The sequence below is a fragment of the Terrabacter sp. RAF57 genome, from assembly GCF_052113925.1.
Lineage (GTDB): Bacteria > Actinomycetota > Actinomycetes > Actinomycetales > Dermatophilaceae > Terrabacter.
The window spans coordinates 112,776-166,378 of sequence record NZ_JBFRDT010000006.1; the positions used below are offsets into that span (position 1 = coordinate 112,776).

57 protein-coding genes and 1 riboswitch (1 of these 58 only partly in view) are annotated in these 53,603 nt (G+C 72.8%); of the genes, 27 read left to right on the forward strand and 30 right to left on the reverse strand.

Going from position 1 to position 53,603, the window contains the following annotated elements; all coding sequences use genetic code 11:
* A protein-coding gene (locus AB4Y83_RS10285) for an NAD(P)/FAD-dependent oxidoreductase (protein ID WP_442276104.1) crosses the window boundary here: on the reverse strand, positions 1-391 show its 5' portion. The gene continues 992 nt to the left of window position 1, outside the view; 391 of the gene's 1,383 nt are visible here — the first part of the coding sequence; it begins with the start codon at positions 389-391; the stop codon falls past the left edge of the window.
* A 152-nt stretch (positions 392-543) separates the two neighbouring features.
* Here AB4Y83_RS10285 and AB4Y83_RS10290 point away from each other — a divergent pair, with 152 nt between their 5' ends.
* Positions 544-1,899 carry an aspartate aminotransferase family protein gene (locus AB4Y83_RS10290; protein ID WP_442276105.1) on the forward strand — a complete coding sequence of 452 codons (1,356 nt, stop codon included), beginning with the start codon at positions 544-546 and terminating at the stop codon, positions 1,897-1,899.
* 18 nt (positions 1,900-1,917) lie between these two features.
* On the opposite strand, the gene AB4Y83_RS10295 is transcribed toward AB4Y83_RS10290, so the two are convergent.
* Both AB4Y83_RS10295 and AB4Y83_RS10300 read right to left on the reverse strand, forming a co-directional pair.
* A complete protein-coding gene (locus tag AB4Y83_RS10295) occupies positions 1,918-2,676 on the reverse strand; it encodes a YqjF family protein (protein ID WP_442296794.1) in 759 nt (252 codons plus the stop codon).
* 45 nt (positions 2,677-2,721) lie between these two features.
* Positions 2,722-3,204, reverse strand: a complete 483-nt coding sequence (locus AB4Y83_RS10300) for an AAA family ATPase (protein WP_442276107.1) — start codon at positions 3,202-3,204, stop codon at positions 2,722-2,724.
* Between the two features lie 56 nt (positions 3,205-3,260).
* Here AB4Y83_RS10300 and AB4Y83_RS10305 point away from each other — a divergent pair, with 56 nt between their 5' ends.
* The 6 genes from AB4Y83_RS10305 to AB4Y83_RS10330 all read left to right on the forward strand — a co-directional run bounded on the left by AB4Y83_RS10305 (position 3,261) and on the right by AB4Y83_RS10330 (position 9,507).
* Positions 3,261-4,241: an L-lactate dehydrogenase gene (locus AB4Y83_RS10305; RefSeq protein WP_442296795.1), complete on the forward strand. Its 981-nt coding sequence runs from the start codon at positions 3,261-3,263 to the stop codon at positions 4,239-4,241.
* Positions 4,242-4,254: 13 nt separating this feature from the next.
* Entirely contained in the window at positions 4,255-5,307 is a 1,053-nt protein-coding gene (locus AB4Y83_RS10310; protein WP_442296796.1) for a glycerophosphodiester phosphodiesterase family protein, read from the forward strand.
* Positions 5,308-5,341: 34 nt separating this feature from the next.
* A complete protein-coding gene (locus tag AB4Y83_RS10315) occupies positions 5,342-6,052 on the forward strand; it encodes a TetR/AcrR family transcriptional regulator (RefSeq protein ID WP_056772195.1) in 711 nt (236 codons plus the stop codon).
* Positions 6,053-6,082: 30 nt separating this feature from the next.
* Positions 6,083-6,907, forward strand: a complete 825-nt coding sequence (locus tag AB4Y83_RS10320; protein WP_442296797.1) for a thioesterase family protein — start codon at positions 6,083-6,085, stop codon at positions 6,905-6,907.
* 185 nt (positions 6,908-7,092) lie between these two features.
* Positions 7,093-8,469, forward strand: coding sequence for a L,D-transpeptidase family protein (locus AB4Y83_RS10325; RefSeq protein WP_442296798.1), 1,377 nt, complete (start codon positions 7,093-7,095; stop codon positions 8,467-8,469).
* A 69-nt stretch (positions 8,470-8,538) separates the two neighbouring features.
* Positions 8,539-9,507 (forward strand): helix-turn-helix transcriptional regulator, encoded by a 969-nt coding sequence (locus AB4Y83_RS10330; protein ID WP_442296799.1) that lies wholly within the window; start codon positions 8,539-8,541, stop codon positions 9,505-9,507.
* Here the strand turns inward: AB4Y83_RS10330 and AB4Y83_RS10335 are convergent.
* Both AB4Y83_RS10335 and AB4Y83_RS10340 read right to left on the reverse strand, forming a co-directional pair.
* Positions 9,488-9,928, reverse strand: coding sequence for an OsmC family protein (locus tag AB4Y83_RS10335; RefSeq protein ID WP_442296800.1), 441 nt, complete (start codon positions 9,926-9,928; stop codon positions 9,488-9,490). The genes AB4Y83_RS10330 and AB4Y83_RS10335 overlap by 20 nt on opposite strands.
* 50 nt (positions 9,929-9,978) lie before the next feature.
* On the reverse strand, positions 9,979-10,992 hold the full coding sequence (locus AB4Y83_RS10340; RefSeq protein ID WP_442296801.1) for an LLM class flavin-dependent oxidoreductase: 1,014 nt from the start codon (positions 10,990-10,992) through the stop codon (positions 9,979-9,981).
* Between the two features lie 176 nt (positions 10,993-11,168).
* Here AB4Y83_RS10340 and AB4Y83_RS10345 point away from each other — a divergent pair, with 176 nt between their 5' ends.
* A complete protein-coding gene (locus tag AB4Y83_RS10345; protein WP_442296802.1) occupies positions 11,169-12,683 on the forward strand; it encodes a hypothetical protein in 1,515 nt (504 codons plus the stop codon).
* A gap of 50 nt (positions 12,684-12,733) precedes the next feature.
* Here AB4Y83_RS10345 and AB4Y83_RS10350 read toward each other — a convergent pair whose 3' ends face one another.
* Entirely contained in the window at positions 12,734-13,183 is a 450-nt protein-coding gene (locus tag AB4Y83_RS10350; RefSeq protein ID WP_442296803.1) for a hypothetical protein, read from the reverse strand.
* A 15-nt stretch (positions 13,184-13,198) separates the two neighbouring features.
* Here AB4Y83_RS10350 and AB4Y83_RS10355 point away from each other — a divergent pair, with 15 nt between their 5' ends.
* Positions 13,199-13,480, forward strand: a complete 282-nt coding sequence (locus tag AB4Y83_RS10355; protein ID WP_442296804.1) for a hypothetical protein — start codon at positions 13,199-13,201, stop codon at positions 13,478-13,480.
* Positions 13,481-13,490: 10 nt separating this feature from the next.
* Here the strand turns inward: AB4Y83_RS10355 and AB4Y83_RS10360 are convergent, their stop codons facing one another.
* The 7 genes from AB4Y83_RS10360 to AB4Y83_RS10390 all read right to left on the reverse strand — a co-directional run bounded on the left by AB4Y83_RS10360 (position 13,491) and on the right by AB4Y83_RS10390 (position 21,206).
* Complete coding sequence (locus tag AB4Y83_RS10360; RefSeq protein ID WP_442296805.1) at positions 13,491-14,705, reverse strand: pyridoxal phosphate-dependent aminotransferase; 1,215 nt, start codon at positions 14,703-14,705, stop codon at positions 13,491-13,493.
* Positions 14,706-14,891: 186 nt separating this feature from the next.
* A complete protein-coding gene (locus AB4Y83_RS10365) occupies positions 14,892-15,425 on the reverse strand; it encodes a hypothetical protein (RefSeq protein WP_442296806.1) in 534 nt (177 codons plus the stop codon).
* Between the two features lie 75 nt (positions 15,426-15,500).
* Positions 15,501-17,057: a polyprenol phosphomannose-dependent alpha 1,6 mannosyltransferase MptB gene (mptB, locus tag AB4Y83_RS10370; protein ID WP_442296807.1), complete on the reverse strand. Its 1,557-nt coding sequence runs from the start codon at positions 17,055-17,057 to the stop codon at positions 15,501-15,503.
* The gene (locus AB4Y83_RS10375; protein WP_056822682.1) at positions 17,050-17,646 is read right to left on the reverse strand and encodes a histidine phosphatase family protein; all 597 of its coding nucleotides are present in this window, start codon (positions 17,644-17,646) and stop codon (positions 17,050-17,052) included. Before AB4Y83_RS10375 ends, mptB begins: the two co-directional genes overlap by 8 nt.
* 1 nt (position 17,647) lies before the next feature.
* Complete coding sequence (locus AB4Y83_RS10380; RefSeq protein ID WP_442276121.1) at positions 17,648-18,184, reverse strand: hypothetical protein; 537 nt, start codon at positions 18,182-18,184, stop codon at positions 17,648-17,650.
* Between the two features lie 54 nt (positions 18,185-18,238).
* Positions 18,239-20,569 carry an ATP-binding cassette domain-containing protein gene (locus AB4Y83_RS10385; protein WP_442296808.1) on the reverse strand — a complete coding sequence of 777 codons (2,331 nt, stop codon included), beginning with the start codon at positions 20,567-20,569 and terminating at the stop codon, positions 18,239-18,241.
* Positions 20,570-20,591: 22 nt separating this feature from the next.
* Positions 20,592-21,206 (reverse strand): ECF transporter S component, encoded by a 615-nt coding sequence (locus AB4Y83_RS10390; RefSeq protein WP_056772225.1) that lies wholly within the window; start codon positions 21,204-21,206, stop codon positions 20,592-20,594.
* Between the two features lie 89 nt (positions 21,207-21,295).
* Positions 21,296-21,412, reverse strand: a riboswitch (TPP riboswitch).
* 63 nt (positions 21,413-21,475) lie between these two features.
* Here AB4Y83_RS10390 and AB4Y83_RS10395 point away from each other — a divergent pair.
* Complete coding sequence (locus tag AB4Y83_RS10395; RefSeq protein ID WP_442276123.1) at positions 21,476-21,943, forward strand: DUF4235 domain-containing protein; 468 nt, start codon at positions 21,476-21,478, stop codon at positions 21,941-21,943.
* A gap of 18 nt (positions 21,944-21,961) precedes the next feature.
* Here the strand turns inward: AB4Y83_RS10395 and AB4Y83_RS10400 are convergent, their stop codons facing one another.
* Both AB4Y83_RS10400 and AB4Y83_RS10405 read right to left on the reverse strand, forming a co-directional pair.
* Entirely contained in the window at positions 21,962-22,639 is a 678-nt protein-coding gene (locus tag AB4Y83_RS10400; RefSeq protein WP_442296809.1) for a response regulator transcription factor, read from the reverse strand.
* Entirely contained in the window at positions 22,636-23,820 is a 1,185-nt protein-coding gene (locus tag AB4Y83_RS10405; RefSeq protein WP_442296810.1) for a sensor histidine kinase, read from the reverse strand. Before AB4Y83_RS10405 ends, AB4Y83_RS10400 begins: the two co-directional genes overlap by 4 nt.
* Before the next feature lie 166 nt (positions 23,821-23,986).
* Here AB4Y83_RS10405 and AB4Y83_RS10410 point away from each other — a divergent pair, with 166 nt between their 5' ends.
* Together AB4Y83_RS10410 and AB4Y83_RS10415 are read left to right on the forward strand one after the other, a co-directional pair.
* Entirely contained in the window at positions 23,987-25,399 is a 1,413-nt protein-coding gene (locus AB4Y83_RS10410) for an MBL fold metallo-hydrolase RNA specificity domain-containing protein (protein WP_442296811.1), read from the forward strand.
* A 91-nt stretch (positions 25,400-25,490) separates the two neighbouring features.
* Positions 25,491-25,700: a DUF1918 domain-containing protein gene (locus AB4Y83_RS10415; protein WP_056772237.1), complete on the forward strand. Its 210-nt coding sequence runs from the start codon at positions 25,491-25,493 to the stop codon at positions 25,698-25,700.
* On the opposite strand, the gene hutI is transcribed toward AB4Y83_RS10415, so the two are convergent.
* From hutI to AB4Y83_RS10430, 3 genes are read right to left on the reverse strand one after another with little or no spacing between them, the layout of a single operon-like run.
* Entirely contained in the window at positions 25,697-26,893 is a 1,197-nt protein-coding gene (gene hutI / locus AB4Y83_RS10420; RefSeq protein ID WP_442296812.1) for an imidazolonepropionase, read from the reverse strand. The genes AB4Y83_RS10415 and hutI overlap by 4 nt on opposite strands.
* On the reverse strand, positions 26,890-28,236 hold the full coding sequence (locus tag AB4Y83_RS10425; protein WP_442296813.1) for a formimidoylglutamate deiminase: 1,347 nt from the start codon (positions 28,234-28,236) through the stop codon (positions 26,890-26,892). The genes hutI and AB4Y83_RS10425 overlap by 4 nt, the downstream gene beginning before the upstream one ends.
* Positions 28,233-29,498 (reverse strand): allantoate amidohydrolase, encoded by a 1,266-nt coding sequence (locus tag AB4Y83_RS10430; RefSeq protein WP_442296814.1) that lies wholly within the window; start codon positions 29,496-29,498, stop codon positions 28,233-28,235. Before AB4Y83_RS10430 ends, AB4Y83_RS10425 begins: the two co-directional genes overlap by 4 nt.
* Positions 29,499-29,551: 53 nt before the next feature.
* Here AB4Y83_RS10430 and AB4Y83_RS10435 point away from each other — a divergent pair, with 53 nt between their 5' ends.
* Positions 29,552-30,085: an aminoacyl-tRNA deacylase gene (locus tag AB4Y83_RS10435; RefSeq protein WP_442296815.1), complete on the forward strand. Its 534-nt coding sequence runs from the start codon at positions 29,552-29,554 to the stop codon at positions 30,083-30,085.
* A gap of 34 nt (positions 30,086-30,119) precedes the next feature.
* Positions 30,120-30,497 carry a DUF2256 and DUF3253 domain-containing protein gene (locus AB4Y83_RS10440; protein WP_056822699.1) on the forward strand — a complete coding sequence of 126 codons (378 nt, stop codon included), beginning with the start codon at positions 30,120-30,122 and terminating at the stop codon, positions 30,495-30,497.
* A 37-nt stretch (positions 30,498-30,534) separates the two neighbouring features.
* Here the strand turns inward: AB4Y83_RS10440 and hutU are convergent, their stop codons facing one another.
* Both hutU and hutH read right to left on the reverse strand, forming a co-directional pair.
* Complete coding sequence (hutU, locus tag AB4Y83_RS10445; RefSeq protein WP_056772246.1) at positions 30,535-32,190, reverse strand: urocanate hydratase; 1,656 nt, start codon at positions 32,188-32,190, stop codon at positions 30,535-30,537.
* Positions 32,191-32,233: 43 nt separating this feature from the next.
* Complete coding sequence (gene hutH / locus AB4Y83_RS10450; RefSeq protein WP_442296816.1) at positions 32,234-33,814, reverse strand: histidine ammonia-lyase; 1,581 nt, start codon at positions 33,812-33,814, stop codon at positions 32,234-32,236.
* Between the two features lie 100 nt (positions 33,815-33,914).
* On the opposite strand from hutH, the gene AB4Y83_RS10455 reads away from it, so the two are divergent.
* From AB4Y83_RS10455 to AB4Y83_RS10475, 5 genes are all read left to right on the forward strand, one after another.
* Positions 33,915-34,688 carry an IclR family transcriptional regulator gene (locus tag AB4Y83_RS10455; RefSeq protein ID WP_442296817.1) on the forward strand — a complete coding sequence of 258 codons (774 nt, stop codon included), beginning with the start codon at positions 33,915-33,917 and terminating at the stop codon, positions 34,686-34,688.
* Positions 34,689-34,724: 36 nt separating this feature from the next.
* Positions 34,725-35,441, forward strand: a complete 717-nt coding sequence (locus AB4Y83_RS10460; protein WP_442296818.1) for a Type 1 glutamine amidotransferase-like domain-containing protein — start codon at positions 34,725-34,727, stop codon at positions 35,439-35,441.
* A gap of 10 nt (positions 35,442-35,451) precedes the next feature.
* Entirely contained in the window at positions 35,452-36,429 is a 978-nt protein-coding gene (locus AB4Y83_RS10465; protein WP_442296819.1) for an NAD(P)H-quinone oxidoreductase, read from the forward strand.
* Positions 36,430-36,569: 140 nt separating this feature from the next.
* On the forward strand, positions 36,570-37,181 hold the full coding sequence (locus AB4Y83_RS10470) for a hypothetical protein (RefSeq protein ID WP_256794970.1): 612 nt from the start codon (positions 36,570-36,572) through the stop codon (positions 37,179-37,181).
* Between the two features lie 99 nt (positions 37,182-37,280).
* Positions 37,281-37,931, forward strand: a complete 651-nt coding sequence (locus tag AB4Y83_RS10475) for a proteasome activator (RefSeq protein ID WP_442296820.1) — start codon at positions 37,281-37,283, stop codon at positions 37,929-37,931.
* A 9-nt stretch (positions 37,932-37,940) separates the two neighbouring features.
* On the opposite strand, the gene AB4Y83_RS10480 is transcribed toward AB4Y83_RS10475, so the two are convergent.
* Entirely contained in the window at positions 37,941-38,624 is a 684-nt protein-coding gene (locus AB4Y83_RS10480) for a histidine phosphatase family protein (protein ID WP_442276138.1), read from the reverse strand.
* The gene (locus tag AB4Y83_RS10485; protein WP_442276139.1) at positions 38,621-38,821 is read right to left on the reverse strand and encodes a hypothetical protein; all 201 of its coding nucleotides are present in this window, start codon (positions 38,819-38,821) and stop codon (positions 38,621-38,623) included. Before AB4Y83_RS10485 ends, AB4Y83_RS10480 begins: the two co-directional genes overlap by 4 nt.
* A gap of 103 nt (positions 38,822-38,924) precedes the next feature.
* Here AB4Y83_RS10485 and AB4Y83_RS10490 point away from each other — a divergent pair, with 103 nt between their 5' ends.
* Positions 38,925-40,598 (forward strand): metallophosphoesterase family protein, encoded by a 1,674-nt coding sequence (locus AB4Y83_RS10490; protein WP_442276140.1) that lies wholly within the window; start codon positions 38,925-38,927, stop codon positions 40,596-40,598.
* Here AB4Y83_RS10490 and AB4Y83_RS10495 read toward each other — a convergent pair.
* From AB4Y83_RS10495 to AB4Y83_RS10515, 5 genes are all read right to left on the reverse strand, one after another.
* Positions 40,588-42,351, reverse strand: a complete 1,764-nt coding sequence (locus AB4Y83_RS10495; RefSeq protein ID WP_442296821.1) for an AMP-binding protein — start codon at positions 42,349-42,351, stop codon at positions 40,588-40,590. The two genes, AB4Y83_RS10490 and AB4Y83_RS10495, sit on opposite strands and share 11 nt — an antisense overlap.
* A gap of 51 nt (positions 42,352-42,402) precedes the next feature.
* Positions 42,403-43,089: a PH domain-containing protein gene (locus AB4Y83_RS10500; protein WP_442296822.1), complete on the reverse strand. Its 687-nt coding sequence runs from the start codon at positions 43,087-43,089 to the stop codon at positions 42,403-42,405.
* 52 nt (positions 43,090-43,141) lie between these two features.
* The gene (locus AB4Y83_RS10505) at positions 43,142-44,806 is read right to left on the reverse strand and encodes a SulP family inorganic anion transporter (protein WP_442296823.1); all 1,665 of its coding nucleotides are present in this window, start codon (positions 44,804-44,806) and stop codon (positions 43,142-43,144) included.
* A gap of 79 nt (positions 44,807-44,885) precedes the next feature.
* Entirely contained in the window at positions 44,886-45,212 is a 327-nt protein-coding gene (locus AB4Y83_RS10510; protein WP_442276144.1) for an SHOCT domain-containing protein, read from the reverse strand.
* On the reverse strand, positions 45,209-45,658 hold the full coding sequence (locus AB4Y83_RS10515; protein WP_442276145.1) for a DUF6325 family protein: 450 nt from the start codon (positions 45,656-45,658) through the stop codon (positions 45,209-45,211). The genes AB4Y83_RS10510 and AB4Y83_RS10515 overlap by 4 nt, the downstream gene beginning before the upstream one ends.
* A gap of 130 nt (positions 45,659-45,788) precedes the next feature.
* On the opposite strand from AB4Y83_RS10515, the gene AB4Y83_RS10520 reads away from it, so the two are divergent.
* From AB4Y83_RS10520 to AB4Y83_RS10530, 3 genes are all read left to right on the forward strand, one after another.
* Positions 45,789-46,913 carry an AI-2E family transporter gene (locus AB4Y83_RS10520; RefSeq protein ID WP_442296824.1) on the forward strand — a complete coding sequence of 375 codons (1,125 nt, stop codon included), beginning with the start codon at positions 45,789-45,791 and terminating at the stop codon, positions 46,911-46,913.
* 165 nt (positions 46,914-47,078) lie between these two features.
* Entirely contained in the window at positions 47,079-48,170 is a 1,092-nt protein-coding gene (locus AB4Y83_RS10525; protein WP_442296825.1) for an SGNH/GDSL hydrolase family protein, read from the forward strand.
* 64 nt (positions 48,171-48,234) lie between these two features.
* Positions 48,235-49,791 carry a phytoene desaturase family protein gene (locus AB4Y83_RS10530; RefSeq protein WP_442296826.1) on the forward strand — a complete coding sequence of 519 codons (1,557 nt, stop codon included), beginning with the start codon at positions 48,235-48,237 and terminating at the stop codon, positions 49,789-49,791.
* Positions 49,792-49,794: 3 nt separating this feature from the next.
* On the opposite strand, the gene AB4Y83_RS10535 is transcribed toward AB4Y83_RS10530, so the two are convergent.
* On the reverse strand, positions 49,795-50,382 hold the full coding sequence (locus tag AB4Y83_RS10535) for a DNA-3-methyladenine glycosylase I (RefSeq protein WP_442296827.1): 588 nt from the start codon (positions 50,380-50,382) through the stop codon (positions 49,795-49,797).
* A gap of 9 nt (positions 50,383-50,391) precedes the next feature.
* Positions 50,392-50,970, reverse strand: a complete 579-nt coding sequence (locus AB4Y83_RS10540; RefSeq protein ID WP_442296828.1) for a GNAT family N-acetyltransferase — start codon at positions 50,968-50,970, stop codon at positions 50,392-50,394.
* Between the two features lie 143 nt (positions 50,971-51,113).
* Here AB4Y83_RS10540 and AB4Y83_RS10545 point away from each other — a divergent pair, with 143 nt between their 5' ends.
* The 4 genes from AB4Y83_RS10545 to AB4Y83_RS10560 all read left to right on the forward strand — a co-directional run bounded on the left by AB4Y83_RS10545 (position 51,114) and on the right by AB4Y83_RS10560 (position 53,015).
* Positions 51,114-51,608: a CAP domain-containing protein gene (locus tag AB4Y83_RS10545; RefSeq protein WP_442296829.1), complete on the forward strand. Its 495-nt coding sequence runs from the start codon at positions 51,114-51,116 to the stop codon at positions 51,606-51,608.
* Between the two features lie 188 nt (positions 51,609-51,796).
* Positions 51,797-52,114 (forward strand): ArsR/SmtB family transcription factor, encoded by a 318-nt coding sequence (locus tag AB4Y83_RS10550; RefSeq protein WP_442296830.1) that lies wholly within the window; start codon positions 51,797-51,799, stop codon positions 52,112-52,114.
* Complete coding sequence (locus AB4Y83_RS10555; RefSeq protein ID WP_442296831.1) at positions 52,111-52,635, forward strand: SRPBCC domain-containing protein; 525 nt, start codon at positions 52,111-52,113, stop codon at positions 52,633-52,635. The genes AB4Y83_RS10550 and AB4Y83_RS10555 overlap by 4 nt, the downstream gene beginning before the upstream one ends.
* Positions 52,635-53,015 carry a VOC family protein gene (locus tag AB4Y83_RS10560; protein ID WP_442276154.1) on the forward strand — a complete coding sequence of 127 codons (381 nt, stop codon included), beginning with the start codon at positions 52,635-52,637 and terminating at the stop codon, positions 53,013-53,015. The genes AB4Y83_RS10555 and AB4Y83_RS10560 overlap by 1 nt, the downstream gene beginning before the upstream one ends.
* Before the next feature lie 6 nt (positions 53,016-53,021).
* Here the strand turns inward: AB4Y83_RS10560 and AB4Y83_RS10565 are convergent.
* A partial coding sequence (locus AB4Y83_RS10565; RefSeq protein WP_442296832.1) for an HNH endonuclease signature motif containing protein occupies positions 53,022-53,603 on the reverse strand: 582 nt, incomplete at its 5' end.

Genomic DNA, 53,603 nt, shown 5'->3' on the forward strand with positions numbered 1-53,603 from the left:
GGTAGCCACCCTGCTCGAAGTGGCAGTCGATGCCCTCCGCGTCGGCGATCCTGCCGACGTCGGCGACCGTGTCGTGGAGCAGGTGCTGCATCCGCACCGCCGCGTCGCGCCCGCGCTCGGCGGCCATCCTCTTGAGCGACGCGGGGAAGAGGGCCGAGCACCAGCCACCGTTGCGGCCCGAGGCGCCGAAGCCGGCCACCTCCTTCTCGATGACGGCGACCCGGATCGTCGGGTCGGCAGCGACGAGGTGGTAGGCCGTCCACAGGCCCGTGTAGCCGGCCCCGACGACGGCGACGTCCACGTCGATGTCGGTGTCGAGCGAGGGGCGCGGCTCGATGTCGTCGATCGTGTCGTGCCAGAGGCTGAGGCCGCGGTAACCGCTCGGGGGCATGGGCGGGATCATGCCACCTCCCGGGCCCTCCGCAAGCCCTGGGAACCTGTGCCTTTTCGCTTGAATCCCCTTCCAACGCCTACGGAATCCGCGGTCCGGCGAGGTTTGGGCCATCACTTCCGCCGCGTCGCTCGGCGGGGCATGATGCGGGCATGAGCACCGTGGACCGCGCCCGTCTCGCCGAGCTGCACGCCCGAGAGCGGACAGCGTTCTCCGGGGCGCGGCCACGCTCCCGGACCCTGGCCGAGCAGGCGGCCGCGCACATGCCCGGCGGTGTCCCGATGAGCTGGATGGTCAAGTGGCCGGGCGACTTCCCGGTCTTCGTCGAGCACGCCGAGGGGGCGCACTTCACGTGCGTCGACGGCATCGACCACGTCGACCTCTGCCTCGGTGACACGGGGGCGATGATGGGGCACTCCCCCGCGCCGACGGTCGAGGCAGTGACCCGTCAGCTCTCCCGCGGGATCACGACGATGCTGCCCACCGAGGACGCCATCGCGGTCTCGGCCGGTCTCGCCGAGCGATTCGGTCTGCCCTACTGGCAGTTCACCCTCACCGCCACGGACGCCAACCGCCACGCGATCCGCTACGCCCGCCACCTCACCCGTCGCAGCAAGGTCGTCGTCCACAACTGGTGCTACCACGGCTCCGTCGACGAGGCCTTCGCGACGGTGGGCCCGGACGGCTCGACGGTCGACCGGCGCAGCAACATCGGCGCCCCGGTCGACACGTCGGAGACGACGCGGGTCGTCGAGTTCAACGACCTCGAGGCGCTCGAGCGCGCCCTGGCCCACGGCGACGTCGCGGCGATCCTCGTCGAGCCGGCCCTGACCAACATCGGCATCGTGCTGCCCGACCCCGGCTACAACGAGGGCGTGCGCGAGCTCGCCACCCGCTACGGCGCACTGCTCGTCAACGACGAGACGCACACGATCTGCGCGGGCCCCGGCGGCTACACCGGCGCCCACGGTCTCGATCCCGACCTGCTCGTCATCGGCAAGTCCATCGGTGGCGGCATCCCCTGCGGCACCTTCGGTTTCACCCGGGACATCGCCGACCGCATCGCTCGATCCATCGAGCTCGAGGACATCGACGTGGGCGGCATCGGCGGCACGCTCGCCGGCAACGGGCTGTCGATGGCAGCCATGAAGGCCACGCTCGAGCAGGTCATGACCGCCGAGGCGTTCGAGCACATGGTGCCGCTCGCCGACGCATGGGCCGACGGGGTGCAGGCCGGCATCGACGCGGTCGGCGCCGACTGGCACGTCACGCGGCTCGGCGCGCGGGCGGAGTACAACTTCTCAGGCCGACCCTCGCACGACGGCCAGGAGGCGCACGACGCCGACGACTTCGAGCTGCAGCAGTACCTCCACCTCTACGCCCTCAACCGCGGGATCCTCCTGACGCCCTTCCACAACATGGCGCTGATGAGCCCGGCCACGACCACCGCCGACGTCGAGGCGCACACGACGATGTTCGGCGAGTGCCTCCGCGAGCTCTTCGCCTGAGCCGTCACGGCCCGGGCGTCACGCCACCCGGGCCGGGCGACCGAACCGCGTGGCCACTCCGGGTGACCACAACGCGCGCAGCCGCGGCCCGGCCGGGGTGACACCGCTCGCCCCGAGAAGGTCGTCGGCGAGCTCGACGACGTCGGCGGCATACAACGGCCACGGCCCGTGCTCGTTGGGCACCCAGAGCGTGCGCCGGGCGACGCGGGTGTGGGCGCCCCAGCGGGCCGTGAGCCAGGTCTCGAGCGGCGTCGGCTCGACCGGCTCACCGACGCGGACCGTGAGGTGGCTGCGCAGTCCGCGGGCCGGGGCTCGGCGCCGGCTCGTGTAGGTGAAGACGTCACCGTCGCGGCGCAGCCGCATCCGGGCCCACGTGTAGGGGATCCCGAGGCCGGCGCGAGCGCCGAGGACGACGAGGGCGCGCTCGGTCTCGAGCGAGCGGAAGAGCACCCCGTGCCGCCCGGCGTCGTCGACGGAGTAGAGCCGGATGTTCGTCTCGAGGAAGCTGCCGAGCCAGGGCAGCCGAGGTGAGGGCGCCCGACCGAGCCGCATGCCGTCCATGACGAAGGGGACGAGCGCGACGTACGTGCGCCCGTCGGCGAAGACGTCCGGGCGCGTGCCCGCAGGAAAGAGGTGGCGCACGGAGCCCGGGTCGACGGGCCAGTGGACGAACGTCAGGTCACGCCAGACCTGGTCGAAGACGACGGGCGGGCGCAGCGGCGGGGGCGCCACGGGATAGCCGTCCAGCGACGGGACGGCATCCACGGGCAGGTCCACGACCCCATCGTCACACGCGTGGCGGCCACCGACCCTCGACACGCGTCAGGAGCCCGGAGGGGCGTCGTAGCGGGACCGCTCCTCCTCGGACGGGGCGTGCCACCACGGCAGGTAGGCGTCGAGCTGCGCGCGCGTGATCGGCACGGAGCCGGGGGACCCGTCGCGGTTGCGACGCTCGATCCGCGCCCAGAGCTCCTCGACGGGCAGGTCGAGCACGTGCAGCTCGACCCCGACGCCGAGGGCCCGGGCCGCGACGCGCTTCTCCTCACGCTCCGCCTCGGCCCAGAGCCCGTACTCGAGCACGACGCTCACGCCGAGGCGCAGGAGCCGTTGGGTGTCGTCCCAGAGCCGGTGCTCGAGCAGGTCTCGGAAGGTGCCGTCGAGCGGGTCGATGCGCAGGTCTCGCAGCCACTCGTCGGGGCTCATCCGCACGGCGGGACGCTCGGTCTCGAGACGCCTCGCCAGCGTCGTCTTGCCCGCGCCGGGCAGCCCGACGACGAGGACGAGCCGCGGTCCCTCACCAGTCATGCCGTCAGGCTGACACACTCGCAGCGACGACGTGCACGAGCGACGGAGGACCGACGATGACCGTGGAGACACCGGCAGGCAGCACCCGCCGCCGCACGACGAAGCTCGGGATCGTCGGGGCCGGCGCCGTCGGCGCCACGCTGGCGTATGCCGCGTTGATGCGTGGTGTCGCCCAGAACGTCGCGCTCTTCGACGTCAACAGCGCCAAGGTGCGCGCCGAGGCGCTCGACCTCAGCCACGGCATCCAGTTCGTCCCGATGGCTCACGTCGACGGCTCCGACGACGTCGAGGTGCTGGCCGACTCCGACGTCATCGTCTTCACGGCGGGGGCCAAGCAGAAGCCCGGGCAGTCCCGGCTCGACCTCGCCGAGTCGACGGTCGGCATCATGCGGGCGATCCTGCCGCGGCTCGTCGAGGTCGCTCCCGACGCCGTGCACGTCATGGTGACCAACCCCGTCGACGTCGTGACGTATGCCGCGCTCCAGGTGTCCGGGCTGCCGGCCGAGCGGCTCTTCGGATCGGGCACGGTCCTCGACTCGTCGCGGCTGCGCTTCCTCCTCGCCGGGCACACGGGCGTCGCAGCCCAGAGCGTCCACGCGTACGTCATCGGCGAGCACGGAGACTCCGAGCTGCCGCTGTGGTCGTCCGCGACCATCGGCTCCGTGCCGCTCCTGCAGTGGCGCACGTCGGACGGACGCATCGCGCTCGACGAGGAGGCCCGCGACCGCATCGCGACCGACGTCGTGCAGTCGGCCTACCGCGTCATCGAGGGCAAGGGCGCGACGAACTACGCGATCGGCCTCGCCGCCACGCGCATCATCGAGGCGGTCCTCTACGACGAGCGCCGCATCCTGCCCGTCTCGTCGCTGCTCGACAGCTACTACGGCATCAGCGACGTCTGCCTGTCGGTGCCGGCGATCGTCCACGCCGGCGGCGTCGGCGACCGGGTCGAGGTGCCGATGACCTCCGCCGAGCTGTCGGGCCTGCGGGCGTCCGCGGATGCCGTGCGTGCGACGGCCCGGCGCTTCGGTTTCTGACGACGTGGTGGACGTGCGAGGGGTGCCGCGTCCGGGTGCCGTGACGGCGCTCGGCGGCGGGATCGTCCTTGCCCTCGTTCTCGGCGTGGCCGGCTGCGCGGGCGGCGGAGGGGCTCCCGCGGACGCCCCGACCAGACTGGCCCGCACCTTCGACCTCCAGGCGCACCGCGGCGGCGCGGACCTGACGTCGGAGAACACGCTGGAGGCCTTCTCGCGCGCGCTCGACATCGGCGTCACGACCCTCGAGCTCGACGCGCAGGTCACCCGTGACGGTGCCGTCGTCGTCGCCCACGACAACCGGGTCAACCCCGACACGTGTCGCGACACGTCGCCCGCGGGCCCGTCCGACGACCTCTTTCCCTACTCCGGCAAGCCCTTCCGGCTCCTGACGCTCGCGCTGGTGCGCACGCTCGACTGCGGCTACCAACCGACCCCCGACCACCCGGACCAGCGCGCCGTGTCCGGCGCGACGGTGCCCGAGCTCCGCGAGGTCGTCGACCTGCTGCGCGAGCGCGGTGCCGACGACGTCGGGCTCAACGTCGAGATCAAGGTGCAGGCGGACGACCTCGGGCTCACCGTGCCGCGCGCCGAGTACGCGGCGAAGGTGTGGGCGGTGCTCGACGAGGGCGGCGTCGCGGGCCGGGCGACGATCCAGTCGTTCGACTGGGCGAGCCTGACCGCGGTCCACCGCATCGCGCCCCGCGCCCGGCTCGTCGCCCTCGTCTCCCCCGAGCGGCTCGAGCGGGGCGAGGAGGGCGCGTCCCCGTGGCTGGGCGGCATCGACATCGACGACGTGGGCGGCGACGTCGTGGGCGCCGCCTCCCGCCTCGCCGGTGTCGTCGCCCTGTCGCCGCGGGAGGACCTCCCCGTCGATGCCGCGCTCGTCCGCTCGGCGCACGCCGCGGGGCTCGCCGTCGTGCCGTGGACCGTCGACGACGAGGACGACATGGGTCGTCTCGTCGACCTCGGCGTCGACGGTCTCATCACCAACCGCCCCGACCTGCTCCGCACCGTGCTGACGCAGCGCGGCCTCGCGACACCCCCGTCCCATCCCGCAGCCGGGTGAGGCCCGCCGGGACGCCCCGGAGCATGATGGGGCTGTGAGCACGTCCGCCGCCTTCGACGCCGACCCGGCACCCGGCACGGCACCCGACCCGTCGGGCACCCCGCCGGCGCGGGCGACGTACCACCACGGTGACCTGCGCCGGGCCCTGCTCGAGGCGGGCACCGACCTCGCCCGCGAGGGCGGGCCCGACAAGGTCGTCCTGCGCGAGGCGACGCGCCGCGTCGGGGTCTCAGCCAATGCGGCATACCGCCACTTCGCCGACCGTGACGCGCTGCTGGGCGAGGTCGTCTCCCGCGCCCAGGCGCGTGCCGCTGACGTCATCGGCGCCACGATGGACGCCGTGCCCGACGACCTCGAGACGGGCCAGCGGGCGCGTGCCCGCTTCCGGGCCGTCGGCGTCGGCTACCTGCGCTTCGCCATGGACGAGCCGGGCCTGTTCCGCGCGGCCTTCGCCGTGCCGGTCGACCTCAGCCGGGCCGCCTCCCCGGACGCGGCCGGCACGGGCGGGCGCACCCCCTTCCAGCTGCTCGCCGACTCCCTCGACGCCATGGTCGACGCCGGCGTCATGTCCGACGACGAGCGTCCCGGTGCCGAGCTGCTCGCGTGGTCGGCCGTCCACGGCATGGCGATGCTCGCCCTCGAGGGCCCGCTGCGCGACCTGCCGCCCGGCGCCGTCGACGAGCTCGCGCCGCGCCTCGTCCGCATGGTCGACCTCGGACTCGGCCTCTCCGACGGCGCGGTCTGAGCGGCACGCACCGACACCTAGGGTGGGCGGGTGACCAGCGAGACCCGCGACAGCACCGGCTTCGAGCTCGACCGCGACACCCCGGCCTTCTACCGCCGGCTGGACCATGGTCGCTACGCCCCGACCGTGCACGTGCAGGGCGCCTGGCGCGACGACGAGCAGCACATGGCTCCCGTCAGCGGCATCCTCGCCCACGAGATCGACCTCCACGAGCCACGCGCGGGGATGCAGCTGGCGCGCATCTCCTTCGACATCCTCGGCATGATCCCGGCGCGACCGAGCCGGGTCGAGGTGCGCACGACGCGCCCCGGTCGCACCATCGAGCTCGTCGAGGCGACGATGCTCGTCGACGACCGCCCCGTCGTGCGCGCCCACGCGTGGAGGCTCGCCGCCCACGACTCCGAGCCCGTGGCCGGCGTGGAGCTCGAGCCGATCCCCCGGCCCGACGAGATGCGCCCCTGGGAGGGGGCCGACACCTGGGAGGGCGGCTACATCGAGGGGCTCGAGTTCCGGGTCGACGCCGAGCGTCGCCCGGGCCGGACCCGGGCCTGGATCCGCGCGCTCAACCCCCTCGTCGACGGCGAGACCTGCTCTCCCACAGCCGATCTCGTGCGCCTCGCCGACACCGCCAACGGCATCGCCGTGCGCGTCTCGCCGCGGGAGTGGATGTTCCCCAACGTCGACCTCAGCGTGCACCTCTTCCGCGAGCCGGTTCGCGGGTGGGTCGGTTTCGACACCCGGGTGACGATGGGCCCGACAGGTCTCGGGCTGACCTCGACGACGTTGCACGACGAGCGCGGCCCCGTCGGTCGCGCCGAGCAGATCCTCACGGTCCGCCGCCTCCCGGGAGCCTGACCCCCTCCCCTCCCGACCGGTCGCCGGACCGCGACAACCTTTCGGCGCGCCGACGCGTCTGGGGGGGGTGTCGGCACGCCGCGCCAAAGCCCGGTTGGCCTGCCACAATGAAGGGCGCGATCGCGCCGACTCACACCCGCCGTCGCGCGGTCAGGACACCAGGGGACACCATGAGGACCATCCGCATGGACAGGAATCGCACCGTGGGCAGCGTCGCTGCCACGCTCGCGGTCTTCGCACTCGCCGTGACGGCTCCGGCCGCCCGCGCCGACGACCTGACCGGCACGCCGACACCGCCCGGCGCCTCGACGTCCACGGGCTCGACGGGATTGACCGGGGGAAGCACCGTCGCCGACGCCACGACGACCACGACCTCCAGCAGCACGACGACGACCACGACGACGCCGTCCACCACGACGTCGACCACGACGACGTCGAGCCCCACGACGACGACCCCGCCGCCGCCCGCACCGAGCCCCGTCGTCATCGCTGCCGGCAGCTCCGGCTGGAAGGTCAAGGACCTCCAGGTGCGCCTGCGCCTCGTCAAGGCGTCGTACTGGACGTATGCCGTCTCCGGCTACTACGGCTGGACGCTCGGCCAGAAGGTCCTCGCCTTCCAGATCGACCAGTCACTCCCTCGCACCGGCGTCGTCGACCAGCGCACCTGGAGCCGACTCGTCGCCCTCACCGCGACCACGACCCGTCTCAAGGAGGGCTCGTCCGGCTACGCCGTCAAGGACCTCCAGTCGCGCCTGCGTGCCGTCAAGGCGTCCTACTGGTCCTACGCCGTGTCCGGCTACTACGGCTGGACCCTCGGCCAGAGGGTGCTCACCTTCCAGCGCGACCAGAACCTCCCCCAGTCCGGGGTGCTCGACCAGCGCACGTGGAGCCGGCTCGTCTCGATGTCGACGTCCCCGGTCGTGCTCGGCCGCACGACGGCCGCCGCCAACGTCCGCGAGCTCCAGCGACGCCTCGGCGCCAAGGGCCTGTGGCCGTATGCGTTCTCCGGCACCTACGGCTGGACGCTCGGCCAGAAGGTGCTCGCCTTCCAGCGCGCCTACGACGTGCCGCAGTCGGGTGTCGTCGACAGCCGCACGTGGGCGCGCCTGCGGGCCCTGACCTACACGCCCGGCAGCTTCGACCAGCACCGCTACTACGCGGGCCTGCGCCCGCTCGTGCCGACGCTCTCCTCGCTCGACAAGCGCTGCCGCACGGGCCGGGTCATGTGCGTCGACAAGTCGACCCGCACCCTGACGTGGGTCGTGAACGGCAAGCCGCTCACGGCCATGTGGGCCCGCTTCGGTCGTCCCGGCAAGGAGACGCGCGAGGGCACCTTCAGCGTCTCCCGGAAGTACGAGTACGTCATCTCCAACCTCTACTTCACGCCGATGCCCTACTCGATGTTCTTCTCCGGCGGCCAGGCCGTGCACTACTCGTCGAACTTCGCGCGGCTCGGCTACGCCAGCGCGAGCCACGGCTGCGTCAACATCGCCGACCACGCGCAGGTCAAGGCGCTCTTCTTCGCGGTGCGCATCGGTGACAAGGTCGTCGTCTACCCCTGAGCGGGCGGCCTTGCCGACAGAGCAAACCCGATCAAGTACGCGTGGGGCCGGGTCGCGCAGGATCGTGACGTGACCGGCTCACGTGACACCTTCAGCGCCTGGCTGGACGTGCTCGTCGACACCCTCGACGAGCCCGACCTGACCGGCGAGCAGATCGCGGGCCGGCTGCACCTGTCACGGTTCCACCTCGACCGCATCGTCAGTGCGGGCGCAGGCGAGGCGCCGAGCTCCCTGCGCCGCAGGGTGCTGCTCGAGCGTTCCGCCTACCGCCTCGCGGCGAGCCGCCTCTCCGTCCTCGACGTCGCCGTCGAGGCGGGCTACGGCTCGCACGAGGCGTTCACCCGGGCGTTCCGTCGCGCCTACGGCACGACGCCGAGCGCGTGGCGCGGACGTCCGGGGACGATCCGTCTCGAGGCGGCCAACGACATCCACTTCCACCCGCCCGGCGGCATACGCCTCCCGGCCCAGCGAAAGGTCACTGCCATGGACCTCGTGCAGAGGATGGTCGAGCACCACATCTGGCTGACCGGCCAGCTCATCGAGTGCGCCGGCCAGCTCACCGACGAACAGCTCGACGAGCCGATCGTCATCAACGTCGACGACGATCCCGACCCGTCGACCCTGCGTCGCATCATCAGCCGGCTCGTCGGCCAGATGGCGATGTGGAACGCGACGATGGCGAGCCGCGACTACGACTTCTCCGTCGAGGAGCACGAGTCGCTGACGTCGGCGCGCCGCCGTCTCGCCGACGCCGCACCCGTCTTCCTCGGCCACGTGCGCGACGCGATCGACGAAGGTCGGCTCGACGACGTCTTCGTCGACGCGTCGTGCGACCCGCCCTACGTCTGCTCCTACGGCGCGATGGTCGCGCACGTCCTGACGTTCGCGGCGCACCCTCGCGGTGCGCGCGCTCGACAAGCACGGGGTCAGCCGGCTCGGGTGGGGCGACCCCATCGAGTGGCTCGACGCCGCCCACCACGCCTGACGGCATACGCCCCTCGGGGACGGCGGGTCTCGGTCACTCGACGGTGGTCGTGACCTGCTGCCCGAGCTCGACGGTGCGGCTCACGGTGCACCACTCGTCGTGCGAGCGCTTGACGAGCTTGGGCAGCATCTCGCGCGCCGCGTCGCCGCCGTCACCCTCGGGAAAGCGCACCCGGAAGCGCACCTCGATGTCCTGGAGGTGGTTGCCGTGCTCGTCCTTGACCTTGTCGGCCGTCACCTCGATCTCGAACTGCTCGGGCTCGGCGCGTCGCGTCGTCACGGTGTCGACGTCGACCGCGGTGCAGCCGGCGATGCCGGCGAGGAGCAGCTCGACCGGCGAGAGCTCCTCGGTGCCGGAGCTCAACGTGATCGAGCCGCCGCGGTCGTTGCGGGCCGTGTAGCGGCCGACGCTGTCGCGGGTCAGGGTGACGCGGCGCAGGTCCTTCGGGTCTCTCGCGGTCGTGCTCTCGGTCATGGTGCAAGCCTCTCAGAGGTCGGGGGTGGGCGGCTCGTCGCGTCCGGCGCTCAGAGCCAGGCGTCGGCGAGCAGCTCGTAGGAGCGCAGCCGTGCCTCGTGGTCGTGGGCGCCGCACGTGACGATGACCTCGTCGACGCCCGTGGCCTCGACGAAGCCGGCGAGACCGTCGCGCACCTCGTCGGGCGTGCCGACGAGCGAGACCCGGGTCATCTCGCTCACGGCCTGGCGCTCGGCCGGAGACCACTGCGCCATGAGGCTCGCGATGTCCCCCTCCGGCTCGGGCAGGCCGGCCCGTCGGCCGGTGACGATGCCGTGGAAGCGCTGGAGGACGCTCGTGAAGAGCCGCTCGGCCTCAGCCGTCGTGTCAGCGACCATGAGGTTGACGCCGGCCATCGAGCGGGGGGCATCGAGGCCGCCTGGCTCTGTCGACGGCGTGAAGCGGGAGCGGTAGACCTCGAGCGCGCTCATCAGCGCGGCCGGCGCGAAGTGCGAGGCGAAGGAGTAGGGCAGGCCGAGGGCTGCGGCCACCTGGGCGCCGCCGTGGCTCGACCCGAGGATCCAGATCGGCACGCGGGTGCCTTCACCGGGGATGGCGCGGACCTTGGCGTCGGGGTCCGGGTCGCCGAGGTAGCCGATGAGCTCCTCGACCTCGCCGGCGAAGTTCATCGCAGCGGCCTCGTTGCGCCGCAGCGCGCGGGTCGTGAAGGGGTCGGTGCCCGGGGCGCGGCCGAGCCCGAGGTCGATGCGGCCCGGGTGGATCGTGGCGAGCGTGCCGAACTGCTCGGCGACGACGTACGGCGCGTGGTTCGGCAGCATGATGCCGCCGGCGCCGACGCGGATCGTCTCGGTCTGGTCGGCGACGTGGCCGATGAGCACGGCTGTCGAGCTCGACGCGACCCCGCGCATGTTGTGGTGCTCGGCCATCCAGTAGCGCTGGTAGCCCCACTTCTCGGCGTGCCTCGCGATGTCGACCGTCGAGGCGATGGCCTCACCGGCCGTGCCACCGTCGAGGACGGGGACGAGATCGAGGATGTTCAGCTGGGCTCTCGGGGCAGGACTCACGTGGGTGCCAACGGGCCGGCCGGGCCGCCGTATTCCGGGACGCGCGGTCCGGGCCCGCCCCTGCGAGCGTCTGCGAGGCGGGCACCGGATGCGGGGGAGGCACTCTTTGGGTACCTATGGATCACCGACACCGACGGCAGGTCCGTGTCGTCCCGACCCCCGTGAGCGCCACCACCATGTCGACCGAGACCATCGCCCCCGCCTCCGAAGGCCGAGGTGTGCGCCTGCCGGGCGCCACGCCGCGGCTCGGCGTGCGCCTGCGCGTCGTCGCCGTCATCGCCGCCGCGTTCCTCGTGACCGAGGGGGTCGCTCAGGCGGTCACTCCCTTCATCCGCCAGGACGACTGGGCGTTCCTGCTGCCCGAGGGCTCTCCGGGAGCGGTCCCCCCGTCGTACTACAMCGTGAGCGAGGGGCGCTGGCTCAACTCCGGCTGGTGGTGGCTCGTCGGGCAGCACGGCACCGTCACGACCGCCGCGCTGACGTATGCCGCCGCCTACGCGCTGCTCGTGGCGGGCATCTGGCGGCTGCTCCACCGGGCCGGGGTGCGCCCGCGACCCGCCGTCGACGCTCTCCTCGGCGTGGCGCTCTTCGCCTCGCCGGTCTGGGTCCAGCTGCTCTACTGGCCCGGGGCGTTGACGCCCTCGGCCCTCGTGGCCGCCGGGGCGGTCTGGCTCCTGCCCCGAGCCGCTCGCTCGGGGCGGTGGCTCGCGGCCTGGCTCGTCCTGAGCGGCATCGCCTCCGTGCTCACCTATCCGCCGATCGCCCTCGCGCTGCTCGTCCTCGCCGTCGTGTCGCTACGGGACGCCCCGTGGCGCAAGGTGCTTCTCGTCGTCGCCGGCTGGGCCGCCGGGTTCGCCGCTGGTGTCGCGGTGGCCTACGCGCTCAACTGGGTCGTCAACGGGCACTTCGGCATCGAGGTCGCGGCCTGGCGTCAGGCCAACCCGTTGACCTCGCTCGACGCCCTCGGCGTCAACGCGGGTCGGTGGCTGTCGGCCGCGGGCTCGCTCTGGGCTGCGCAGTGGTGGGTCGCACTCGTCGCCGTCGTCGCCGTCGCCCTCGGCTGGAGGGACCCGGTCGTCCGCCCCCGGCTGCAGCGTCTCCTTCTCGCCCTCGCCGTCGCGTGCGGCGTCGACGCCGCGCAGACCCTCGCGACCGGCCTCGTCACCGAGGCCCGCGGCCAGCTGTGGACGTGGTTCGCAGCGGTGCTGGCCGTCGCGCTGCTCCTCGTCGACCGCGGCGCGCGCGCCGTTGCGCACGTCGGACCAGCGCCCACGACGCAGCCCGGGACACCGCCGACCGCACGCGTCGCGACGGCCCTGCTCGCGGTGCTCGCCGTGTGCGGGGTCCTGGCGTGGCGCGCCGACATCGGCAGGCACCAGGACACGCGCCGGCAGTATGCCGCGATGGCCGAGGCCGCGACGGCGCACCCGACCGGGACCGCCCCGCCGACCGTCGTCGTCTACCAGGACCCCGCGCTCAAGGACACCCGCTCGGGCCGGCTCATGGCGAGCACCCTCTTCATGGCGGTCCGTCTCGAGCAGGACGGCCGCGTGCCACGCTGGTGCATCGGCATCGAGTGCCGGGAGATCGCGGCGCGGTCCACGGCGGGGCCGGTCGTCGACCTGGGTCGGGCCGGGAGCCTGCCCGGCATCGTCGGCATCGTCGTGCCGGCCCCGCCCGGCTGGATCTGACGATCCGGGCCGACCTGAGCCCGACCCGAGGACGGCCTCGCGGCCCGCTCTCAGGGCAGCTTCAGCTGGGAGACCTGGTCGTCGTAGTCGGGGCAGAACGCCTGCACGCCGGCGGCCATCAGCTGCTTCGTGCGCAGCGCGTCCCCGGTGTTGCCGAGCGGCTTGTCGCCGTCGTCGACCGCGATCTGGGCCAGCTCGACGCCGCCGTTCTTCAGGGCCCAGCACGTCGTCGTCCCGGTCTCGATGTCGTCGTCGACGGTGGCGCCCGTCACCGACGCCCCGAGCTTCTGCGCGGCGAGGACGAACTGCGCCTCCTCCGCCGAGATGCTCGGCCGAGCGTCTGCGACCCCCGCCGGCAGGTCGCCGAGCGTCGGGTCCGACCCGCCACAGGCGGCGAGGGACAGGACGACCACGACGCCGGCCCCGGCAGCGAGCGTCCCGCGCAGTGCCGAGCGGACGGCATACGGCCGCGGAGCGTGCGCCGGTGTCTTCGAGTTCATCGTTACCCTGAACGCGTGAGCGAGCCCGATCGTCCCCGCGACGCCGCGTCCGCGCGGCTGGCCGCCGAGGCGCCGATCGCCCGGGGTGCGGTCGTCGCGTCGCTGTCGGCCGTCGTGTTCGGGTTCGTCTTCCTGCCACAGCTGCTCGGCCTGGCGCTCGCCGGGATCAGCCTCGTGCGCCGCGAGCCGGGCGGACGCCGACCCGCGCTGCTGGCCGCCGGCATCAGCCTGCTGCTCACCGTCGTGTGGGGCATCGTGCTCGCCCTGCTCCTCAAGTGGTGGGCCACCTCCCGCTGACCCGACCCGCCTACTGGGAGTACGTCGAGAGGAACTTCTCGAGGCGTCCGACGGCGTCCTCGAGGTCCTCGACGCGCGGCAGGAAGACGAGCCGGAAGTGGTCGGGCGTCGCCCAGTTGAAGCCGGTGCCGTGCACGATGAGCATCTTCTGGTCGCGCAGCAGGTCGAGGGCGAAACGCTCGTCGTCGCGGATGTCGTGGACCTTGGGGTCGAGCCGCGGGAAGAGGTAGAGCGCCCCCTCGGGCTTGGTCACCGACACGCCCGGGATCTCGTTGAGCATCTCCCAGGCGACGTTGCGCTGCTCGAGCAGGCGGCCGCCGGGCAGGATCAGCTCGTTGATCGACTGGTAGCCGCCGAGCGCCACCTGGATCGCGTGCTGCGCCGGGACGTTGGCGCACAGGCGCATGTTGGCGAGGATGTCGAGGCCCTCGAGGTAGTTGCGCGCGTGCTCCTTGGGCCCGGTGATGACGAGCCAGCCCGACCGGAATCCGGCGACGCGGTAGGCCTTGGAGAGGCCGTTGAAGGTCAGGCAGAGCAGGTCGGGCGCGAGGGCCGCGATCGAGGTGTGCGTCGCGCCGTCGTAGAGGATCTTGTCGTAGATCTCGTCCGCCATGATGATCAGCTCGTGCTCGCGGGCGAGCTGCGCGATGGCCTCGAGGACGTCGCGCGGGTAGACGGCGCCCGTCGGGTTGTTGGGGTTGATGACGACGATCGCGCGCGTGCGGTCGGTGATCTTGCTGCGGATGTCGTCGAGGTCGGGCGCCCACCCGGCCTGCTCGTCGCAGACGTAGTGGACGGCGTTGCCGCCGGCGAGGCTCGCGGCCGCGGTCCACAGCGGGTAGTCGGGGGCCGGGATCAGCACCTCGTCGCCGTTGTCGAGCAGGCCCTGCATCGCCATGACGATGAGCTCGCTGACCCCGTTGCCGAGGTAGATGTCCTCGACGCCGACCGGCGGGAAGTCGCGGACCTCGTAGTGCTGCTTGACGGCGCGGCGGGCCGAGAGGATGCCCTTGCTGTCGCTGTAGCCCTGCGCCGTCGGCAGCTCCTGGATCACGTCGACGAGGATGTCCTCCGGCGCCTCGAAGCCGAACGGTGCCGGGTTGCCGATGTTGAGCTTGAGGATGCGGTGCCCCTCGTCCTCGAGCCGCTTGGCCTCGGCCAGCACGGGACCACGGATCTCGTAACAGACGTTCTGCAGCTTCTTGCTCTGGGTCACCGCGCGCATGTGGACCAGCGTCCCACCGCCGCATGCCGTCGGCCGCGTCATTCCCACCATGTGACCCGTGCGGTGGATCACGCATCGGTCACGGTCCGTCGTGGGAGGCGTGTGACGACGCGGCCACTCGAGTGTGACTGGGCGCTCACTCGAGTGGGGCGGGGCGCTCACTCGAGTGGGGCGGCGGTCTGGCGGTCAGCGCAGGAGGCAGCCGAAGCCACCGGCCGGGCTCGTCGCCGTGAGCGACTCGACGAGCGAGGACTCGGTCGCCGCGACCACGTCGATGGTCAGCGTGTGCCCCGACGCGCTGCGCGTCAGGTGGGCGAACGTCGGCGGGGCGGCCGGCCGGATGGTCCAGCCCGACTGCTCGAGGTAGCCGACGAGCTCGGCGGCCTGCGGCCCGGTCGAGGGCGGGTAGGTGCGGGTGATGCGCCCGTCGACGCCCTCGCGGCACGGCGGCAGCTCGCTGTGCCCGAGCGGAACGATGGAGCGGTCGAGCACGTCGACCTCGCGCGCGAGCGACTCGTAGGCGGTGACGTCGTCGGCGTGGACGCGGCTCGACCAGGCCCAGCCACCGAAGGCGACGAGGCCGACGAGGAGCACGCCGAGGACGATGGCCGCCGGGCCCGGACGCCGTCGCCCCCGTGCGGCCCGCGCCGGGTCAGCGCCGTCAGGGGCGCCGTCAGGGGCGCCGATGGGGGCCTCGTCGACGAAGCCGGAGTCACTCACCGGGACAGTGTCCGGCACCGGGCCCGGTGCCGTCAGGGACCCCGGCAACTGTCGCCGATCCGTGACCCGGCGACCTCAGCGTCGCACGAGGGGCCGGTCGAGGTCGAGCAGGTGGCGCCAGTCGGTGCGGCGGGCGGTGCGCAGGCCGCGCCGCAGCAGCAGCACGAGGACGACGAGCGCGACCGGGACGCCGACGGCCGTCGTCGTGAGGCCGAGGCTGTAGCCCTCGGGGAGCGTCGCGAAGCAGACGACCGAGGCGACGACGGCGAGGGGCCGTTCGAGCCGCTCCTGCCAGAGGACTCCGAGCGACACCGCGAAGAACGGGAGTGCCCAGAGGTAGTACCAGCCGAGGAAGACCGGGGCGAGCACGACGACGGCGAGCATGGCCCAGGCGATGCCGCGCACCGGTCGCAGGAGCGGCTCGGCCGCGGCATCCTCCGCAGCCAGGCCGCGGGTGTCCGCGGGCTTGAGCGCCGCGAGCCAGACGAGCGCGAGGAGCAGGGCCAGCACGACGAGTCCCACGGCCCGCGCGACCGCGATGCCCGTGTCGCGCCACGCGTCGTGGCCGAGCAGGTGCCCCACGGCACCGACGGCGATACCGATCGAGGTCGGCAGGGAGGTCCACTGCTCGTTCTTGCCCGGGGTCCCCGTCGGGTTGAGCCACGAGAACCCGAGCCCGGTCACGACGCCGCCGAGCGCCAGGGGGACACCCGAGCACAGCACCGTCAGGGCGCCCGCGCGCACGATGTCACCCCAGCGGGCGTATGCCGTGCCGTCCGTCCCCGGGGCACGTGCGGTCGCGACGTGGCGGGCCCAGAGGATGACGACGAACGGCAGCGCGATGACGGCGGTGACCTTGACCATGGCCCCGAGCGCGACGACGACGCAGGCGAGGACGAACCGCCCGCGCAGCGCCAGGGCGAGTCCGCCGAGCGCCGCGGCCACCATGAGGGCGTCGTTGTGGGCTCCTCCGACGAAGTGCGCGCCGACGAGCGGCACCGCGACGCCGAGCCAGAGCGCCCGGACCGGTGACCAGCCGATCCGGCGGGCGACGTCGGGCACGGCCCAGGCCATGACGACGACCCCGGCCACGGCGAGCAGGCGGAGCAGCAGGAGGGCGACCCACAGCTCACCCGAGACCGACGCGACGGCCCGGGCGAGGAGCAGCCAGACGGGTCCGTACGGTGTCGGGCTGTCGAGCCAGGTCGGCGCCGTCGAGGCGCGCCACGGCGAGTCGAGCTCACGGACGACGTGGTCGTAGGGGCTGAGGCCCTGGTCCCAGAGCAGACCCTGGGCGGCGTAGGAGTAGAGGTCGCGGCTGTAGAGCGGCATCGCGCCGACGAGCGGCGCGAACCACAGGGCGATCGTCACCCACCACCAGCGCACCGACACGTCGGCGTCACGGAGTCGCCACCAGGCGAGGACGAGCAGGCCCATCGCGAGGACCGCGACGGTGGCGAGCAGGGGTGAGCCACCCTTCGGCGTCCACCAGGCGACGCCCGGCCAGAGCACCCCGGTGTTGAGCCGCGGCAGGGCACCCGAGCCCCACGAGGCGACCGCGAGCACGACGCCGGCGACGGCACCGGCCCAGCGCCACCGGCCGGGGGCGGGGGCAGGCCGCGCCTCAGCCATGCGTGACCGGTTCGTCACCCCACGCGAGCAGGCGCCACCCGGCCTCGGGGTCACCCTCCATCGTCACGACGTGCGCGTTGTCGAGCCTGCGACCGTCGAAGAAGTCGGCCGGCAGGCTGAGCGCGGCCGAGCACCACACGCGCATGGCGGCCCCGTGGCTCACGGCGAGGGCGGACTCGTGGCCGTCGGCGGCGATGCGCGCGATCGCCGCGTCGTAGCGCTCCATGAAGCCGGCACCGCTGTCGCCGCCGGGGATCGTGTGGTCGGGCTCGTCGCGCCAGCGGATGACCGCGTCGATGTAGGGCTGCCACTCGGTCGACATCTCGTAGTCGCCGGCCTGGATCTCGCGCAGCCCGGGCAGCACGACCATCTCGAGACCGAGCATCTCGGCGAGCGGCGCCGCGGTCTGCTGGGTGCGCACGAGGTCCGAGGTGTAGATCGCGCCGAGGTCCTCGCCGCCGAGGCGATCGGCGAGGGCCCGCGCCTGAGCCCGGCCCTCGTCGGTGAGGTCGAGGCCGGGGACGGCCGTGTCGAGCTGACGGGCGACGTTGGCGTGGGTCTGGCCGTGCCGCACGAGGTAGAGCCGCACGTCAGAGGCCCTTCACGGTGACGCCGCTCAGGCACTCGACGCCCTTGCTCGGCCCGGTGTGGAAGTCCTTGATGGAGACCGGCGCGGTCGCCCCGGCGGCGAGCGTGACGTCGACCTCCTTGCTGGCGACGTCGGAGCCGTCGGAGCTCTTGACGATGAAGACCGCCACGGTGAACGTGTGCTCCTGCGTGTCGGAGTTGGTGAGGGTGCCGGTGAAGCTCCACGACTCACCCGAGGGCGCACACGTCGCGCCCGTGAGGCTCGAGGCCGCGTCGAAGAGGCCACCGTCGCCGGGGTCGGTCGTGTCGACCGGGTCGGGCACGTCGTCGCTCGGGGTCTCGGCCGTGATGGTCGGCTGCACGGGGACGCTCACCGTCGGGGCCACGGAGTCGTCCGGCGACGACGGCGCGGGCTGGCCGCACCCCGCGAGCGCGAGCACGAGCGAGGTGGACAGGCCCAGCGCGACGGTCGGGACGGCATGCGCCCGGGGTGTGCGGATGACCCGCGTGGCTGTGCGGGGTCGGCCTGGCATGGGCACGTGCGGCCCCTTCCTGTCGGCAGGTGTGCGCGGCCCATTGTGCCCCGCGAGTCGTCAGGGCAGCGTCAGCCGGGCCGCGACGGCCGCGGCGACCACGACCAGACCGGCGCCGACGGCCAGCGTGTCGGCCGGACGCCACGGCGCTGGACCCGCCCACGTGCGCCGGCGGGCCTCGGCGAAGCCCCGGGCGTCCATCGCGAGCGCGAGCGTCGAGGCCTGCCCGAGCGCGCCGATGAGGAGCCCACCGGTGACGACGACCGCCTCGCGGCCACGGGCCAGGGCCCCGCGGTCGGCCCGGATGCCGCGCACCCGGCGGGTCGTCATGAGCTCGCCCCACAGGGTGTCGAAGGACTGGAGCCGCTGGAGCGCCGCCGTCGCGGCGACGACGGGCCGGGCCGGGAGACGGAGCCGCTGCGCGAGGTGGTCGCCGAGACCCTCCGGGTCGATGAAGCCGACGACGAACGCGGAGGGCACGAGCAGGCAGAGGACGCGCAGGGCAGCCGCCGCGGCGACCTCGAGGTCCCGGCCGCCGAGGAGCCACGCCGACCAGGCGACCCCGACGACGGCGAGCGCGGCAGGGGCGAGGCGCGCGAGGACGCCTCGGAGGCGTCCCTCCGGCGCACGGCCCCGGCCCGGGGCGAGGAGGCCGACGAGGCCGAGGACGACCTCGACGGCGAGGACGGCGAGTCCCTGGCGCCACGTCTCGAGCAGCGCGGGCAGGGGCAGGACGCACAGCGCCGCCCCGAGCAGGGCCAGGGGCCCGACCCGGGAGAGCAGCGGGTGCCGCTCGGGCTCCGGGTCGGGGGGTGGCTGGGTGGGTGCGGCGAGCCGGACGACGCCGTCGGCGTCGTCGATGACGCCGGGGTCGTGGGTCGTGACGACGACGGCGGCGCCCTCGTCGCGGGCCGCGGCGAGCACGCCGGACACGGCGGCCCACGTGAGCCGGTCCTGCCCGACCGTCGGCTCGTCGGCGAGGAGGAGGGCCGGACCGTGCGCGACGGCGGACGCCATGGCCAGGCGACGCTGCTCGCCGCCGGAGAGCTGGCGCGGGTCGGCCTGCGCGAGGTGCGCGAGCCCGAGCGCCGCGAGCAGCGCGTCGGCCCGCCGGCCGGCGGCCTCGGGCTCCTGCCCGAGCACGAGCGGGGTGGTGAGCACGTCGTCGCGCACCGTGCGGCCGACGATCGAGGTCGCCGCGCGTTGCGGCACCCAGGCGACGACGCGCGCGAGGTCGAGCGAGGACCACTCGTGCGGGGGCGCGAGCCGGTCCCGCGCGGCGGCGCCGTGGCCGGTCTCGGCCGGGGTGAGCGGCAGCGCGAGGTCGACGGAGCCGCGCGACGGCTCGACGAGCCCGCCGAGGGCGGCCATGAGCGAGGACTTGCCGGCGCCGCTCGGGCCGACGAGGGCCAGGGACCGACCGGCCCGAGCCTCGAGGTCGGCGCCGTCGACGGCGAGCGTCATGCGGGATCGCTCCCCCAGTCGCCGGCTCCGGTGCTCGACCCGGACGTCGGAGGCCGCGGCGACGACGCGACCCTGGGGCACGCGCCCGGCTGCCGGGTGCGGCGCCGGCTCGAGGTCGAGGGGCAGCGGCTCGGGGTCAGGCACCCCGGGGACCCAGATGCCCTGCGCCGCAAGCGATTCACCGTGGGCGGTCAGGACCGCGTGTGGCTTGCCGTCGGCCACGACCGAGCCGGTCGCGTCGAGGACGACGAGCCGGTCGACGAGGTCGAGCCACCCGTCGAGGCGGTGCTCGACGACGACGAAGGTGAGTCCGCGCCGCTCGACGACGTCGACCACGACGGCCCGCACGTCCGCAGCCGTGTCGGCGTCGAGCATGGCCGTCGGCTCGTCGAGCAGGAGCACCGAGGGCTCCATGACGAGGGCCCCGGCGAGCGCGAGCCGCTGGGACTCGCCCCCGCTCAGGGTCGACGGCGCACTCTCGGGCGACATCGTCAGCCCGACCTCGCGCAGTGCCGCCGCGACGCGGGACGGCATCCCGTCCCGCGGCAGCACGACGTTCTCGAGGCCGAAGGCGACGTCACGACCGATGCTCGAGGCGACGGTGCCCGCACCCGGGTCCTGCAGGACGAGGCCCACCGAACCCGGAACCTCCTGTGGCGCATGGCCGCCCACGGTGACCGTGCCCGAGAGCTCGCCGGCGTCCGCGGTGAGCAGCAGCCCGGCGACGCCCCGGAGCAGGGTCGACTTGCCCGACCCGCTCGGCCCGGCGAGCAGCACGCGCTCGCCGGGCTCGAGGGTGAGGTCGAGGCCGTCGAGGACCGGTCGGGAGCGCCCGAAGGGTCTCCACGTCAGGTCCTCCACGCGCACGCCGACGCCCGAGGACACCGACGGCGACCGCGCGTCGAGGTGTTCGGCTTCTCGTGCCACCGGCGCCTCCATCCCCGACGGGTCAGACGGCCCGCTGCTCCCGGACCTCCTGGCCCGGCGGGAACGGGTTGAGCGCACCCGCGGCCGCGAGGAGGCGCGTCAGGCCGACGGCGAGGAGCGAGCCGAGGACGGCGACGGACGCACCGAGCAGGAGCAGGTAGGAGAGCTTGTAGCCCCAGCCCCAGTCGGTCCAGTAGGAGTACCACTCGTAGACGGCCTCGAACGCGCCGCCGAGGAAGCCACCGAGCAGCAGCGGCGCCCAGCTGTAGACGGCATACGCGAAGACGGCGAAGCCGAGCTCGACGCCGAGGCCCTGCACGAGGCCCGACACGAGCGTGGTCAGGCCCCACTGCGTGCCGATGAGCGCCGACACGACGGCCGCGAGGAGCTCGGTGAAGACGGCCGCGCCGGGGCGCCGGATGATGAGCATGCCGACGATGCCGGCGACGAGCCAGGGCCAGTTGAAGAGGGCGCCGAGGGGCGGGAAGGCCGCCGACACGGCGTTCGACGGGACGGCGTAGACGAGCCCCCAGGCCCAGTACGCGACGCCGAAGGCGACGCCGAGGAAGGCGCAGGTGAGCAGGTCGATGGTGCGCCAGCGGGTCAGGGGACCGCTCGCGGTGATGGTCGTGGACATGGTGTGTCTCCCGGGTTCCAGTGGATACGTGTGGATACCTGGGGGAAGCCAGCCGGACGGCACGCGTCGATGACGTGTGCCGTGCGGTGGCCTGAGAAATACCGACTTCCTTCGCCGGTGCTAACCGGAGCAGGTTCGAGGGTCTGCGGCTCGGCCCTTCGGGCTGCCGCACTCTCAGCGCGTGACGCGCTCCCCTGTCGTGATGGGTGGGTGGTGCTCTTCAGTTGTCGGGGTGACTCTACTCCGCAGCACGTGGGTACAGTCACGGCATGGGATCCAAGGACTCGAAGAAGGCCACCAAGGCGCTCGGCAGGGCGAAGGCCAAGGCCGAGGACGCCGCCACACCCCGCACGCCGCTCGGCGGGCCGGTGTGGAAGATCCTCAGCGTCGGCTCGACGATCCTCGCCACGAAGATCGCGACGGACGCGACGCAGAAGGGCTGGAAGCTCGCGACCGGCCGCAACGTGCCCGTCAAGGGTGACTTCGAGCGCGAGCGCACCCGCGACGTCATCCTCTTCACAGCGCTCTCGTCGATGGCCGTGGCCACGGCTCGGGTCGCCGTCGAGCGCGGTGCCGCGAGCTACTACCGCCGCTCGACCGGTCACCTGCCCAAGGCTCTCGAGGACGAGAAGGTGTCGCCCACCGACAAGAAGGCCTCGAAGAAGGTCGCCAAGGGCAAGGCCAAGGCCGAGCGCGCCACGAAGAAGGCCATCGACAAGGCCACCGGCGGCCGCTGACCCCCGAGGCGACGTCCCTCAGGCGTCGCCGACGCGGACGAGCCCCGTCTCGTACGCCAGCACGACCATCTGCACCCGGTCGCGCAGTCCCAGCTTGGCGAGGATGCGCCCGATGTGGGTCTTGACGGTCGCCTCGGCGACGAAGAACGTCGCGGCGATCTCGGTGTTGTTCAGGCCCTTGCCGACCGCCTCTAGCACCTCGCGCTCTCGCTCGGTCAGCACGTCGAGCCGCTCGAGGCCGGACGGCTGTGCCGGGCTCGCGAGGACCGGCAGGAAGCGGTCGAGCAGCCGCCGGGTCGGGCCCGGGGCGACGACGGCGTCGCCGGTGTGGACGGCCCGGATCGCCGAGAGCAGCTCCGACGGGCCGGCGTCCTTGAGCAGGAAGCCGGCCGCCCCCGCCCGCAGCGCCGCGTAGACGTACTCGTCGAGGTCGAAGGTCGTCAGGACGAGCACCTTGGGGGTGTCGCCGCGCTCGACGACCCGGCGCGTCGCCTCGATGCCGTCGAGCCGCGGCATCCGGATGTCCATGAGCACGACGTCGACGTCGCGGCCGGGCAGCGCGTCGAGGGCGGCCAGCCCGTCGGCGCACTCCGCGACGACGTCGATGTCGGGCTCGGCGTCGAGGACCATGCGGAAGCCGGCCCGCACGAGGGCCTGGTCGTCGACGATCATGACCCGGGTCGGCCGGTCGGTCATCGCTGCCCCTCCGTCGGCATCGTCGCGAGCACCTCGAAGCCGCCTCCTGCACGCGGCCCGGCCGTCAGCGTGCCACCGTGCACGGCGACCCGCTCGCGCATGCCCGGCAACCCGTGGCCGCGCCCGTCGTCGACGCTGCGCGCACCGACCCCGTCGTCGCACACCGAGATCCGCAGCACCTCGTCGGTCTGCTCGACGTCGACGACGGCGCCCGCGGCCGGACCGGCGTGCTTGATGACGTTGGTCAGCGCCTCCTGGACGACGCGGTATGCCGCGAGGTCGAGCCCCACGGGCCGGGCGCGCTCGGTGCCGCGGACCGTCAGCGTCACCGGGACCCCGGCCGCGCGGACTCCTGCGACGAGGTCGTCGAGCTGGGCGACCCCACCCGTCGGTGCGAGCTCGACGCCCGACTCCGGGTCGCGCAGCACGCCCACGAGACGGCGGGTCTCGGTGAGGGCGTCCCGGGCCGTCGACCCGATGGTCTCGAGCGCGCCCACCGACCGGGCGAGCGCGCCCTCGGGACTGCGCTCGGCGGCATACGCGGCGCCGTCGGCCTGGACGACGATGACCGACAGCGCGTGAGCCACGACGTCGTGCATCTCGCGGGCGATGGCCGCGCGCTCCTGCTGGGCGGCCAGCCGGAGGGCCTGCTCGCGCTCGCGCTCGACCCGCTCGGCGCGGTCCTGGAGGTCGGCGAGGCGCTGGAGGCGAGCGCGCTTGAGGTCGCCGAGCGCCCACGCCGCGAGGGAGGCCGCGGCGCACGCGACGAAGGTGAAGATGAACTCGCCGGGACCGGGCACGCGGCCGCTGACGGCGGTGAACCGTGCACCGGCGATGGCCGACCCGAGCGCCGCGACGCCGAGACCGGCGAGGCGCACGGCGCGGCGACGGTCGTAGGCGGCGAGCGAGTAGAGCGCGACGAGGAAGGCGATGTCGCCGGGCAGCAGGCTGCTCGTCGGGACGACCCGGATCGCGAGCGCGATGCTGACGACCGCGAACGCCGTGGCCGGGTGCGAACGCCTCCAGATGAGGGCGAGGTCGGCGAGGCCCACGACCGCCCAGCCGATGCCCTGACCCTCGCCGAGCACGACGAGCCCGAGGAGCGCGAGGAAGACCGCGAGCGGGACGTCGAGGAGCAGCGGCCGGCGCTGCAGCCAGTCGTAGACGCTCCCCTCGCTCACGTCCCGAAGCCTACGAGGACGACGGGGTCGGGTCGTCAGACCGTGGTCGCAGATGCCGGCACCGAAACGCGCGCACGGACGGCTCGGTGTCTCCATCGTCACGCCCCGAACCCGGGTCGTCGGCTCCGGGCCGGGAGGACGATGGAGGTGGACCCGAGGAGGGGCCATGGGCAGTCACGGGAGACCCGAGCGGCACGGACCGGCGCCGGCACTGACGTTCCTCGGCGCGGCCGGGACCGTCACCGGCAGCAAGTTCCTCGTCGAGGGTCAGGGCGCGAGACTCATGGTCGACTGCGGCCTCTACCAGGGCGAGCGGCGCTGGCGGTCGCTCAACTGGGAGCCGCCTCCCGTCGACCCGGCCTCGGTCGACGCCGTGGCCCTGACCCACGCCCACCTCGACCACTGCGGCTACCTGCCGGCGCTCGTCCGGGGCGGCTTCGATGGGCCGGTGCACGCGACGTCCGGGACCGCGGCGCTCGCGGCCGTCATCCTGCGCGACAGCGCGCACCTGCAGGAGGAGGAGGCCGAGGGCGCCCGACGGGGAGGCTGGTCGCGGCACGACCCGCCGCTGCCGCTCTACACCGTCGACGACGCCGACGTGGCCGTCGCGGCACTGCGCCCCGTCAGCGACGACGCAGCAGTACGCGTGGGCGGCTCGAACGGGGCGACCGTGACCTTCGTGCCCGCCGGCCACATCCTCGGCAGCTCGAGCGTGCTCGTCGAGGTCGACGGGGCGAGCGTCCTCTTCTCCGGTGACCTCGGGCGGCCGGACCACCCGGTGCTGCTGCCCCGGGCCCGACCGCCGGCTGCCCGCACCGTCGTCGTCGAGTCGACGTACGGCGACCGCGGACACCCCGACGTCGACCCCGAGCACCACGTCATGGCCGACGCGATCCGGCGCACGATCAGGAGAGGCGGCAGTGTCGTCGTGCCGGCCTTCGCCGTCGACCGCACCGAGATCGTCCTGCTCGCCATCGCCGACCTCGTCGCGAGTGGTGCGATTCCCGACGTGCCGGTGTGGGTCGACAGCCCGATGGCCCTCGCGGCCCTCGACATCTACCGCGACCCGACCCACGCAGCGGAGGTGCGACCGGGCGCCCTCGACCGGCTGCGCCGCCTGTCCGGTCTGCGGACCGCGCACAGCGCCGAGGAGTCGATCCGGCTCAACACCCCGGGCACCCCCTGCATCATCGTGTCGGCCTCCGGCATGGCGACCGGCGGACGCGTCGTGCACCACCTGCGCCACCTGCTGCCCCAGTCGCGCAACACCGTGCTGCTCACCGGCTACCAGGCCATCGGCACCCGAGGCCGCGACCTGCAAGAGGGGGCGCGCGAGCTGAAGATGGCCGGGCGCTACGTGCCGGTCCGAGCCGAGGTCGTCACCCTCGACGACTTCTCGGTGCACGCGGACGCCGACGAGCTGCTCACCTGGATCGGCGAGATGCCACACCCTCCGGAGAGCGTCCACGTCGTCCACGGGGAGCCCGCGGCCGCGCGGGCGCTGGCGGACGGCATACGCGAGCGGTTCGACTGTGCTGTCTCGGTGCCGCGCCTCGGCGAGCGCGTCCTGCTCGACTGAGGTCTCGTCGGTCACTCGGCCCGCGAAGTCCTTCCCGCCGGGGCGAAGAGGTGGTGTCCTTGGAGGACAGCCCAGCGCGAGGAGGAGTGCCATGGAGGCACGGGTCGGTGACCGCATCACGATGGCCGCGGAGCACGTCGGTCAGAGCACGCGCGAAGGGACCATCCTGGAGGTGAAGGGTGAGGGCGGCGGCCCGCCCTACGTCGTCGAGTGGTCCGACGGGCACACCGGGATCATCCATCCCGGGCCCGGTTCGGTGCTGCGCTGCGAGCACCCCGCCGACGACGCCGCCGGCTCCTAGAGGTCGAGCGCTCGCACGATCGGCACCCCGGCCCGGTAGGCCAGGTGCAGGTGGCTCGGCGCGTCGATGACGGCCACCTCGGCCGGCTGCCCCGGGGCGATCCGACGGTCGAGGCCGAGCGATCGCGCCGAGACGGCCGTCGCGGCGTACAGCGCCTCGGCGGGCGTCATCCCCATCTCGCGCACCGCGAGGGCGATGGCGAAGGGGATCGACGACGAGTAGCACGTGCCGGGGTTGCAGTCGGAGGCGAGCGCCACGTCCACACCGGCGTCGATGAGGGCCCGCCCTTCGGGGTAGGGCGAGCGCGTCGAGAACTCGACGCCCGGCAGCAGGGTCGCGACGGTCGTGCCCCGGGCGGCGGCCAGCGCCTCGACGTCGGCGTCGTCGAGGAACGTGCAGTGGTCGACGCTGCGCGCGCCGAGCTCGCAGGCCAGGCGGACGCCCGGGCCGGGGCCGAGCTGGTTGCCGTGGACGCGGAGGGCGAGTCCGGCCGCGCGGCCCGCCTCGAGGATCGTGCGCGCCTCGTCGCCGTCGAAGGCGTGGGCCGAGTGCGGCTCGCAGAAGACGTCGATGCTCTCCGCGAGGCTCGTCGGCCCGTCCGCGGTGACCGCGTCGAGCATCGGGCCCGTGACGAGGTCGACGTAGGCCGCCCGGTCCGACGCGTACTCGGGCGGCACGACGTGCGCGCCGAGGAAGGTCGTGTGCGGGGTGACCTCACGGGCGATGCGGAGGCTGCGCAGCTCGTCGTCGAGGGTCAGGCCGTAGCCGCTCTTGATCTCGACGGTCGTCGTGCCCTGGGCGCGCATCTCGGCGACCCGGGCCGCGACGAGGGCTCGCAGCTCGTCGTCGCTCGCGGCCCGGGTGGCGGCGACCGAGACGGCGATGCCGCCACCGTCGTAGGGCGTGCCGGTCATGCGCGCCGCGAACTCCGCCGAGCGGTCACCGGCGAAGACGAGGTGCGTGTGCGAGTCGACGAAGCCGGGGATGACCGCGCGGCCGCCGAGGTCGCGGCGCGTGTCGGCGTCGGGGGCCTCGTCGGCCGGTCCGACCCACTCGACCAGGCCGTCGGCCGAGACGACGATGGCCGCGTCACGGACGACGCCGAGGAGGGCGTCTCCGCGGTCGGAGTGGCCGTCACCGCGGGCCGGGTCGTTCGTCGTCAGCTCCGCGATGCCCGTGAGGAGCAGGCTCACGCGTGCACCCCTCCGACGACCCCTCCCGCGACGCGGTCGATGGCGCCGACGAGCATCCGGCCGACGTCGCCCATCCGGTGGTGGCCGTCGCTGACGACGACGTCGCCACCGACGACGACGGTCGACACGTCGGACGCGACGCACGCGTAGATGATCTGGTCGTGCGCGGCGCCCGCGGTGTTGACCGTGTCGGTGCGCACCGTGACGAAGTCGGCGAGCGCCCCCTTGCTCAGGTGGCCGCCGTCGGACCAGCCGAGGGAGCGGTAGCCGTTGAAGGAGGCCGCGAGGAGCAGGTCGTTGGCCGAGAAGCGGTCGCGCTCGTTCGTGACGAGCCGCTCGTGCATCTCGAGCCCCCTCAGCTCCTCGAACGGGTCGATGACGACGTGCTGGTCGGAGCCCAGCGAGAGCGGGCTGCCGGCGTCGTGGAGCGCCCGTGCCGGGCCGATGCCGTCGGCGAGGTCGCGCTCGGTCGTGGGGCAGAAGCACGCACCCGTGCCGGTGCCGCCGAGCAGGTCGATGTCGCGGTCCTCGAGGTGCGTGGCGTGCACGGCCGTCGAGTGGGCACCGAGGGCGCCGGCCTCGTCGAGCAGCTGGGTCGGGCTGGCGCCGTAGAACATCTGGCAGGCAAGGTTCTCGCCGTGCTGCTCCGACAGGTGCACGTGCAGCGGCAGGTCGCCGACCGCCTCGACGACGCGCGGGAGGTCCTCGCGGCGCACCGCACGGACCGAGTGGATCGCCGCACCGAGCCGCACGCGGTCGGTCTCGGGGCGTCGCTCGGACATCCGGGACGCCCAGGCCTCGACAGTGCCGTCGCTGAACCGGCGCTGGCCCGGGTGCAGCTCGACGTGGCCACCGCCGTTGAGGCCGCCCTCGAGGTAGCACGTGTCGAGCAGCGTGAGCCGGATGCCGGCCTCGTCGGCGGCCTGACGCACCGCGAGCCCCATGGCGTTCGGGTCGCGGTAGGGATGACCGCCCGGCCGGTGGTGGACGTAGTGGAACTCCCCCACGACCGTGATCCCGGCCTGCACCATCTCGGCGAACACGGCCCGCGCGAGCGCGAAGTACGTGTCGGGGTTGAGCTGCTCCGCGGCGGCGTACATCTGCTCGCGCCAGCTCCAGAAGTTGCCGCCACCGCCGTTGACCCGGCCCCGGAGGGCGCGGTGGAAGGCGTGGCTGTGCGCGTTGGCCATGCCGGGCAGCGTCACGCCGGCGAGGCGGATGTCGTCGGGCTCGGGGTCAGCGTCGACGAGGACCTCCTTGAAGAGGCCGTCCTGGGTCACGAGGCGGACCCGTCGCGCGAATCCTCTTGTGAGCCAAGCACTCTCGCACCAGAACGCAGTCATCGGGCGTCGCTCATCGACTCGGGGTCCTTCCCTGTGCACAGCTCGGTCACGACGGCTGTCAGGGCCGTGACCCCATGGTGACAGTCATCCGTGCTCGCGAGCTCGGCGGGTGAGTGTGAAACTCCTGTGGGGTTGCGGACGAAGAGCATCGCGCTCGGCACGCCGTGCGTCGCGAGGATGCCCGCGTCGTGGCCGGCGCCCGTCCCGAGCAGGGGCGCGTCGGGGAGGATCCCGCGCAGCCTGCCGACGAGTCCGGTGTCGAAGGTGGTCGTCGGCGTCCACGACTCGGGGGTCGTCGTGGCGCCCAGACGGCCGGCCTCCGACGACACGGCATCGACCGCCGCGTGCACGACGTGCTCGCTGCGGCCACGGACGTCGAGCCAGGCCGTGACGTGGCTCGGGATCGCGTTGACGCCTCCCGGGACGACGTGGACCTTGCCCACCGTGGCGACGCAGCCGAGCCCGACGGCATACGACCGGGCTGCCTGGATGACCGTGGCGAGGCCGATCATCGCGTCCTGCCGATCGGCGATGCGCGTCGTGCCGGCGTGGTTGGCCTCGCCCGGGATGTCGACCCGCCAGCGGCCGTGCGGCCAGATGTCGGTGCCGATCGCGACGGCCCGGCCGGGGTCGGTGAGGTCCTCGCTGCCGTCGGGGGCGAGCGCGAGCGCCTTGCCCTGCTCGACGTGCAGCTCGACGAAGCGGCCGACGCGTCGCACGGTGTCGTCGTCGCGGCCGAGTGTCTCTGGGTCCCGGCCCGCGCTGCGCCAGGCCTCGGCCATCGACACCCCGTCGGCATCGGTCAGCGAGCGGGCCCGGTCGGCGTCGAGGGCCCCGGTGATGATGCGGGAGCCCGCGCACGCGATGCCGAAGCGGGACCCCTCCTCGTCGACGAAGTTGACGACACCGAGCGGCACGTCGGGCTCGAAACCGGCGTCGCGCAGCGCGTCGACGGTCGCGAGCGCGCTGACGACGCCGAGCGGGCCGTCGAACGCGCCGCCGTCGGGCACCGAGTCGAGGTGTGAGCCGATGACGACGCCGGGCGTCGTGTCGGGGTCGCCCCACCATCCCCACTGGTTGCCGGCCCGGTCCTCGACGAGGTCGAGGCCGCGGGCCGCGCACTCGGCGGCGAACCACTCCCGCAGGTCGTGGTCGGTCCGGGTCCACGCGTAGCGGCGGTAGCCACCCGAACCGGCGTCGCGACCGACGGGCTCGAGATCAGCCCAGATCCGGTCGAAGCTCGTCGTCGTCACCTCGATCACCACTCCTCGCAACGCCGGCGTCTGCGTCCGGCTGTGTAACTAGGCTCTGTCCCATGGATCCTGACCGTGATGACACCGCCGAGCGTAGTGACTCGGGCCCGGAAACGCCGATCCGCACGCCGGCGGTCGACGCGGTCCTCGCGGCGGGCATCGAGCACACGGTGACCCGGCACGGGCGCGTCTCGAGCCTCGAGGAGGCGGCCGCCGCTCGGGGCATCGAGCCGCGCGACCTCATCAAGACCCTCGTCGTGCGCCGGGCCGAGGACGACCACGTCTTCGTCCTCGTACCCGGCGACCGCACCTTCTCGTGGGCCAAGGTGCGTGCCCTGCTCGGCACGAACCGCATCTCGATGCCCGACGCGGCGGCCGCGAAGGCCGTCACCGGCTACGAGCGCGGCACCATCACGCCCTTCGGCTCGGCCGCGCGCCTTCCCGTCATCGCCGACACGCACCTCGTCGGGCGCCGCATCTCGCTCGGCGGTGGCGGCCACGGGGTCGGCCTCACCGTCAACGGCGACGACGTCATCCGCCTCTTCGACGCGACGGTCGCCGACATCTCCGACGAGGAGGTCCACAAGGACCGTTGACGCCCGCGCCGTCCCGAGGGCGCAGACTGTGCACATGTCACGCACCCCGCTGCCCACCAAACCGTGCGCTCGATGCGGTCGCACGATCACGTGGCGCAAGGCCTGGGAGCGCGACTGGGCCACGGTGCGCTGGTGCTCCGACAACTGCCGCAAGCACGGCCTGACCCCCGTCGACCTCGAGCTCGAGGACGCCCTCACCAAGCTCGTCAGGGCGCACGCCGCCTCGGCCACGGTCGACCCGTCGGAGGCGGCTCGAAAGGTCGGCGGCGCGGACTGGGAGGCGCTCGTCGAGCCCGCCCGGAACGCCGCCCGACGGCTCGTCGCCGCCGGGCGCGCCCAGATCATCCAGGGTGGCCGGGTCATCGACCCGGACCACGCGAAGGGCCCGATCACGGTGCGCCGCCCCCGCTGAGCGGTCCGCACGACCCCACCGGACGGCATACGCCCTCTCAGCCCTCCTGCATCGGGACGCGGACACCGCGCTCGTGCGCGACGCGGTCGGCGATGTCGTAGCCGGCGTCGACGTGGCGGATGACACCCATGCCGGGGTCGTTCGACAGGACGCGCGCGAGCTTCTGCGCGGCGAGGTCGGTGCCGTCGGCGAGGGAGACCTGACCGGCGTGGAGGCTCCGGCCGATGCCCACGCCGCCGCCGTGGTGGATCGAGACCCAGCTCGCGCCCGAGCTCGTGTTGACGAGCGCGTTGAGCAGCGGCCAGTCGGCGATGGCATCGGAGCCGTCGGCCATCGACTCGGTCTCGCGGTAGGGGCTCGCGACGGAGCCGCTGTCGAGGTGGTCGCGCCCGATGACGATGGGCGCCGAGATCTCGCCCGTGCGCACCATCTCGTTGAACTTCAGGCCGGCCTTGTCGCGCTCTCCGTAGCCGAGCCAGCAGATGCGGGCAGGCAAGCCCTGGAAGGCGATCCGCTCCTGCGCACCCCGGATCCACTTGTGCAGACGGTCGTTGTCGGGGAAGAGCTCGAGCACGGCCTTGTCGGTCGCGGCGATGTCGCGCGGGTCGCCCGAGAGCGCGGCCCAGCGGAACGGGCCCTTGCCCTCGCAGAAGAGCGGGCGGATGTAGGCGGGCACGAAGCCGGGGAACTCGAAGGCGCGGTCGTAACCGCCCTGGCGGGCCTCGTCGCGGATCGAGTTGCCGTAGTCGAAGACCTCGGCGCCGGCGTCCTGGAACTCGACCATCGCCTTCACGTGCTTGGCCATCGAGGCGCGGGCGCGGTCGGTGAAGTCCTCGGGCTTCTTCTCGGCGTACTCGGCCCAGTCGGCGACGTCGACGCCCTCGGGCAGGTAGCTGAGCGGGTCGTGCGCCGACGTCTGGTCGGTGACGATGTCGATCTCGACACCCCGTCGGAGCAGCTCGGGGAAGACCTCGGCCGCGTTGCCGACGACACCGACCGACCAGCCGCGGCGCTCGCGCTTGGCGGCCATCGCCTTCTCGATCGCGTCGTCGAGGTCGGTCGCGACCTCGTCGAGGTAGCGGTGCTCGACGCGCCGGTGCAGGCGGGCCGGGTCGACGTCGACGATGAGGCAGGCGCCGTCGTTCATCGTGACGGCGAGCGGCTGCGCGCCGCCCATGCCGCCGCAGCCGCCGGTCAGGGTCAGCGTTCCGGCGAGGGTCCCGTTGAAGCGCTTCTCGGCGACGGCCGCGAAGGTCTCGTAGGTGCCCTGGACGATTCCCTGGGTGCCGATGTAGATCCACGACCCGGCCGTCATCTGGCCGTACATCGTCAGGCCGAGGTGCTCGAGGCGGCGGAACTCGGGCCACGTGGCCCAGTCGCCGACGAGGTTGGAGTTGGCGATGAGGACGCGCGGCGCCCACTCGTGCGTCTGCATGACGCCGACGGGACGACCGCTCTGGACGAGCATCGTCTCGTCCTGCTTGAGCGTGGTCAGCGTGCGGACCATCGCGTCGAAGGACTTCCAGTCGCGGGCCGCGCGACCGGTGCCGCCGTAGACGACGAGGTCGTCGGGGCGCTCGGCCACCTCGGGGTCGAGGTTGTTCATGAGCATCCGCAGGGGGGCCTCGGTGGCCCACGACTGCGCCGTCAGGGTCGTCCCACGCGCCGCGCGGACGGGTCGTGCACCTTCCATGTCACTCTCCTTCGAGGTGGAAAACGTTGGTGTGCCGGTTCGCTCAGCGGAGCGGGCCGGTGACGGACTCGGCGGCGGCAAGGACGTCGCCGTCGGTCACCGCCCCGTGGGCGCCCTCGATGTCGGGGGCGAGGAAGCGGTCGGGCCCCGGGGCCGCGTTGGTGCGAGCGGACAGCGCGGCGATGACCGCGCCGGTGGCGGGCGACGGCTCGAGCGGGGACCGCAGCTGGATGCCGCGCGCCGCCGTCAGCACCTCGATGGCGAGGACGCGGCCGAGCGCGTCGACGGAACGGCGCAGCTTGCGGGCACCCGACCAGCCCATCGACACGTGGTCCTCCTGCATGGCCGAGCTCGGGATCGAGTCGACCGACGCGGGGACGGCGAGACGCTTCATCTCCGAGACCATGGCGGCCTGGGTGTACTGCGCGATCATGAGGCCCGAGTCGACGCCGGGGTCGTCGGCGAGGAAGGGCGGGAGCCCGTGGTTGCGGGCCTGGTCGAGGAAGCGGTCGGAGCGGCGCTCGGACATCGACGCGACGTCGGCCGCGACGATGGCGAGGAAGTCGAGGACGTAGGCCACCGGGGCGCCGTGGAAGTTGCCGTTGGACTCGACCCGGCCGTCGGTGGTGACGACGGGGTTGTCGACGGCCGAGGCCAGCTCGGCAGCGGCGACGCGGGCGGCGTGCTCGACCGTGTCACGGGCGCCGCCGTGCACCTGCGGCGCGCAGCGGAGGGAGTACGCGTCCTGCACGCGGGTGCACTCCTCGGTGCGGTGCGACTCGCGGATCGGCGAGTCCGCCATGACGGCAAGGATGTTCGCGGCCGAGTCCCCCTGACCCACCTGGGGGCGCAGCGCGTGCAGGTCGGGCGCGAAGACGCTGTCGGAGCCGAGCAGGCCCTCGACGCTCATCGCGGCCGACACGTCGGCGACCTTGAGCAGGTGACGCAGGTCGTGGATGGCCAGCACGAGCATGCCGAGCATGCCGTCGGTGCCGTTGATGAGGGCGAGGCCCTCCTTCTCGGCGAGGACGACGGGCTCGATCCCGTGGTCCGCCAGGGCGGTTGCCGCGTCGGTGAGCGTGCCGTCGGCGAGGCGCACCGGCCCCTCGCCCATCGCGGCGAGCGCGCAGTGCGACAGCGGCGCGAGGTCGCCGGAGCAGCCGAGCGAACCGTACTCGTGCACGACGGGGGTGATACCGGCACTCAGCAGGGCGGCATACGTCCGCGCGGTCTCGAGGCGGACGCCGGTGCGGCCCGTCGCGAGGGTCGACAGACGGAGCAGCATGAGGGCGCGCACGACCTCGCGCTCGACCTCGGGACCGGCGCCGGCGGCGTGCGAGCGCACGAGCGAGCGCTGCAGCTGGGCGCGCAGCGCCGTCGGGATGTGGCGGGTCGCGAGCGCGCCGAAGCCGGTCGAGACGCCGTAGTGGGCGACGGTGTCGTTCGCGAGGTCCTCGATGACGGTGCGGCTGCGGGCGATCTCCGCCTCGGCATCGGAGGAGAGCTCGACCCGGGCGTCGTGGCGGGCGACGGCGACGACGTCCTCGAGGGAGAGCGGACCGGTGCCGACCGTGACGGTGCCGGCGCCGGTCACCGAGTGGGCGGTGGCGGGTGCTGCGTTCATGGACCCATCGAACCGCCGAACGGCTGGCGCGTTGGCCCGCGAGGGAGGACAATTGTCTCGGATGCGAGACTTCCTCGATCGCGGACCGGAGGTGGCCCACATGTCCAACGCCCCCGCCGCCGCCAACGCGCTCGACGTCCTCGAGCACCTCTCCCGCCACGCCGAGCCGGTGCCCGCTGCGTCGATCGCCCGCGACCTCGGCCTGCCCCGCAGCTCGGTCTACCACCTGCTCAAGGTGTTGCACAGCCGCGGCTACGTCACCCACTACGTCGAGGAGCGACGCTTCGGTCTCGGCCAGGCGGCGTACGAGCTCGGGTCGGCCTACCAGCGCCAGGCGCCCCTGGCCCGTGTCGCGCGGGCAGCCATGCGCCGGATCGTCGACCAGTGCGGCCGCAACGCCCACTTCGCCACCCTCGACGGACGCGACGTCATCTACCTCCTCGAGGAACGCGCCCCCGGGCAGCCGATGCTCGTCACCGACGTCGGTGTGCGCCTGCCCGCCCACCTGACGGCCAGCGGGCTCGCGATGCTGTCCGCCCTCCCCGCGACGCAGGTGCGGGCGCTCTACCCCGACCGGGCCTCGTTCGTGCAGCGCAGCGGTGGGGGGCCGCGGTCGCTCGGCGAGCTGCGGAGCGTGCTGACCCGCACGCGCACCGACGGCTACGCCCGCGAGGAGGGCACCGTGACGGCCGACCTGTCGTCGGTCGCCGTGCCCGTGCTCGACCGCGCCGGCCGGCCGCTCGCGGCGATCGCCCTGACGCTGCGGACACCCGACGCGAGCACGGAGCACGTCGCCGAGCTCGTGGCCCGGGCCCGTCTCGCCGCCGAGGACATCGCCCGCCGTCTCAGCCCCAGCCCGACCGGTCGCCGCTGAGCCCCACCCGGCACCGGGGTCTCCTAGGGTGCCGACATGGACGTCCACCTCATCGGCGGCGGCTGGGACGACGACCTCGCCCCCACGCTCTACGGACCCTTCGTCGAAGCCGCCGCGCGTCGCGCCGGCGGCACCCCGCGCATCGTGCTCGTCGTCATGGGCACTGACCCCGAGTCGCTCGAGTACCACGAGAAGTACGTCCACACGCTCGGCCTCGTGGGTGGCCACGACCTCGTCGTGGAGCGGGTGGCCGAGGGCACGCCGCTGGAGCCTGCCGTCCTCGACGGGATCGACGGCCTCTTCGTCGGCGGCGGCCCCACGCCGGAGTACCACGCGTCCCTCACGGGCGCCTACCACCGGATCCGCGCGCTCGTGTCCACAGGTATGCCGTATGCCGGGTTCTCCGCGGGGGCTGCGATCGCGGGCTCCCACGCGGTCATCGGCGGCTGGCTCCTCGACGGGCGGCCCGTCTGCCCCGAGGACAGCAACGAGGACCTCGACGACGTGGCCGTGGTCAGCGGCATCGGCCTCGTGCCGGGAGCCGTCGACGTGCACGCCGCCCAGTGGGGCAACGTCTCACGCCTCGTCGCCGTGGTGGCCGCGGGGCTGGCCCCGAGCGGTGTCGCGATCGACGAGGGGACGCTCCTGCGGTCGGACGGTGCGATGGCCGGCGCCGGGCGCGTGTGGCACGTCACGCCGGACACGGCGACGCCCGGCGGGGCGCTCGTGCGGGCTCGGGCCGGAGGTCAATAGGCTCGACCCCATGCGCGCCATCACGATCCCCGAGCCCGGAGACGCCGACAGCCTCGTCCTCGACGAGGTGCCCGACCCCGAGGTGACGGCCGGCCACGTGCTCATCGACGTCGCCGCCGCGGGTGTCAACCGCGCCGACGTCATGCAGCGCCTCGGTCACTACCCGCCGCCTGCCGGCGCGTCGGAGTACCCCGGCCTCGAGGTGAGCGGCACCATCGCGGCGCTCGGCGAAGGTGTCGAGGACTGGCAGGTCGGCGACGAGGTGTGCGCCCTCATCGACGGAGGCGGCTACGCCGAGCGTGTCGTGGCGCCGGCCGAGCAGCTCCTGCCGGTGCCGCGCGGCGTCTCGCTCGTCGACGCGGCCGGCCTGCCCGAGGTGACGTGCACCGTCTGGTCCAACGTCTTCCTCGTCGCCAACATCCAGCCGGGCCAGGTGCTCCTCGTCCACGGCGGCAGCTCGGGCATCGGCACCATGGCCATCCAGCTCGCCAAGGCGGTCGGCGCGCACGTCGCCGTCACGGCGGGCAGCCAGGCCAAGCTCGACGTGTGCCGCGACCTCGGTGCCGAGTTCCTCGTCAACTACCGCGAGGAGGACTTCGTCGAGCGCGTCCGCGAGCTGACGAGGGGTCACGGCGCCGACGTCATCCTCGACAACATGGGCGCGAAGTACCTCTCCCGCAACGTCGAGGTCCTCGCCATCAGCGGACGCCTCGTCACGATCGGCCTCATGGGCGGCCGAACGGGCGAGCTCGACATGGGCATGCTGCTGGCCAAGCGCGCCGCCGTCATCGCCACCTCGCTGCGGGCCCGCCCCGCGACGGAGAAGGCCGCCATCGTCGCCGCCGTCCGTGAGCACGTCTGGCCCCTCATCGAGGCCGGCGCGGTGCGTCCGGTCGTCCACTCGCGCCACCCCCTCGAGCACGCCGCCGAGGCGCACCGCGAGATGGAGGCGTCGGGCCACATCGGCAAGATCCTCCTCACCACCTGAGCTGCCTTGTGTCGCGGGACGATCCGGCCGTGTCCGACTCGTCCCCTGACGCGCTGCCCACCGCCGGCGTACCGTTGACCGGTGGACCCCTTCGCCACGAAGCGGCCCTCCCACCACACGAGTACCGGGAGGCACCTGCAGTGTTCATCCAAGTGATTCAGGGCAAGACCCACGACGCGGACATGCTCCACCGCCGCATGGACGCCTGGCGCGAAGAGCTCGAGCCCGGCGCGGCCGGCTGGCTCGGCGGCACGTACGGCATCGACGACGACAACGAGTTCATCGGCGTCGTCCGCTTCGACTCTCGCGAGTCGGCGATGCGCAACAGCGAACGCCCCGAGCAGGGCGCCTGGTGGGCTGACACCGAGAAGTGCTTCGACGGCGGCGTCACCTTCCACGACTGTGACGACGTGACGATGATGCTCGACGGCGGGTCGGACGACGCGCAGTTCGTCCAGGTCATCCAGGGGCGCATCAGCGACCAGGAGAAGTTCCGGATGATGCGCGACATGCCGATGGACACCCTCCACACGGAGCGGCCCGACATCCTCGGCGGCACCATCGCGGTCGACGCCGATGGCTGGTTCACGCAGACGATGGCGTTCCGCACCGAGGCAGATGCCCGTGAGGGCGAGAAGAAGGACATGCCGCCCGAGATGAAGGAGCAGATGGCCGACATGGACCAGGCCATGAGCGACGTCCGCTACCACGACCTGCACCATCCGTGGTTCGCCACGGCCGGCTCGCACTGACCCGCGTCGGCCGCGAGGACGAGGAGGGGCCCGTGCGACCTGACGGGGGACGCACGGGCCCCGACCGCTCGACCTGCGCGGTGAGGCAGGATGGAGCGCATGAGCGACGACGCGAGCCGACAGGGCCAGGGCACCGACACCGACTCCGACTCCGACTCCGACTCCCAGCGTGACGAGCCGCGCATCGTCGTCGTCACGCCCGACGGCATGGGCGTCGCGGACGCCCAGGGCGAGGATCGCCCCGACGGCGCCGGTCCCCACCCGGAGGGCCGCGAGGAGCGACGCGAGCGCGAGCGCACCAACCCGGCCGACCTCGTCGAGGAGCCGGCCAAGGTCATGCGCATCGGGTCGATGATCAAGCAGCTGCTCGAGGAGGTGCGCAACGCGCCGCTCGACGAGGCCGGGCGCCGTCGCCTCGCCGACGTCCACCACCGCTCCATCGAGGAGCTCAAGGACGGCCTCGCGCCCGAGCTCGTCGCCGAGCTCGACCGGATCGCCCTGCCCTTCCGCGACGACTCCCCGACCGACGCCGAGCTGCGGATCGCCCAGGCCCAGCTCGTCGGCTGGCTCGAGGGACTCTTCCACGGCATCCAGACGGCGCTGGTGGCGCAGCAGATGGCGGCGCAGCAGCAGCTCCAGCAGATGCGCGCCCTGCCGCCCGGCCCGGGCGCCTCCTACGGCACGCCCCCCGGCATGCAGCCCGGCGAGCACCACCCCGGGGAGTCCGGACCCACCGGGCAGTACCTCTGACCCCGGCGGTCAGAGCCAGCTCGAGCGCTCGCGCTCGGTCGGCACGACGTCGGGGTTCCACTGCGTGAACGGCGCCTCGAGCTTGTAGTGGAGGTCCTTCTGGCGCAGCAGCACCACGGGCTGGGCGTTCTCGGGGTTGTCGAGCGACTCGAAGTAGTCGACGCTCCAGTGGAACCACCGCATGCAGAAGAGCCGCATCGTCAGGCCGTGCGTCACGATGACGACGTTGCGCGGCGCGGTCGGCGTCTCGAAGTTGCGGTGCATCGACTCGAGGAACGTCGACACGCGGTCGTAGACGTCCGACCCGGACTCGCCGTGGCTGAACCGGTAGTAGAAGTGGCCGTAGCGGTCCCGCTCGGCCTTCTGCTGGGCGATGTCGACGGGGTCCTGGAAGTTGGCCCAGTCCTGCTCGCGCAGGCGCGGCTCGACCCGCACGTCCCGCTCCACCACCGGCAGGGCGAGCGCCTCGAGGGTCTGCCGGGTGCGCACGTACGGCGAGACGTAGGCCTCGACCGACTCCCCGTCGAGCACGTCCCGGATCGCGGCACCCGTGTCGCGGGCCTGCTGAAAACCTTTGGGCGTCAGGCTGATCCGGTGGTCGGGTACGCGCTCATAGACGGTGTCGTCGAGGTTGCCCTCGGACTCGCCGTGCCGCACGAGGATGATCCGGTTCGGTCGGTGCTCGAGGTTCACCGCCTCAGACTACGGTCGCGACCCCGTGCCGCCCACGGGGCGACGAGGAGCACGAGCCAGGCGAAACCGACGACGAAGCTCGCGACGAGGATGACGACCCCGGCCGACCCGCCGAGGACACGCGGGCCGACAGCGAGCAGGACGGCATACGCCATGAGCGCCGTGACGACGACGGCCCTGCGACGAGTCGACCCCATGACTCCCCCTCGCTGCGATGCGCTGACCACCCCATCGCACCACCCGCACGTGAACGGGCGGTGCCGTCCGGGTGACACGTCCCGGTCCGGTTAGGGTGAGGCGATGCGACAGGTGGGCGACCTGCTGACCGGTGACAGCCCCTGGCTGCGCCGGGCCTCGCACGTGCTCAAGTGGCTCGCGGTCCTCGTGGCCTGCTACCTCGGTGGCGTGGCCGCGACCAACCTCGCGCCGACCGTCGCCGAGACCTCCCAGTACCGCGCGGTCCTGCGCCTCGACCCGGTGCCGCGTCACTCCCCCGTGCTCCACGCGCCGACGATCGTCGGTGACGTCGACGTCCAGTTCGCCTCTCCCATCGTCGCGCCCGGCCTCGACGTGCAGGTCGCGGTGCGCGAGGAGATCACCAACCTCTTCACCCGTCCCAACGTCGACATCAAGGCGCTGCAGCCCTCGCCCGACGAGATCTCGTCGGCGATCGCGCAGGCCGCCGTCGGCGTCGGCATCCGCTTCGTCCTCGGCGCGACGGCGATCGCGGTGCTCCTCGCCCTGGCCTCGCACTACATCAGGCAGCGCACCACCCGTCGCCACCACGTGCTCTTCGTCGCGTCCGCGATGGTCGTGGCGACCACCGTGACCTTCGGCGGGATCGCCCTGACCTACCAGCCGGGCCGCTTCGCGGAGTACCGCACGAGCGGCGTCCTCGGCGTCGTGCAGCGCAACGCCGGCCTGCTCGCCGACGTCGAGGCGCGCGCCACCCAGGTGACGCCCTACTTCCGCAACCTCCTCGCGGTGACGCAGGCGCTCCAGCAGAAGTACGTCGCCGGCAACGTCAACGAGCCCGTCTCGGCGCGCCTCCTGCTCGTCTCCGACATCCACGGCGCGAACCAGTACGCCCTGATGCGCACGATCATCGAGGAGGAGGACGTCGACGCCGTCATCGACAGCGGCGACCTCGTCAACTTCGGGCGCGTCCAGGAGGGCGACGCCGCCGACCTCTACCGGTCCATCCAGTCGCTCGGCGTGCCCTACGTCTTCACGAGCGGCAACCACGACCAGTCGTCGGCGAGCGACCGGGCCGTCGTCGCCCGTCTCGCGAGCATCCCGAACGTCGTGCTCCTCGAGGACGCCGCCGGGTCACTGCGCGAGCTGACCTTCCACGGGCTGCGCATCACCGGCTTCAACGACCCGCGCTACTTCGGCGACGACAACGCCGACCCGACGGCCAAGGCCAAGCCCGCGGCCGACCGCTACAACGCGGCCGTCGCCGGCCAGCCCGAGCCCGACATCGTCGTGACGCACGAGCCGTATGCCGCCGAGCAGGTCGAGCGGGGACGCCTGCTCATCAACGGGCACATGCACACCCCCGCGATCGAGGGCAACCGGATCCAGGTCGGCACCTTCACCGGTGGCGGGGTCGTCTCGCACTACTCCGAGGGTCCGGGGCAGGAGCTCGACGGCCAGCCGTACTCCTTCGACATCGCCCAGTTCGGCACGTCGTGCGAGCTGACCTCGCTGACCCGCTACTCCTTCCGCAACCTGCTCGAGGGCCGCCCGGCCTACGACAGCGTGCAGGTCATCAGCGGAGCCCGCATCGACCCCTACCGGCCCGCCGCACCGACCGTCCAGCAGCCGGGTCAGGACCAGCCGGACCCGGCCAAGCGCATCTGCAGCCGCATCGACGAGACGTCGGTGCGATCGCTGCCGATCGCCCCGGACGACCCGACATCGTCAGGCACCACGACCCCTGCCGTGCCGTCCGGGCTGTCGGTCACCCCTTGAGGTCGGGGAACTGGTCGTCGCGCCACTCGTTCGCGGGCTGGTCGGCGCCGGTCGCCTCGAGGTCGGTCTCGCGGCCCCGCAGCTCGACCCGGCGGATCTTGCCCGAGATCGTCTTGGGCAGCTCGTAGAACTCGATCCGCCGGACCCGCTGCCACGGCGCGAGCTTCGCGCGGGCGTGGGCGAGGATCGAGCGCGCCACGTCCTCACCGGGCTCGTGGCCCGGGGCGAGGGCGATGTAGGCCTTGGGCACGGCCAGGCGCACGGGGTCGGGCGCGGGCACGACGGCGGYCTCGGCGACGGCCGGGTGCTCGATGAGCACCGACTCGACCTCGAACGGGCTGATCTTGTAGTCGCTCGCCTTGAAGACGTCGTCGGTGCGTCCGACGAAGGAGATGTAGCCGTCGACGTCGACCGACGCGACGTCGCCCGTGTGGTAGAAACCGCCGGCCATGGCGTCGGCGTTGCGCTGCTCGTCGCCCTGGTAGCCGGTCATGAGCGGGACGGGGTGCTGCGACAGGTCGAGGCAGATCTCGCCCTCGCGGTTGCCGTCCGAGTCGGCCTCCGTGACAAGGACATTCGTGATCGGGTCGACGACGACGACCGGACAGCCAGGAAGCGGCCGGCCCATCGAGCCCGGCTTGACGGTGGAGCCGGGGGTGTTGCCCACCGCTGCCGTCATCTCGGTCTGTCCGTAGCCGTCGCGGATCGTCAGGCCCCACGCCTTCTCGACCTGCGCGATGACCTCGGGGTTGAGCGGCTCGCCGGCACCGATGACCTCGCGCAGCGACCCCGGTCCGCCGGACAGGTCGCTCTTGATGAGCATCCGCCACACCGTCGGCGGCGCGCAGATCGAGGTGACCTCGTGCGTGCGCAGGACCCGCAGCAGGGCGACGGGGTCGAACCGGCTGTAGTTGTAGACGAATGCCGTCGCCTCGGCCGCCCACGGCGCGAAGAACGACGACCATGCGTGCTTGGCCCAGCCGGGGCTGCTGATGTTGAGGTGCACGTCGCCGGGCTGCAGCCCGATCCAGTACATCGTCGACAGGTGCCCGACGGGGTAGGAGCGCTGGGTGTGCTCGACGAGCTTGGGCCGGCTCGTCGTGCCGGACGTGAAGTAGAGGAGCATCCGGTCGTCGGGCGCCGTGCCCGGGTGCTCGGTGGGCGGGACCTCGAGGTCGTATGCCGCCTCGTGGCGTTGCCAGCCAGCCGTGGCGGTCCCGGCCGGGTCGGCCCCACCGACGGCGACGCGCAGGTAGTCGCCCGGCACGTCGTCGAGCTTGTGCACCTCGGACGCGTTGGTGATGACGGCGCGGGCCGCGCCGCGCTCCATCCGGTCGACGAGGTCGCCGGGGCCGACGGCGGTCGTGGTCGGCATGACGACGGCGCCGAGCTTGATGACGGCGAGCATCGACTCCCAGAGCTCGACCTGGTTGCCGAGCATGAGGATCACCGAGTCACCGCGGCGCACACCGAGGGTGGCGAGGTGCGCGGCCACCTGGTCGGAGCGGCGGGCCATCTCGTCCCAGGAGTACGACGCCGACGACTCGTCCTGCTCGACGATCGTCAGGCAGGCGCCCCCGTTGCCCCGGGCGACGGCGTCGAACCAGTCGACGCCCCAGTTCCAGCGGTCTCCCACGTCGGGGAAGGTGAACTCGCGGACGGCTCTGGCGTGGTCGCCGCGCAGGGCGAGGAGCTCGTCACGGGCCGCCCGGTAGGTCGCGGTCACACCGGCTTCGTCGACAGTGGAGGTCATGACCCGACGATGCCACACGCGCCTGCCGTGCGGCAGGGGACGGCGACGGGCTCAGAGCGGCTGGTCGCTGCCGTCACCGAGGTCGCGCGGGCGGCGCTCCTCCGCGAGCTCGGGACGGTCGGCCCGCTCGGACCGCTGGCGCGGGATCGCCGTCGTGTCCTCGCTGTAGCCGTCGTCGCCGGCCGCGAAGGCCGGATCCGAGCCGGGGCCGTCGGCCAGGCCGCGGCCGTGGGCGCGCCGGCGCAGGTCGTCCTCGTCGATGAGGCGGTTGATGAGCTGCTGGACCTCGTTGCTGCGCGGGATGTTCGTGAGGTTCTCGTCGGGGCTGTCGCCGGCCGACTCGATGTGCAGCGAGCCCGCGCCGATGATCCGGTCGACCACGGTCTGCTGGAAGCTCACGTCGGTGATCTTCGAGAGCGTGATGTCCTTGCCGTTCTTCGTCAGGATGCCTCGGCGCACCATGACCCGGTGCGAGGTGATGACGTAGTGGGTGGTGCGCCAGCGCAGGTAGGGCACGAAGACCGCCGGGACGGCGACGAGGACGAAGACCGCCACGGCGATCCACTGGATCCGGTTCCCGGTGTCGTCGTCGGGGGTGGCGCGGGCGACGGTGATGCAGGCCGCGGCCAGCAGCAGGCCGAAGATCGTGGGCACGACGACGGTGAGCCAGTGCGGGTGCAGGTCGCGCTCGACCTTCTCTCCCTTGGCGAGCACGTTCTCCGGGAACCCCACGGTCATCCTCCTGTCGTCAGGTCCGCTCGGACCACGCGTTGCCACTCAGCCTAGGCGGTCACGCCTCCCCGTCGGTCGGGTCGGACTCCGCGAGCAGCCGCAGGCCGTCGGCCCGGGCCCGGCGCGTGGTCTCGCCGAGGAACTCGGTGCCGAGGTAGACGTGGTCGGGTCCGACGAGGCCGACGAGCCCCTCGGCCTCAATCTGGTGCAGCACCTGCCGGTTGTCGACGACGAGCTTGAGGACGCCACCGTGGGCCTGAAGCTCCCTCGCGTAGCCGCGGAGCACGTCGATGAGGGTCAGGCCGATCTGGTCGACGCCGCGGAGGCGGAGCACGACGACGGCGTGCTGCGACCCCTCGTCGACGCGTGGTAGCAACGCGCGGAACGTCGGGGCGCTGGCGAAGAAGAGGGAGCCGTACGGCTGGAGCACGAGCACCTCGCCGCCCGGCACGGTGACCGGTGGCTCGCACTGACGCACCCTCCCGTCTGCGTCGAGGTCGAGGCGGGTGACCCGCACCCGGTTGGACTGCTCGACGACGTGGAGCACGATCGCGAGGGCGACCCCGACGAGCACGGCGTACTGCACCGGGATGAGGAGAGTCAGCACGAAGGTGAGCGCGAGGACGACGGTCTGGACGGTCCCCGTGCGCATCACCGACTGCACCCTCGCCGGCTTCACCGCGCCGGCGCCGACGACCATGAGCAGCGCCGCGATGGACGGTAGGGCGACGAGGGCCACGACGTCGGCGAGGACGAGCACGACGAGCGCCATGACGCCGCCGGCGAAGCCGAGCGAGAGGCGCGTCCGGGCGCCCGCGGTCGCGACGAGCGAGGACGCCGACATCGAGCCGCCGACCGGCATACCCCTGAAGAGGCCGGAGACGATGTTGCCGACCCCCTGCCCGATGAAGTCGCGCGAGGCGACGGACGGGCGCCCGTCGGGATTGGGCACCGCAGCCGACACCGCGGCGCCCTGGACGAGTCCGATGAAGGCCAGAGAGACCGCGGGAAGCGCGAGGTAGGGCACGTCGCCGAGCGACGGCAGCGCCGGCAGCGGCAGGGAGTGCGGGACCGCGGCGATGTCGCCCACGACCGCGACGTGCGCGTCGAAGAGCGACCCCAGCACGCCCGCGAGGAGCGAGCCGACGGCCATCGCGACCACGAGGCCGAGCGCGCCCAGGCGGGTGCGCTGGAGCCCGACGATGAGGACGAGGGTCACCACCCCGACGAGGAGGGTCATGAGGTCGATCCGCCACGGATGGAGAACCAGGTCGAGGGTGCGCATGACCCGGTTGGCGCCGGAGGTCTCGGCTCCCGTGAAGTCGCCGAGCTGGCCCAGCACGATGTTGACGCCGACGGCCGTGACGAAGCCGGTCATGACCGAGCTCGGCACGAACCGCAGCAGCGCCCCTCCCCGCAGCAAGCCGGCCGCGATCATGACGACGCCGGTCAGCGCGGCCAAGGTCCAGAGCGCCCGCTCCGGGTCGGGTCGAGACCCCAGGTCGGCGTCGGCGACGACGAGTGACATGGCGCCGGTCGCCTGGACGGCCATGAGCGTGCTGCTCGTGAAGAGCGCCGCGCCGACCATGCCGTAGAGGTAGCCGTAGAGACCGGCGAGCGGGTTGACGCCCGCGAGGACGCCGCTCGCCAGACCGTCGGGGACGCTCTCGATGCCGAGCACGACGCCCGCCTTGAGATCGGCGCGGACCGACGGGCTCCTCACCCGCCCCCAGGCAGCTCGTCCTGCGCCGCCCGTCACGGTGCCGCCGTCGACGTCACCGTTGGCGGCCCCCACATCCGGATCAGCCGCCCAGGATGCGGGCCTTCTGCTGCGCCAGCTCCTCGTCGGTGAGGATGCCCTGCGCGTGCAGTGCCGCCAGGCGTTCGAGGGAGTCCAGCACGTCGTCGGCCGCGGGCGCAGCAGGAGGCGGGGGCGGGGGCGGCGGCGCCTGGGCAGCCATGGCCTGGGCCTCCTGCTGCTGCCGGTAGGCGTCGGCATCCGCGGCCTGCTGCGCCTTGGCCTGCTGGCCCTGGTGCACCTTGCCGCTCACGGCGGTGGCGGTGCCGGCGACGACGGCCGTACGGGCGGCCACCCCCAGCAGACCGGGCCGGCCCCTGCGTCCTCTCATGACCCCTCCTCGTTCGATGCGATCGCGCTGAGCGCCACCTCGATGTCCTCACGCGGCAGGCGTTCCATGACGAGCAGCTGCCCGTCCAGCTCGCGCACCTCGGCAGCGATCTCGGACGCCCACACGTTCTCCCAGGCGATGACGAGCACCGTCGTGCCAGGGTCCATCTCGGCGGCGATGGCGAGGGCGTCCTCCTCGCCGACGAGGTCAGGCATGACGGTCGGGAAGCCGAGCAGCTCCTCGGCACCCTCGGGTGACTCGGCGTCGTACATCAGCACGCTGCCGTCGTCGTCCTTGCGGACGAGCAGCACGTCGAGCACGCGGACCGCGCCCTGGTCGACCGCTCGCGCCACCGCATCGCGTATGCCGCCCTGCCGCAGCTCTCCGCGGAAGCCGATGACCGCCAGGTCCACCGGCCCGATCGGCCCTGTCGTCGCAGTCGACATGGGACTCCTCCCGGTTCGTGGCGGAGTCGTGACCGGCACCGCTCGCCTTCATGCTCCGGTGCGCCCGCGCCGTGGGCATCACCCCGACGGGGTGACGCCCGCCGTCGGCGCCGGTGGTGACATGACAGGCATGAGCGGAAGGGACGTGCCGAGGGCCGGAGACCCTGGGGACCCGGTCCCCGGGGCGCCGTCCGGGCTCGTTCCGGCGAGGCGAGCACGCCCCGCGATCCCGCGGGGCGTGCTCATCCTCGTGGCGCTGGCGGCCGGCTTCGTCGTCGCCTTCGGCATCCACCTCGTGTCGGGCATCGTCGGGCCGCTCTTCCTCGCCCTCGTCCTGACCGTCGCGGCCTTCCCGGTGCGCAACGCCATGGTCCGGCGCGGGCTGCCCCACTGGTTGGGCACGCTCGCGGTCGTCTTCGTGATCTACCTCGGCATCGTGGGGCTCGCCCTGCTCGTCGTCGTGTCCGGCGCCGAGCTCGCAGGCCTCCTCCCCCAGTACGCCGACGACCTCGCGGCCCTCGTCGCCGACGTGACCGACTGGCTCGCCGCCCGTGGGGTCAAGCCCGAGCAGACGCAGGCGATCGCCTCGTCCTTCGACCTCGGGCGTGTCAGCGCGCTCATCACGTCGCTCCTCTCGGACATCCTGTCGCTCGTGACGAACCTCGTCTTCGTCCTCGCGCTCGTGCTCTTCTCCGCGATGGACGCCCGGGGCTTCTCCGAGACCCTCACGACCCTCCGCACCGAGCGCCCTGCGTTCGTGTCGGCGATGATGTCCTTCACGCACGGCACGCGCCGATACCTCGTGGTGGCAACGGTGTTCGGTGCCATCGTCGCCGTCTTCGACACCATGTTCCTGTGGCTCGTCGGGGTGCCGGGCGCGCTCCTCTGGGGCCTGCTCGCCTTCATCACGAACTACATCCCCAACATCGGCTTCGTCATCGGCCTCGTGCCACCGGCGATCCTCGCGCTGCTCGAGGGCGGGTGGAGCCTCTTCGCCCTCGTCGTCGTGGTCTACAGCGTCATCAACCTCATCATCCAGTCGGTCATCCAGCCGAAGATCGTCGGCGACGAGGTGGGCCTCTCAGCGGTCGTGACCGTCCTGTCCCTCGTCGTCTGGTCCGTGCTGCTCGGCGGCATCGGCGCCGTGCTCGCGATCCCGCTGACGCTGCTCGTCAAGGCCCTGCTCGTCGACGCCGACCCTCACGCGCAATGGCTCGGCAGCCTCCTCGGGGACCGTCGCGAGGCGCCGTCCTGACGAGCCGGACCGTCTGGCTGCAGTTCGGCTCGCGGGTCGGGCACGGTGCCCCTACTGTCCGGTAGTGGGACGTGTGACGCAGGGCACAGCGTGGCCGGCGGGCGGCGCCCCGGCAGGTTGCAGTGCTCGGCGTCAGCAAGCCTTCCACCCACAAAGGAGTGTGTCGTGAAGAGCAGCAGGTCCGTCATGTCATCCACCCGCCGGCGTGCCCTCGAGGCCGGTCTCTGCGCCCTCATCGGAGCCGGAGCCGCCCTCGCCCTCGGCGCCCCGGCCGTCGCCGCAGGCACGGGCTACGTCGCCCTCGGCGACTCCTACTCCTCGGGCACGGGGACCCGGACGTACATCAGCGACGGCACGTCGTGCCAGCGCTCCGTCTACGCCTACCCGTCGCTCGACGCCTCTGCCCTCGGGCTGGCACTGAGCTTCCGCGCGTGCTCCGGCGCGACGGTCGCCGACGTCACGAACACCCAGCTGTCCGCGCTGTCGAGCACGACGGCATACGTCACGATCTCGGTGGGCGGCAACGACGCCGGCTTCGCGAGCGTCCTGACGACGTGCGCGCAGCCGAGCTGGCTCAGCAACTGCAACGGCGCCATCGACACGGCCCAGGGCACCATCACCAACACGATCCCGGGCCGGCTCGCGACGCTCTACTCCTCGATCCGCGCCAAGGCCCCGAACGCCCGCGTCATCGTCGTCGGATACCCGCGCATCTTCAACGGCGAGGACTGCAACGCGTTCACGTGGTTCTCCCCCACCGAGGAGTCGCGCCTCAACGCGACCGCCGACCTGCTCAACGCGAAGACGGCCACGGCCGCCTCGAACGCCGGCTTCACCTTCGTCAACCCCACCTCGAAGTTCGTCGGCCACGCCGTGTGCGACAACGTCGAGTGGCTCAACGGCCTGTCCAACCCGGTCGGCGAGAGCTACCACCCCAACATCGCCGGGCACCGTGACGGCTACGCGGTCGTCACCAAGCCCGCCTTCGGGCTCGCTCTCACGCTCTCGGCGTCGCAGGCCGAGGCCAAGGCCGTCGCGTCCGCCGACGCGCTGGCCCGGGACGCGAGGAGGTATGCCGCCGTCGACCGCACGATCACACCGGAGCGTTTCGTCGCTCCCGACCTCACGACCCCCGCGGCCCGCGCCGCCGCCGCCCGCGCCGGGGTCGACCTGAGCAGCCGCGCCAGCATCGACACCGCCGACCGGCTCTACTCGGCCCGTCAGGACGCCGCGAGGAGGTCCGTGGCTCCGCGGTGAGCCCGCGGTGAAGAAGTGGTGAGGTCGTCGGGCGTCGCCCGGGCACGGCACCTAGTCTGACCGGGTGCGCTACGACGACATCATCATCGGGGCCGGTCACAACGGCCTCACGGCCGCCGCCTACCTGGCCCGCGCGGGAAGGACTGTCCTCCTCCTCGAGCGATCGGACCGGGTGGGCGGCGCTGCCGTGTCCGCCCGCGCCTTCGAGGGGGTCGACGCACGACTGTCGCGCTACTCCTACCTCGTCTCGCTGCTGCCGCGTCAGGTGCTCACCGACCTCGACCTCGACCTGCGGCTCATCCGGAGGCGGTTCTCGTCGTACACGCCGGTCCCGTCGGACCCCGCCCGCGGCCTCCTCGTCGACCACGGTGACGTCGCGGCGACCCGAGCGGCCTTCCGCGCCCTGACCGGTGGCGACGACGCGTACGCCGGGTGGAGTGACTTCTACGCCCGGATGGCCGACGTCGCCGCGCGGGTCTTCCCGACGGTCCTCGAACCGCTGCGCTCCCAGGACGACGTGCGCACGCTCTCCGGGGACGGCGACCTCTTCGACGCACTGACGACGCGGCCCATCGGCGAGCTCATCGAGTCGGTCACCGACGACGACACGCTCCGCGGCATCATCGCCACCGACGCCCTCATCGGCACGTTCGCCTCGCTCGGCGGAGGCGACCTGCGCCAGAACGTCTGCTTCCTCTACCACCTCATCGGCGGCGGCACCGGAGACTGGGACGTCCCCGTCGGGGGCATGGGCGCGCTCACGGACTCGCTTGCGGCAGCGGCGGTCTCGGCCGGCGCGACGATCGTCACGGGCGCCGAGGTCACGTCGGTCGACCCCTCGACGGGCGAGGTCGCCTGGTCCGGCGGGAGCGCCGGCACCGGCAGCGCCGTCGGAGGCACCCTCGTGGCCGGTTGCGCACCCACCGTCCTCAACCGGCTCCTCGCCGAGGCGGGTGCGGCACCGGTCGCCACCGAGCCCGACGTCGAGGGCGCCCAGCTCAAGGTCAACATGCTGCTGACGCGCCTGCCGCGCCTGCGCGACGCCGCCGTCGATCCCGCCGCCGCGTTCGCCGGCACCTTCCACATCAACGAGGGCTACGGCCAGCTCGAGCAGACGTATGCCGTCGCGCGCGACGGGAGCATCCCCGACCTTCCCCCGTGCGAGATCTACTGCCACACCCTCTCGGACCGCTCGATCCTCGGAGCGGACCTCGCCGTCACGGACGCACAGACGCTGACCCTCTTCGGCCTGCACCTGCCGGCCCGGCTCTTCCGCGCCGACAACGAGACCGCGACGAAGGAGGCCCTGGCCGCCACCCTCCGCTCGCTCGACTCGGTGCTCGGCGAGCCGATCGAGTCGGTCCTCGCCCGCGACGCCGACGGCAACCCCTGCATCGAGGTCAAGAGTCCCGTCGACCTCGAGCAGTCGGTCGGCCTGCCCGGCGGCAACATCTTCCATCGCTCGCTGCAGTGGCCCTGGGCCGAGCGGGACGTCGAGGTGGGCACGTGGGGCGTCGAGACGGCATACGCCAACGTGTTGCTCGGCGGTGCGGGGGCCCGGCGGGGCGGCGGGGTCAGCGCGATCCCCGGCCACAACGCGGCGCGGGCGATCCTCGGCTGAGGGCTAGGCGGGCCAGACGCCCGAGCTGCCGCGCCGGTGGCTGCCCATGAGGTGGGTGTCGACGATGCCGACGGCTTCCATCAAGGCATACATGGTCGTGGGTCCGACGAACGCGAAACCCCTCTTGCGCAAGGCTTTTGAGAGCGCCTTGCTCTCGTCGGACACGGTCGGCACGTCAGAGTGGTCCTCTGGGCGCGGGGTGTCGGGCGGCTGGAAACCCCAGACGAAGTCGACGAGACCGCCCTCGTCGCGCAGCGCGATGGTGGCCCGGGCGTTGGTGATCGTCGCCTGGATCTTGCCGCGGTGGCGGATGATGCCGGCGTCACTGAGCAGCCGCTCGACGTCGGCATCGGTGTACGTCGCCACGAGGTCGGGGTCGAAGTCGGAGAAGGCCGCCCGGAAGTTCGGGCGCTTGCGCAGGATCGTCGCCCACGACAGGCCGGCCTGGAAGCCCTCGAGGCAGATCCGCTCGTAGAGGCCTCGCTCGTCACGGATCGGCACCCCCCACTCGGTGTCGTAGTAGTCCATGAGGAGCGGGTCGACCGACGCCCACGTGGGGCGGGCGAGCCCGTCAGCGCCAACGACCGTCATGCCGCGACCCTAGGACAGCGCCCGGCGCATGACGACGCGGGGGAAGCCCCCGGACACGGAGTCGGTGTCGGCCGCCTTGGCGAAGCCAGCTCGCTCGAAGAGCAYGCGCGTGCCGACGTAGGCCATCGTGAGGTCGACCTTCTCGCCGCGGTTGTCGACGGGGTAGCCCTCGACGGCGGGCGCGCCCTGGTCGCGGGCGTAGTCGACGGCGCCCTCGAGGAGCGGTTGGGCGATGCCCTGGCCGCGGTGACCGGGGCGGACCCGGATGCACCAGATCGACCACACGGCGACGTCGTCGACGTGCGGGATCTTCGCCGACCGCGCGAAGGGCAGCTCGGACCGGGGCGCCACGGCGGCCCAGCCGACGACCTCGGCGCCGTCGTAGGCCAGCACTCCCGGCGCGACGGCGCGGCGCGTCAGGTCGCGGACGAACTCGCCGCGCTCAGGACCGACGAGCGCCCTGTTGGTCCTCGAATCGAGCCGGTGGCTCAGGCACCAGCACACGGTCGAGGCCGGGTTCTTCGGGCCGAGCATCGTCGCGACGTCGTCGAACCGCGCGAGCGTCGCGGGGCGCACCTCGAAGGTCATGGCGCCAACGCTAGCCACCGGTGGTGACGGCATGCCGTCGACGGCGCGAGCCGGCCGGTAGACATGTCCGTTTTGTCGACAGACGCTCGCGACCTCCGTACCGTGGCTGGACGGCATACGCCCGCAGTCATCTCGGAGGACCCATGCAGCTCAACAGCTCTTCCAGCCGCACCCGCCTCGGGCTCGTCATCGCCGCGTCGGCCGCGCTTGCCGCCACCCCGGCGATCGGCTCGTCGCAGCCGGCCGAGGGGGCGACGGTGAGCGTCCAGAACCAGGTCATCCAGCTCGTCAACGTCCAGCGAACCAAGGTCGGTTGCYGCGCCCTCGTGTTGGACGCGCGGCTCTCGCGAGCGGCGCAGGCGCACTCGATCGACATGGCCAAGCGCCGCTACTTCTCGCACACGAGCCTCGACGGCCGCACTTTCGCGCAGCGCATCCGGGCGCAGGGCTACACCGGCTCGCTCATCGGCGAGAACATCGCGGACGGCTACCCCACACCCAAGGCCGTCATGGACGCGTGGATGAAGAGCCCGGGACACAAGGCCAACATCCTCAACTGCCGCTACAGGGCCATCGGCGTCGGCTCGGCGGTCGGCGGCCCCTACCGCTACTACTGGACGCAGGACTTCGGCGGCTGAGGCCGAAGCACCTCAGTCGTCGAAGACGTGCCAGCAGATGGCACTGCGGGAACGTGGGCCAGCGCGACCGAGCCTGCCCCACCGGGCAGGCTCGGTCGGCGGGCTCCACCCGCTTCGCTCCACCATGCAGAGGGGCTTGGTCGTTTATTACCCTTGCGGGTACATAACTGATTGGGTACATTCACTCCATGGACGCGGTACTGCAGGCCTTGAGCGACCCGAGCCGACGCACGGTGCTCGAGATCCTGCGCGACCACCCGGCCACCGCAGGCGAGCTCGCCGACGCCCTGCCGATCGCCCGACCGGGCGTGTCCCGTCACCTGCGGGTGCTCCGCGAGGCCGGGCTCGTCGACGTGCGCCAGGAGGCGCAGCGCAGGATCTACACCCTGCGCCCCGAGGCCCTCGTCGAGGTCGACGAGTGGCTGGACGGCTACCGCGCCCTGTGGCAGAACCGGCTCGATGCCCTGCACACGGAGATCGCACGAGGAAAGAAGGCACGGAAGTGAAGATCACCGGCACGATGCGCGCCCTCGACGACACCCGCGGAGCAGTCCGCGTGGAGGACGTCTACGACACGGACATCCACGACCTCTGGGAGGCGTGCACGAACCCCGAGCGGCTGGCCCGGTGGATCGCCGAGGTGTCCGGGGACCTCCGCGTGGGCGGGACGGTGCACGCCGTCTTCACGAGCACGTGGACCGGACCGGCGACGGTCGAGGTCTGCGACGCACCGCACCACCTGTTGCTGACGACCGAGCCCGGCACCGACGACGAGAGCCAGATCGAGGCCTGGCTCACCACCGAGGGGACGCAGACCCGCCTCGTCGTCGAGGAGCGCGGCCTGCCGGTCGGGCAGCTCCACTTCTACGGAGCCGGCTGGCAGGTGCACCTCGAGGACCTCGGGCGTTCACTGGTCAGCGGCGGCTCGGTCCACGCCGGTGGCTGGTCTCAGGAGGCACCCGCACCGGCCTGGAAGGAGCGCTGGATGGAGCTGACCCCCGCGTACGAGAACCTGTCGGACCGCTGATGTCCGGCACGATCAGGTTCGACGGAACCACGGTCAACGCTCCCGACGCGCTGGCGCTCGCGCAGTTCTACGCCGAGATCACCGAGGGAGTCGCGAAGGGCTCGGCGCACTGGGCTGCGGTCAGCACCGGTGGTGCGCTCATCGCCTTCCAGCAGGTCGAGGACTTCGCACCCCCGACCTGGCCGGGCGGGCCCGCGCCGATGCAGATGCACCTCGACTTCTTCGTCGACGACCTCGAGGCGAGCGGAGCGCGCGCGACCGCGGCCGGGGCCCGACTCCTCGAGGTCCAGCCCAACGACCACTGCCGGGTCTATGCCGACCCGGCCGGCCACCCGTTCTGCCTGTCGACGTGGGAGGGGCAGCAGCTCTTCGACAGCTGAGTGGCGTCAGGTCGGTGTGAAGTCGACGAGGTGCAGGTGCAGGGTGCCACCGGAGGGTGCGGGGTAGCGGCGACCGAGTCGGGCTGGTGGTCTGCGACGCTCCGGCCCGTCTGGCCCGTCTGGCCCGTCTGGCCCGTCTGACCCGTCTGACCCGTCTGACCCGTCTGACTCGTCCGGCCCGTCTGACCGGTCCGGTTGGTTGGGGTCGGGGGCCAGGGTGAGCCGCGGCGGCGGGGGCGGTGTGGGTGGTGGGGGTGGTGGGGGTGGTTTCTGGGGTGGGCCGATGAGCAGTCCGGTGTCGGTGTGGAAGGTGAGTCCGTCGGGGTGGGTGGGGTCGCCGGTGAGGGTGAACTCGCCGCGGTGGTGTCCGTCGTGGTGGAAGGTGCACAGGGCCAGGAGGTTGCTGGTGTCGGTGGGACCGCCGTCGCGCCAGTGCCGGAGGTGGTGGATCTCGAGGTGGTGGGTGGAGGCGCAGCCGGGGAAGCGGCAGCCGCGGTCGCGGTCCAGGACCAGGACGCGGGTGCGGTGGGGGACGACGCGGTGGGCGCGGCCGACGTTGACGGGGTGTCCGTCGGTCTCCCAGACCGG

What these genes read in the sequence shown, in the direction of transcription:
- AB4Y83_RS10290 (WP_442276105.1), top strand. Translation starts at nt 544, where the DNA reads ATGAGCACCGTGGACCGCGCCCGTCTCGCCGAGCTGCACGCCCGAGAG.
- AB4Y83_RS10300 (WP_442276107.1), bottom strand. Translation starts at nt 3,204, where the DNA reads ATGACTGGTGAGGGACCGCGGCTCGTCCTCGTCGTCGGGCTGCCCGGC.
- AB4Y83_RS10305 (WP_442296795.1), top strand. Translation starts at nt 3,261, where the DNA reads ATGACCGTGGAGACACCGGCAGGCAGCACCCGCCGCCGCACGACGAAG.
- AB4Y83_RS10325 (WP_442296798.1), top strand. Translation starts at nt 7,093, where the DNA reads ATGGACAGGAATCGCACCGTGGGCAGCGTCGCTGCCACGCTCGCGGTC.
- AB4Y83_RS10335 (WP_442296800.1), bottom strand. Translation starts at nt 9,928, where the DNA reads ATGACCGAGAGCACGACCGCGAGAGACCCGAAGGACCTGCGCCGCGTC.
- AB4Y83_RS10350 (WP_442296803.1), bottom strand. Translation starts at nt 13,183, where the DNA reads ATGAACTCGAAGACACCGGCGCACGCTCCGCGGCCGTATGCCGTCCGC.
- AB4Y83_RS10360 (WP_442296805.1), bottom strand. Translation starts at nt 14,705, where the DNA reads ATGCGCGCGGTGACCCAGAGCAAGAAGCTGCAGAACGTCTGTTACGAG.
- mptB (WP_442296807.1), bottom strand. Translation starts at nt 17,057, where the DNA reads ATGGCTGAGGCGCGGCCTGCCCCCGCCCCCGGCCGGTGGCGCTGGGCC.
- AB4Y83_RS10390 (WP_056772225.1), bottom strand. Translation starts at nt 21,206, where the DNA reads ATGTCCACGACCATCACCGCGAGCGGTCCCCTGACCCGCTGGCGCACC.
- AB4Y83_RS10395 (WP_442276123.1), top strand. Translation starts at nt 21,476, where the DNA reads ATGGGATCCAAGGACTCGAAGAAGGCCACCAAGGCGCTCGGCAGGGCG.
- AB4Y83_RS10400 (WP_442296809.1), bottom strand. Translation starts at nt 22,639, where the DNA reads ATGACCGACCGGCCGACCCGGGTCATGATCGTCGACGACCAGGCCCTC.
- AB4Y83_RS10410 (WP_442296811.1), top strand. Translation starts at nt 23,987, where the DNA reads ATGGGCAGTCACGGGAGACCCGAGCGGCACGGACCGGCGCCGGCACTG.
- AB4Y83_RS10415 (WP_056772237.1), top strand. Translation starts at nt 25,491, where the DNA reads ATGGAGGCACGGGTCGGTGACCGCATCACGATGGCCGCGGAGCACGTC.
- AB4Y83_RS10425 (WP_442296813.1), bottom strand. Translation starts at nt 28,236, where the DNA reads ATGACTGCGTTCTGGTGCGAGAGTGCTTGGCTCACAAGAGGATTCGCG.
- AB4Y83_RS10435 (WP_442296815.1), top strand. Translation starts at nt 29,552, where the DNA reads ATGGATCCTGACCGTGATGACACCGCCGAGCGTAGTGACTCGGGCCCG.
- AB4Y83_RS10440 (WP_056822699.1), top strand. Translation starts at nt 30,120, where the DNA reads ATGTCACGCACCCCGCTGCCCACCAAACCGTGCGCTCGATGCGGTCGC.
- hutU (WP_056772246.1), bottom strand. Translation starts at nt 32,190, where the DNA reads ATGGAAGGTGCACGACCCGTCCGCGCGGCGCGTGGGACGACCCTGACG.
- hutH (WP_442296816.1), bottom strand. Translation starts at nt 33,814, where the DNA reads ATGAACGCAGCACCCGCCACCGCCCACTCGGTGACCGGCGCCGGCACC.
- AB4Y83_RS10455 (WP_442296817.1), top strand. Translation starts at nt 33,915, where the DNA reads ATGTCCAACGCCCCCGCCGCCGCCAACGCGCTCGACGTCCTCGAGCAC.
- AB4Y83_RS10460 (WP_442296818.1), top strand. Translation starts at nt 34,725, where the DNA reads ATGGACGTCCACCTCATCGGCGGCGGCTGGGACGACGACCTCGCCCCC.
- AB4Y83_RS10465 (WP_442296819.1), top strand. Translation starts at nt 35,452, where the DNA reads ATGCGCGCCATCACGATCCCCGAGCCCGGAGACGCCGACAGCCTCGTC.
- AB4Y83_RS10475 (WP_442296820.1), top strand. Translation starts at nt 37,281, where the DNA reads ATGAGCGACGACGCGAGCCGACAGGGCCAGGGCACCGACACCGACTCC.
- AB4Y83_RS10485 (WP_442276139.1), bottom strand. Translation starts at nt 38,821, where the DNA reads ATGGGGTCGACTCGTCGCAGGGCCGTCGTCGTCACGGCGCTCATGGCG.
- AB4Y83_RS10490 (WP_442276140.1), top strand. Translation starts at nt 38,925, where the DNA reads ATGCGACAGGTGGGCGACCTGCTGACCGGTGACAGCCCCTGGCTGCGC.
- AB4Y83_RS10500 (WP_442296822.1), bottom strand. Translation starts at nt 43,089, where the DNA reads ATGACCGTGGGGTTCCCGGAGAACGTGCTCGCCAAGGGAGAGAAGGTC.
- AB4Y83_RS10510 (WP_442276144.1), bottom strand. Translation starts at nt 45,212, where the DNA reads ATGAGAGGACGCAGGGGCCGGCCCGGTCTGCTGGGGGTGGCCGCCCGT.
- AB4Y83_RS10515 (WP_442276145.1), bottom strand. Translation starts at nt 45,658, where the DNA reads ATGTCGACTGCGACGACAGGGCCGATCGGGCCGGTGGACCTGGCGGTC.
- AB4Y83_RS10520 (WP_442296824.1), top strand. Translation starts at nt 45,789, where the DNA reads ATGAGCGGAAGGGACGTGCCGAGGGCCGGAGACCCTGGGGACCCGGTC.
- AB4Y83_RS10535 (WP_442296827.1), bottom strand. Translation starts at nt 50,382, where the DNA reads ATGACGGTCGTTGGCGCTGACGGGCTCGCCCGCCCCACGTGGGCGTCG.
- AB4Y83_RS10550 (WP_442296830.1), top strand. Translation starts at nt 51,797, where the DNA reads ATGGACGCGGTACTGCAGGCCTTGAGCGACCCGAGCCGACGCACGGTG.
- AB4Y83_RS10560 (WP_442276154.1), top strand. Translation starts at nt 52,635, where the DNA reads ATGTCCGGCACGATCAGGTTCGACGGAACCACGGTCAACGCTCCCGAC.